The sequence below is a fragment of the Haloarcula salina genome (genome assembly GCF_010119195.1).
Lineage (GTDB): Archaea > Halobacteriota > Halobacteria > Halobacteriales > Haloarculaceae > Haloarcula > Haloarcula salina.
This window is the reverse complement of the sequence record NZ_WRXL01000002.1, coordinates 1-55,938: the sequence shown is the minus strand read 5'-3', so window position 1 is coordinate 55,938 and position 55,938 is coordinate 1. Positions and strand designations below refer to the sequence as shown.

Annotated in this window: 57 protein-coding genes and 1 pseudogene (1 of these 58 only partly in view); 27 read left to right on the top strand and 31 right to left on the bottom strand. The window is 64.1% G+C overall.

What is annotated here, in order from left to right:
- Both GM656_RS05220 and GM656_RS05215 read right to left on the bottom strand, forming a co-directional pair.
- Positions 1-989: the 5' portion of a restriction endonuclease subunit S gene (locus tag GM656_RS05220; protein WP_162412616.1), read on the bottom strand. The gene continues 376 nt to the left of window position 1, outside the view; only the first 989 of its 1,365 coding nucleotides appear in the window; its start codon is at positions 987-989; its stop codon lies beyond the left edge, outside the window.
- Positions 986-2,785 carry a restriction endonuclease subunit M gene (locus GM656_RS05215; RefSeq protein ID WP_162412615.1) on the bottom strand — a complete coding sequence of 600 codons (1,800 nt, stop codon included), beginning with the start codon at positions 2,783-2,785 and terminating at the stop codon, positions 986-988. Before GM656_RS05215 ends, GM656_RS05220 begins: the two co-directional genes overlap by 4 nt.
- A gap of 330 nt (positions 2,786-3,115) precedes the next feature.
- Here GM656_RS05215 and GM656_RS05210 point away from each other — a divergent pair, with 330 nt between their 5' ends.
- The 3 genes from GM656_RS05210 to GM656_RS05200 are packed head-to-tail and all read left to right on the top strand — an operon-like array spanning position 3,116 to position 4,962.
- The gene (locus tag GM656_RS05210) at positions 3,116-3,772 is read left to right on the top strand and encodes a DsbA family protein (protein ID WP_162412614.1); all 657 of its coding nucleotides are present in this window, start codon (positions 3,116-3,118) and stop codon (positions 3,770-3,772) included.
- A gap of 58 nt (positions 3,773-3,830) precedes the next feature.
- The gene (locus GM656_RS05205; protein ID WP_162413208.1) at positions 3,831-4,379 is read left to right on the top strand and encodes a hypothetical protein; all 549 of its coding nucleotides are present in this window, start codon (positions 3,831-3,833) and stop codon (positions 4,377-4,379) included.
- Positions 4,380-4,425: 46 nt separating this feature from the next.
- The gene (locus tag GM656_RS05200; RefSeq protein WP_162412613.1) at positions 4,426-4,962 is read left to right on the top strand and encodes a hypothetical protein; all 537 of its coding nucleotides are present in this window, start codon (positions 4,426-4,428) and stop codon (positions 4,960-4,962) included.
- A gap of 27 nt (positions 4,963-4,989) precedes the next feature.
- Here the strand turns inward: GM656_RS05200 and GM656_RS05195 are convergent, their stop codons facing one another.
- From GM656_RS05195 to GM656_RS05175, 5 genes are all read right to left on the bottom strand, one after another.
- Positions 4,990-6,177, bottom strand: a complete 1,188-nt coding sequence (locus GM656_RS05195; RefSeq protein WP_162412612.1) for a redox-regulated ATPase YchF — start codon at positions 6,175-6,177, stop codon at positions 4,990-4,992.
- Positions 6,178-6,268: 91 nt separating this feature from the next.
- Positions 6,269-6,766: a GNAT family N-acetyltransferase gene (locus GM656_RS05190; protein WP_162412611.1), complete on the bottom strand. Its 498-nt coding sequence runs from the start codon at positions 6,764-6,766 to the stop codon at positions 6,269-6,271.
- Positions 6,767-6,822: 56 nt separating this feature from the next.
- The gene (locus GM656_RS05185) at positions 6,823-7,845 is read right to left on the bottom strand and encodes a glycerophosphodiester phosphodiesterase (RefSeq protein WP_162412610.1); all 1,023 of its coding nucleotides are present in this window, start codon (positions 7,843-7,845) and stop codon (positions 6,823-6,825) included.
- A 128-nt stretch (positions 7,846-7,973) separates the two neighbouring features.
- On the bottom strand, positions 7,974-8,981 hold the full coding sequence (locus GM656_RS05180; RefSeq protein ID WP_162412609.1) for a deoxyhypusine synthase: 1,008 nt from the start codon (positions 8,979-8,981) through the stop codon (positions 7,974-7,976).
- A 224-nt stretch (positions 8,982-9,205) separates the two neighbouring features.
- Positions 9,206-9,610: a hypothetical protein gene (locus tag GM656_RS05175; RefSeq protein WP_162412608.1), complete on the bottom strand. Its 405-nt coding sequence runs from the start codon at positions 9,608-9,610 to the stop codon at positions 9,206-9,208.
- A gap of 186 nt (positions 9,611-9,796) precedes the next feature.
- Here GM656_RS05175 and GM656_RS05170 point away from each other — a divergent pair, with 186 nt between their 5' ends.
- Both GM656_RS05170 and GM656_RS05165 read left to right on the top strand, forming a co-directional pair.
- On the top strand, positions 9,797-10,489 hold the full coding sequence (locus GM656_RS05170) for an AzlC family ABC transporter permease (protein ID WP_162412607.1): 693 nt from the start codon (positions 9,797-9,799) through the stop codon (positions 10,487-10,489).
- A complete protein-coding gene (locus GM656_RS05165; protein WP_162412606.1) occupies positions 10,479-10,808 on the top strand; it encodes an AzlD domain-containing protein in 330 nt (109 codons plus the stop codon). Before GM656_RS05170 ends, GM656_RS05165 begins: the two co-directional genes overlap by 11 nt.
- 11 nt (positions 10,809-10,819) lie before the next feature.
- Here the strand turns inward: GM656_RS05165 and GM656_RS05160 are convergent, their stop codons facing one another.
- The 6 genes from GM656_RS05160 to GM656_RS05135 form a co-directional block, all read right to left on the bottom strand.
- Complete coding sequence (locus tag GM656_RS05160) at positions 10,820-11,377, bottom strand: SprT-like domain-containing protein (RefSeq protein ID WP_162412605.1); 558 nt, start codon at positions 11,375-11,377, stop codon at positions 10,820-10,822.
- A gap of 9 nt (positions 11,378-11,386) precedes the next feature.
- Positions 11,387-12,154: a Nif3-like dinuclear metal center hexameric protein gene (locus GM656_RS05155; RefSeq protein ID WP_162412604.1), complete on the bottom strand. Its 768-nt coding sequence runs from the start codon at positions 12,152-12,154 to the stop codon at positions 11,387-11,389.
- Positions 12,155-12,208: 54 nt separating this feature from the next.
- Positions 12,209-12,934 carry a hypothetical protein gene (locus tag GM656_RS05150; RefSeq protein WP_162412603.1) on the bottom strand — a complete coding sequence of 242 codons (726 nt, stop codon included), beginning with the start codon at positions 12,932-12,934 and terminating at the stop codon, positions 12,209-12,211.
- Positions 12,935-13,019: 85 nt separating this feature from the next.
- The gene (locus tag GM656_RS05145) at positions 13,020-13,988 is read right to left on the bottom strand and encodes an alpha/beta fold hydrolase (protein ID WP_162412602.1); all 969 of its coding nucleotides are present in this window, start codon (positions 13,986-13,988) and stop codon (positions 13,020-13,022) included.
- A 130-nt stretch (positions 13,989-14,118) separates the two neighbouring features.
- Positions 14,119-14,922, bottom strand: coding sequence for an agmatinase (gene speB / locus GM656_RS05140; protein WP_162412601.1), 804 nt, complete (start codon positions 14,920-14,922; stop codon positions 14,119-14,121).
- Between the two features lie 2 nt (positions 14,923-14,924).
- Positions 14,925-15,305 (bottom strand): translation initiation factor IF-5A, encoded by a 381-nt coding sequence (locus GM656_RS05135; RefSeq protein WP_162412600.1) that lies wholly within the window; start codon positions 15,303-15,305, stop codon positions 14,925-14,927.
- 123 nt (positions 15,306-15,428) lie between these two features.
- On the opposite strand from GM656_RS05135, the gene GM656_RS05130 reads away from it, so the two are divergent.
- Genes GM656_RS05130 through GM656_RS05095 form a run of 8 tightly spaced genes read left to right on the top strand, consistent with a single transcriptional unit; the run spans position 15,429 to position 23,814 of the window.
- Positions 15,429-16,067: an HAD family hydrolase gene (locus GM656_RS05130; RefSeq protein WP_162412599.1), complete on the top strand. Its 639-nt coding sequence runs from the start codon at positions 15,429-15,431 to the stop codon at positions 16,065-16,067.
- Positions 16,064-17,029, top strand: a complete 966-nt coding sequence (locus GM656_RS05125) for a CobD/CbiB family cobalamin biosynthesis protein (RefSeq protein ID WP_241692727.1) — start codon at positions 16,064-16,066, stop codon at positions 17,027-17,029. Before GM656_RS05130 ends, GM656_RS05125 begins: the two co-directional genes overlap by 4 nt.
- Positions 17,020-17,823: an adenosylcobinamide-GDP ribazoletransferase gene (gene cobS / locus GM656_RS05120; RefSeq protein WP_162412598.1), complete on the top strand. Its 804-nt coding sequence runs from the start codon at positions 17,020-17,022 to the stop codon at positions 17,821-17,823. Before GM656_RS05125 ends, cobS begins: the two co-directional genes overlap by 10 nt.
- Positions 17,823-18,362 (top strand): NTP transferase domain-containing protein, encoded by a 540-nt coding sequence (locus GM656_RS05115; RefSeq protein ID WP_162413206.1) that lies wholly within the window; start codon positions 17,823-17,825, stop codon positions 18,360-18,362. The genes cobS and GM656_RS05115 overlap by 1 nt, the downstream gene beginning before the upstream one ends.
- 57 nt (positions 18,363-18,419) lie before the next feature.
- A complete protein-coding gene (locus tag GM656_RS05110; RefSeq protein WP_162412597.1) occupies positions 18,420-21,347 on the top strand; it encodes a PAS domain-containing protein in 2,928 nt (975 codons plus the stop codon).
- A gap of 50 nt (positions 21,348-21,397) precedes the next feature.
- Entirely contained in the window at positions 21,398-22,456 is a 1,059-nt protein-coding gene (gene cobD, locus GM656_RS05105; RefSeq protein WP_162412596.1) for a threonine-phosphate decarboxylase CobD, read from the top strand.
- Positions 22,449-23,153: an adenosylcobinamide amidohydrolase gene (locus GM656_RS05100; protein ID WP_162412595.1), complete on the top strand. Its 705-nt coding sequence runs from the start codon at positions 22,449-22,451 to the stop codon at positions 23,151-23,153. The genes cobD and GM656_RS05100 overlap by 8 nt, the downstream gene beginning before the upstream one ends.
- 10 nt (positions 23,154-23,163) lie before the next feature.
- Positions 23,164-23,814, top strand: a complete 651-nt coding sequence (locus tag GM656_RS05095) for a cob(I)yrinic acid a,c-diamide adenosyltransferase (protein ID WP_162412594.1) — start codon at positions 23,164-23,166, stop codon at positions 23,812-23,814.
- 21 nt (positions 23,815-23,835) lie between these two features.
- On the opposite strand, the gene GM656_RS05090 is transcribed toward GM656_RS05095, so the two are convergent.
- The 5 genes from GM656_RS05090 to GM656_RS05070 form a co-directional block, all read right to left on the bottom strand.
- Positions 23,836-24,495, bottom strand: coding sequence for a cytochrome c biogenesis CcdA family protein (locus GM656_RS05090; RefSeq protein ID WP_162412593.1), 660 nt, complete (start codon positions 24,493-24,495; stop codon positions 23,836-23,838).
- Positions 24,492-25,022 (bottom strand): TlpA family protein disulfide reductase, encoded by a 531-nt coding sequence (locus GM656_RS05085; protein WP_162412592.1) that lies wholly within the window; start codon positions 25,020-25,022, stop codon positions 24,492-24,494. Before GM656_RS05085 ends, GM656_RS05090 begins: the two co-directional genes overlap by 4 nt.
- 4 nt (positions 25,023-25,026) lie before the next feature.
- Positions 25,027-25,713, bottom strand: a complete 687-nt coding sequence (locus tag GM656_RS05080) for an SCO family protein (protein WP_162412591.1) — start codon at positions 25,711-25,713, stop codon at positions 25,027-25,029.
- Positions 25,710-26,279, bottom strand: coding sequence for a cupredoxin domain-containing protein (locus GM656_RS05075; protein WP_162412590.1), 570 nt, complete (start codon positions 26,277-26,279; stop codon positions 25,710-25,712). The genes GM656_RS05080 and GM656_RS05075 overlap by 4 nt, the downstream gene beginning before the upstream one ends.
- Positions 26,280-26,615: 336 nt before the next feature.
- Positions 26,616-29,141: a heavy metal translocating P-type ATPase gene (locus GM656_RS05070; protein WP_162412589.1), complete on the bottom strand. Its 2,526-nt coding sequence runs from the start codon at positions 29,139-29,141 to the stop codon at positions 26,616-26,618.
- Positions 29,142-29,427: 286 nt separating this feature from the next.
- On the opposite strand from GM656_RS05070, the gene GM656_RS05065 reads away from it, so the two are divergent.
- The 3 genes from GM656_RS05065 to GM656_RS05055 all read left to right on the top strand — a co-directional run bounded on the left by GM656_RS05065 (position 29,428) and on the right by GM656_RS05055 (position 32,288).
- The gene (locus GM656_RS05065; RefSeq protein ID WP_162412588.1) at positions 29,428-30,906 is read left to right on the top strand and encodes a cobyric acid synthase; all 1,479 of its coding nucleotides are present in this window, start codon (positions 29,428-29,430) and stop codon (positions 30,904-30,906) included.
- A gap of 66 nt (positions 30,907-30,972) precedes the next feature.
- The gene (locus GM656_RS05060; protein WP_162412587.1) at positions 30,973-31,740 is read left to right on the top strand and encodes a nucleotide-binding protein; all 768 of its coding nucleotides are present in this window, start codon (positions 30,973-30,975) and stop codon (positions 31,738-31,740) included.
- The gene (locus GM656_RS05055; protein ID WP_162412586.1) at positions 31,737-32,288 is read left to right on the top strand and encodes a hypothetical protein; all 552 of its coding nucleotides are present in this window, start codon (positions 31,737-31,739) and stop codon (positions 32,286-32,288) included. Before GM656_RS05060 ends, GM656_RS05055 begins: the two co-directional genes overlap by 4 nt.
- 30 nt (positions 32,289-32,318) lie before the next feature.
- On the opposite strand, the gene GM656_RS05050 is transcribed toward GM656_RS05055, so the two are convergent.
- Together GM656_RS05050 and GM656_RS05045 are read right to left on the bottom strand one after the other, a co-directional pair.
- Complete coding sequence (locus GM656_RS05050; protein ID WP_162412585.1) at positions 32,319-32,552, bottom strand: HTH domain-containing protein; 234 nt, start codon at positions 32,550-32,552, stop codon at positions 32,319-32,321.
- A gap of 339 nt (positions 32,553-32,891) precedes the next feature.
- The gene (locus GM656_RS05045) at positions 32,892-33,689 is read right to left on the bottom strand and encodes a helix-turn-helix transcriptional regulator (protein ID WP_162412584.1); all 798 of its coding nucleotides are present in this window, start codon (positions 33,687-33,689) and stop codon (positions 32,892-32,894) included.
- Between the two features lie 449 nt (positions 33,690-34,138).
- On the opposite strand from GM656_RS05045, the gene GM656_RS05040 reads away from it, so the two are divergent.
- A complete protein-coding gene (locus GM656_RS05040; RefSeq protein WP_162412583.1) occupies positions 34,139-34,960 on the top strand; it encodes a hypothetical protein in 822 nt (273 codons plus the stop codon).
- Between the two features lie 322 nt (positions 34,961-35,282).
- Here GM656_RS05040 and GM656_RS05035 read toward each other — a convergent pair whose 3' ends face one another.
- The 3 genes from GM656_RS05035 to GM656_RS05025 are packed head-to-tail and all read right to left on the bottom strand — an operon-like array spanning position 35,283 to position 36,902.
- On the bottom strand, positions 35,283-35,813 hold the full coding sequence (locus GM656_RS05035) for a DUF7261 family protein (protein ID WP_162413205.1): 531 nt from the start codon (positions 35,811-35,813) through the stop codon (positions 35,283-35,285).
- Entirely contained in the window at positions 35,810-36,214 is a 405-nt protein-coding gene (locus GM656_RS05030; RefSeq protein WP_162412582.1) for a DUF7262 family protein, read from the bottom strand. Before GM656_RS05030 ends, GM656_RS05035 begins: the two co-directional genes overlap by 4 nt.
- Positions 36,207-36,902: a DUF7263 family protein gene (locus GM656_RS05025; RefSeq protein WP_162412581.1), complete on the bottom strand. Its 696-nt coding sequence runs from the start codon at positions 36,900-36,902 to the stop codon at positions 36,207-36,209. The genes GM656_RS05030 and GM656_RS05025 overlap by 8 nt, the downstream gene beginning before the upstream one ends.
- Positions 36,903-36,918: 16 nt before the next feature.
- On the opposite strand from GM656_RS05025, the gene GM656_RS05020 reads away from it, so the two are divergent.
- Positions 36,919-37,128 (top strand): hypothetical protein, encoded by a 210-nt coding sequence (locus GM656_RS05020; RefSeq protein WP_162412580.1) that lies wholly within the window; start codon positions 36,919-36,921, stop codon positions 37,126-37,128.
- A gap of 103 nt (positions 37,129-37,231) precedes the next feature.
- Here GM656_RS05020 and GM656_RS05015 read toward each other — a convergent pair whose 3' ends face one another.
- The 6 genes from GM656_RS05015 to xseA all read right to left on the bottom strand — a co-directional run bounded on the left by GM656_RS05015 (position 37,232) and on the right by xseA (position 47,025).
- Positions 37,232-38,461 carry an LAGLIDADG family homing endonuclease gene (locus GM656_RS05015; RefSeq protein WP_162412579.1) on the bottom strand — a complete coding sequence of 410 codons (1,230 nt, stop codon included), beginning with the start codon at positions 38,459-38,461 and terminating at the stop codon, positions 37,232-37,234.
- Between the two features lie 938 nt (positions 38,462-39,399).
- Entirely contained in the window at positions 39,400-42,954 is a 3,555-nt protein-coding gene (locus GM656_RS05010; RefSeq protein WP_162412578.1) for a type IV secretory system conjugative DNA transfer family protein, read from the bottom strand.
- A 317-nt stretch (positions 42,955-43,271) separates the two neighbouring features.
- Entirely contained in the window at positions 43,272-43,712 is a 441-nt protein-coding gene (locus GM656_RS05005) for a hypothetical protein (protein WP_162412577.1), read from the bottom strand.
- 156 nt (positions 43,713-43,868) lie between these two features.
- Positions 43,869-45,437 (bottom strand): lamin tail domain-containing protein, encoded by a 1,569-nt coding sequence (locus GM656_RS05000; RefSeq protein WP_162412576.1) that lies wholly within the window; start codon positions 45,435-45,437, stop codon positions 43,869-43,871.
- 206 nt (positions 45,438-45,643) lie between these two features.
- A complete protein-coding gene (gene xseB / locus GM656_RS04995; protein ID WP_162412575.1) occupies positions 45,644-45,820 on the bottom strand; it encodes an exodeoxyribonuclease VII small subunit in 177 nt (58 codons plus the stop codon).
- Positions 45,817-47,025, bottom strand: coding sequence for an exodeoxyribonuclease VII large subunit (gene xseA / locus GM656_RS04990; RefSeq protein WP_162412574.1), 1,209 nt, complete (start codon positions 47,023-47,025; stop codon positions 45,817-45,819). Before xseA ends, xseB begins: the two co-directional genes overlap by 4 nt.
- 286 nt (positions 47,026-47,311) lie before the next feature.
- On the opposite strand from xseA, the gene GM656_RS04985 reads away from it, so the two are divergent.
- Together GM656_RS04985 and GM656_RS04980 are read left to right on the top strand one after the other, a co-directional pair.
- Positions 47,312-48,049, top strand: a complete 738-nt coding sequence (locus tag GM656_RS04985) for a hypothetical protein (protein ID WP_162412573.1) — start codon at positions 47,312-47,314, stop codon at positions 48,047-48,049.
- Positions 48,050-48,720: 671 nt separating this feature from the next.
- A complete protein-coding gene (locus GM656_RS04980; protein WP_162412572.1) occupies positions 48,721-49,569 on the top strand; it encodes a hypothetical protein in 849 nt (282 codons plus the stop codon).
- Positions 49,570-49,579: 10 nt separating this feature from the next.
- On the opposite strand, the gene GM656_RS04975 is transcribed toward GM656_RS04980, so the two are convergent.
- Positions 49,580-49,999: a DUF6884 domain-containing protein gene (locus tag GM656_RS04975; protein WP_162413204.1), complete on the bottom strand. Its 420-nt coding sequence runs from the start codon at positions 49,997-49,999 to the stop codon at positions 49,580-49,582.
- A gap of 223 nt (positions 50,000-50,222) precedes the next feature.
- On the opposite strand from GM656_RS04975, the pseudogene GM656_RS19655 reads away from it, so the two are divergent.
- The 4 genes and pseudogenes from GM656_RS19655 to GM656_RS04960 form a co-directional block, all read left to right on the top strand.
- A pseudogene (locus tag GM656_RS19655) lies at positions 50,223-50,351 on the top strand (DUF7558 family protein); the annotation flags it as partial.
- Positions 50,352-50,422: 71 nt separating this feature from the next.
- Positions 50,423-50,725 (top strand): hypothetical protein, encoded by a 303-nt coding sequence (locus GM656_RS04970; RefSeq protein WP_162412571.1) that lies wholly within the window; start codon positions 50,423-50,425, stop codon positions 50,723-50,725.
- Positions 50,726-51,238: a PIN domain-containing protein gene (locus GM656_RS04965; RefSeq protein WP_162412570.1), complete on the top strand. Its 513-nt coding sequence runs from the start codon at positions 50,726-50,728 to the stop codon at positions 51,236-51,238.
- A gap of 28 nt (positions 51,239-51,266) precedes the next feature.
- Entirely contained in the window at positions 51,267-51,551 is a 285-nt protein-coding gene (locus GM656_RS04960) for a hypothetical protein (RefSeq protein ID WP_162412569.1), read from the top strand.
- 53 nt (positions 51,552-51,604) lie between these two features.
- On the opposite strand, the gene GM656_RS04955 is transcribed toward GM656_RS04960, so the two are convergent.
- On the bottom strand, positions 51,605-52,417 hold the full coding sequence (locus GM656_RS04955) for an aldo/keto reductase (protein WP_162412568.1): 813 nt from the start codon (positions 52,415-52,417) through the stop codon (positions 51,605-51,607).
- A gap of 108 nt (positions 52,418-52,525) precedes the next feature.
- Between GM656_RS04955 and GM656_RS04950 the strand changes: the two genes are divergently transcribed.
- The 3 genes from GM656_RS04950 to GM656_RS04940 all read left to right on the top strand — a co-directional run bounded on the left by GM656_RS04950 (position 52,526) and on the right by GM656_RS04940 (position 55,713).
- A complete protein-coding gene (locus GM656_RS04950; protein WP_162412567.1) occupies positions 52,526-52,918 on the top strand; it encodes a DoxX family protein in 393 nt (130 codons plus the stop codon).
- A 176-nt stretch (positions 52,919-53,094) separates the two neighbouring features.
- On the top strand, positions 53,095-54,219 hold the full coding sequence (locus tag GM656_RS04945) for a right-handed parallel beta-helix repeat-containing protein (protein ID WP_162412566.1): 1,125 nt from the start codon (positions 53,095-53,097) through the stop codon (positions 54,217-54,219).
- Positions 54,220-54,864: 645 nt separating this feature from the next.
- The gene (locus GM656_RS04940) at positions 54,865-55,713 is read left to right on the top strand and encodes a DNA-binding protein (protein WP_162412565.1); all 849 of its coding nucleotides are present in this window, start codon (positions 54,865-54,867) and stop codon (positions 55,711-55,713) included.
- The last annotated feature ends 225 nt before the right edge of the window (positions 55,714-55,938 follow it).

Below are 55,938 nucleotides of genomic sequence, written 5' to 3'. Positions count from 1 at the left end.
ATAGAATAGAGAATATCATTTTCTTGAACTTCTTGGTCAAATTTTTCATAAGTGTCTAAGGTAGCATAATGGTCAGGATAAGGGTCAATCTCCCAATTTACTAGGTCAGAAGGTCGTACAAATGGGATTCCCTCGGTCGAGTATTCGTCTACTGTGGTTCCCTGTCCTCGGTTGATTTTAGCGATATCACCCAACTGCTTCGTCTTGTAATTCGCCCTTATCTCTCTGACTACATCTCTATACTCTGGCCTATAGTGTTCCGGGATGAAGCTGAAATACTTCTCGTCCTGGATATCATTCGTTCGGACAGAAAATGACGCAGAACCTAATTCCTTGGAGATGCCAATTTGTATTCCCTCTCGAAACAGGTCTAACGCCTTCTCGAGTTTCCCATTCGCCTTGTGTTCCGCTTCCATTGCCTCTCTTACTGACTGAGCAATATCCTCGATGCCGTCTTCGACGATAGGAATCTCAATCCTCTTTAGAGATTTGTGGGTGAGTTCCTTTCTAGTCGAACCGTGGCCGCTGTGTAACATCTGTTCTTTCCCGAACTCGGTGTTTAGAAAGGCCACTGCGTAATATGGGTCAACACCGTCAAAAGATATCCGAGTAACGTGTTGACTCATGACTGCTCCAACTGTCTGATGAGTTGCAATAGATGCGTTTCCTAACGTCCCCGTTCGTGGAATAACTACATCTCCTTCCTCGACAAACACTCTATCAGTTAGGTCCGGATGGTCTGGGTCAACGAACTCGGTGTCTTCGTCGTTCAAATTAAATTGGAATTCTCCAATATTACCGACTCTAAGATATGGGGTTCCGTCAGAAACGTATTCAGGAATATAACTTCCACTTGCCACCTTAGCACAGTCGCCGATGGATACAGTCTCGAATTCCCGGCTAAGGTTGTTAAGAATATTGCGCACTTCATAGTGCGGAACTGCGAGTTTGTTATCTAACTCCGATTGAGGGAAATCAAACGAAATCATTGGTTCTGAAACTCCTTGTACTCCTCAATAATCTGGGGGAAGTCATCTTCTGGAATCGGGTTACCTCGACGGTCATGGCCACATTCTTCAGCGATTGCCATGAAGACGTTTTCCGGCGGTTCAACTCCCTCTCCTTTCTTTTGAAGAACAACCACGGACGTTTTGGTACTAGTGCTTGGCAAGAATGTCTCAATTGGAGTATCAATTACTGCAACGATATGAGCATTCTCCATCATGTACTGGCGAATGTGCCCGTTAGTCTGATTTCCAAGAATTCCATCCGGCAGCACGATTCCCATTCTACCGCCTGGCCGGAGCATATCTAAACATCGCTCAATGAACAGAACTTGTGGGGCCTGTCCATCGAGTACCTGCTTCGTCTTTTCCCATTGACTTCGCTTTTTTATGTAATTCCATTTATATCCAAGGTCATATTCCTCAAGGACCTCTTTACTTTTAACAGGAATATTGGAGCCGAATGGAGGGTTCGTGAGAATAATATCAAATTTTCGCAAATCTCCCTTCTGTGTCAGAATATCTTTAGCTTGTTGACTCCATGATTTTGGGAGGTCTAGGCTGCTTTCACAGACGATATGGCTGCTCCCATTCCCTGCAATGGCCATATACGCCTTGCTAATTTTAGCCATGTCAAAATCCTTATCTATACCGTAGATATTTGAACTTGGACCAGATTCGTCAGAATAATCAATAGTCTGGGTGAACGTAGGCTCTTCAATTGTCTCCTTCTCTGTTTCATCTTCGGCTGCAGAAAAAGTAGATAGGTCCTGCTGGAACTCACCACCGTCTGTCTGGACTTTTTGCCGCATCTTTTCCAAGGAGGAAATAAGGAATCGACCTGAACCACAAGCGGGGTCTAGAACCTCATCAGTCGGGTCTGGGTCAATAATTTCTACAGTCATATCTACTAAGTTCTGAGGAGTGAAGAATTGCCCCTTATCGCCTCGGAGAGATGGGCCAATGAACACCTCAAACGCATCTCCAACTGCGTCTCGGTCAGTCTTTGTCAGACCAATTCGTTGGAGCTCCCCAACGACATACTCGATGGAATCGGAGTCCAGAACTAAACGCTCATCTGAATTAAACGCATCCGGATATGATTCTTTTACTTCCTCGAATAATTTCTTAATCCGTTCAGCAACGTCGTCCGAGTTTTCATCAACTCGAGCTACAAATTGGCAAACCTCATTCGTTTTCTCGTCATGGAGTTTACAAAATAATAGCCGTATCATTTCCGGACCAAGCCGTTCAGCTCTTGAGATATCGCTATTCGAGTAGAGATGGTAGTAAATTACATCAAATATGTTCTGTAAATCCGGCGCAGGAACCAAGTCCTCGTATTTGTATACTCCAATTTCATCGAGTGTTTCCCCCGATTTTGGGATGTCCGGAATCTGCTCAACTATACCGGCATCTGATTGATGAAGACAGATTCTATCTTCTCCGTTAAACCAAACACCGAGATTAGCAGGCGTGTTCTCTAAAGCGGATTTTATTCTCTCCTCGCCGTCTTTTCTATCGCCAACCGAGGTGACAATAACTATTTGAGGGGTGCGATTCCCTTCATCTTCATAAAGGACTATATCAATTTCCTCGTCTAACCCTGAAACCGTGACGTCAATTCCCGCTGATTGGTTGTCGTATCGATACTCCTCGGCCAATCTCTTTCCTAATACTTGTCTTGCCTCTTCTGTTTCGGAATCTTCAACTACTTTTCCCGTAAGATAATCGCGTACGTAACCATCTGGAACTTCAGAGCCCGACATGATTGTTTCCACTGGATGGCAGACTGTGTCCTTATATAATTTTTGTTGTTTGGGCTGAGCGTCAGGCCGAGTTTATCGTTTTCTCGGTGAGAGGTCGGTTTCAACACTCACGTTGCCCGCTGCTGCATCCTATTGTTCTGCAATGAACGAGCGAAACGAAGGGTCGGTAATAGTTCGGCCTCGGCACTCATAGGGCTCGTCACCACCGGGGAGTCACCCCGGTTCGGCCCGCTGGCGTCGTCATCGGCCGCCCGGGGATAGCGCGGCCGGCGACAAGACGGTTTCTCCTCGCGAGCGAACACTGGAACAAACGCTATACCACAGCGGGCCGTCGGGTCGATCATGAACAGACGACGCTTTCTGTCGCTCACGGGGGCCGGGGTCGTCGGCGGGCTCGCTGGCTGTTCGGACAGCGAGACCACCGGCGAGTCCATCTCGGACCACCCCGCGGCGGCCGATCTCGACGCCCAGCCGCGTCGGGGCGAACTCGGCGGGCACGTCGTCCTGGCGTTCGAGGACCCCTCCTGTCCGACGTGCCGGCGCTTTCACGAGGACACCGTGCCGGACATCGAGTCGAACATCGTCGAGACGGGCAAGGGGGCCTACGTCGTGCGGACCTACCCGGTCATCTACCCCTGGGGCGAGCCGGCGACGCAGGCCCTCGAATCGACGTTCGCCCGCGACGGCGAGGCGTTCTGGTCGCTGTTCGGCCATTACTTCGCCGAGCAGTCGTCGTTCACCACGGAGAACGTCCTTGAGCGGACGGCAACGTTCCTCGATAGCGAGACGGCGGTCGACGGCGATGCCGTCAGGACCGACGCGGCGAACGAGGCCCACGCCGACGCCGTCCAGGCGGACGTCCGGGCGGCCGAGAACGCCGGCCTGGGCGAGACGACGCCGATCATCCTGCTGTTCGAGGACGGCGAGTTCGTGACGAAGGTCAACGGCTCCGTCAGCTACGAGCTCATCGCGGAGGCGCTGGGAGAGAGCGAGGGATGACGCCGTGAGCCGCGTGTGGCGAGTCAGGCTGCCGACGCGCGGTCGCGACTGGCGGCTGATGGGGCGCACGGTTCGGCTCGTGCTCACGCTGCCGGCCTACGCAGTCGTGGCCGCCGTCGCGGCCGTCGTCGCGCTGTCGGTGTTCGTCCTCTCGCTCCAGGTCACGCTGGTGTCGGACCTCGTCGTCGGCGGGTCGCTCCCGCTCGACAGTCGGCTCCGGGTGCTGGTCGAACTGTACCCCTTCGTCGGCACGTCGTTCACGGCCGCGCAGGGCGTCCTGCTCGTCGCCGTCGCCCTGCTGACCGGCGTCGACATCGCGCTCGCGGCGTACCACTTCCGGGAGCACGGCCTCGACCTGCAACAGGGCGGAGCGGGCGCGGCCGGGCTCTTGCTGGGCACGCTGGGCGCGGGCTGTGCGGCCTGTGGCTCGGCGGTCCTGCTGGCCCTGCTCTCGCTGCTCGGGGTGTCGACCTCGCTGCTCTTCCTGCCGCTCGACGGCCTGGAGTTCGCGGTGGGGGCACTGGTCGTGCTGACGCTGTCGATCTACTGGCTCGCCGAGGGGATGCGCGGCGGCGAGATCAACGGCTGTCCGGTCGACCCGCCGTAGCGGGAGAAAACGTATAGCGTCGAGAGCCAAACACGGGAGGGAAGACATGTCCGAGACGGAGTCCCAGCTGACGACTGCGGCGGACCCCTCCGAGTACGAGCACCTGAAGCGCAAGCGAAAGGAGACGGCGGGCACGGTCGAACTCGCCGAGGTGGACGACGTGTGGGTCGGCGACGACCAGATCGTCTGTCGGTTCCGGTTCGACTGGGCGACCGATCCGATCCGGCGGACCTACGACCTCGACAGCGACCGCGACGTGGCCCGCCTCGAACGGCTCTGTGAGGCCAGCGGCTTCTCGTTCGAGCAGGTCGCCCACCTGGAGGGCGCGCTCGTCGAACTCGAATACACCGGCGCGGAGTGGCTCCCCGCACCGGAAGCCGCCTACACGGAGGGACAGGGGTCGGCCCTGGAGACGTTCCGAGCGGAGTGGCGACTGCTGGTGCGCGAGGTCGCCCACTCGCCCGCCTTCCTCCGGCGGGGTGTCCAGCGCCTGCGCGGCCTCTCGACGACGCAGTGGATCATCGTCGTCATCCTCGTCAAGAAGATCGCCATCGTCGCCCTGCTGGCTCACCTGCTGTTGTGACGGCGGCTAGCGACGGTCCCGGGCGGCTCAGTTCGTCGTCGTGATCTCGACCACGTCGCGGTGGTCGAGTTCGGTGTCGGCCCCGACCTGGCGGCCGGAGCGAACGTCGTGGGCGTGGAGGAAGCCGTCGCCGATGTCCGTGTGAAGGAAGTACGCGAAGTCCTCGGCGGTCGAGCCGTCGGGGAGGACGAAGCAGTCCTGCAGGAAGGTGCCGTCCTCCTGGGGCTTGCGCGCGCCGGGAAACACCGCGATGGCCTCCAGTTCCTCGAACAGCGCCGTCTCGAGGGCCTGCTGGACGCCGGTCCCGCCGAACGCGGCGACGAACTCGCGGATCTGTTCGAGGCCGGCGGCCTTCTCCTCGGGGAGGTCGGCGGTCACGGTGAAGTCGTCGTCGCCGGGGCGGTAGTCGAGCACGTCCTGCTCGTCGCCGTTCTTCAGGGCCTTCTCCGCGTGAGCCGAGACGGGGACGAACGTCAGGTGCTCGTACTCGGGGTCGTTCGTGACGGCCTCCCAGTTGTCCTGGGCCGCCTCGGTGTCCATCTTGTTCGCGGCGACGACCATCGGCTTGGTCCGGATGCGGATCTCGCGGGCCAGCGCCTCCCTGTCGGCCTCGTCCCACTCGTCCGGGTCGAGTTCGAGGTCCTGGGTCAGGATGACCTGCTTCACTTCCTCCTCGCTGATCTTGAACGCGGACAGCTGCTCGGCGAGGTCGGCCTCGATGTCGGCGTCCTCGCCGTGGTAGCCAGAGCGGTACCGCTCGATGCCCTTCTCCAGCACGTCGAGGTACCACATGTCCAGTTCGTCTTCGAGGAAGTCGATGTCCTCGCGGGGGTCGTGGCCCTCGGTCGGCTCGCCTTCGAGGTCGGTCTCGCCGGTGAAGTCGACGACGTGGATGAGCACGTCGGCCTCGTTGAGGTCCGAGAGGAACTGGTTCCCCAGTCCCTTCCCCTCGTGTGCGCCGGGGACCAGGCCGGCCACGTCGACCAGTTTCGTCGGGACGAACCGGACGCCGTCCGCGCAGTAGCCGTGGTTCGGGGTACAGGAGTGGTCGAACTCCGGGGCGGCGCAGTCGACCCGGACGTAGGCCTCGCCCATCGACGGGTCGATCGTCGTGAACGGGTACGCCCCCTCCGGGACGTCGTTCATCGTCGCTGCGTTGAAGAACGTGGACTTGCCGACGGAGGGCTTGCCGACGAGTCCGATCTTGTAGCTCATTGCACCGGGGAAGGACGTTCGGCGGCTTAAGCGCTGTTACACGGACTGAGAGCGAGTGTGCGTCACATACGCATTCGAAATCAAGCCGTACTCACACCGTCCGCTCGTAGACGTTCACCGGGTACTCGCGACCGGCGACCTCGGTCGTCCGCTCGCCGATCTTCTCGAAGTGCGTCCGGTAGAAGCCGTTACCGACCTCGTTGTCCGCGAGCACCTCGTCGCGGATCTTCCGGACCGAGAGGTCGCGCAGGTGACTCTCGCCCCGGTTGAGCAGGTCCGTGCCGATGCCCTCGCCCCAGTAGTCCGGGTGGACGTACAGGTCGAGGTCGCCGAAACCCGCGGCGTCGGTCATCCCGCAGCTCGCGTACCCGACCACGTCCCCGTCCGCGGTCGAGACGAACAGCCCGATGTCGTCGAGTTCGATCATCCGCTCCAGCACCTCGGTGGCGTAGCCCTCGTCGAGGAGGTCGTCGACGGTCTCCGCGCCGAGGATGTCGTCGTACACGGTATGCCACGCGGCGCTGGCGACCCGCCGGATGTCCGCGACGTCCACCGGTTCGGCCGGCCGGACAGTCGTCTGAAATGACATGTGCGAACGTTTAGCTCGGATCACAATAGAACTGTGGGCTCCGCGCGACGACCTCCTCAGAGAATCGTCGGGTAGTCCGCGATGAGACCGTCGACGCCGGCCCGCCCGAGTTCCTGGGCCTGGTACCACGTCTCGACCGTCCAGACGTTCACCTCGCGATCCTCGCCGTGGGCGATCTCGACCAGGTCCACGTCGCTGAACCCGCCCTCGACGTAGTACTCGTCGTTGAACAGGGGCGTCCCCTGCACCATGTTTCGGGGGACGTTCAGCGCCTCGCAGTCGTACCGGCGGGTGATTTCCAGGCCGGTCTCGATGCTGTCCCAGAAGAGGAACGCGACGGGAATCGAGTCGTCGGTCTCGCGCACCGTCGCCAGCGCGGCCTCGTAGAACGACGAGACGAGGACCTCGTTGTCGTACTCGCTCGCGAGGGAGAGGGCGCGCTCGGTGTAGGGCCGCCAGAGTTCTTTCTGGGTCGCGAGCGCGTCCTCGGACAGCGACTCGGCGAAGCGGAGGTCCTCGCTCCCGGGGTTCTTGAACTCCAGATTGACGCCCACGCTCGGCGGAATCGAGTCGAGCACCGTTTCGAGAGTCGGGACGGTCTCCTCGGTCCCGAGGACGGCCGCGCTCGTGACGGTGTCCGTATCAGTCTCGAAGACCAGGCCCTCCGCGTCCGTCAGACCGCGCTCGCCGCCGTCGCGCCCGGCGAGGCCGTCGTCGTGGAACGTCACGAGCGTCCCGTCGGCGGTCGGGACCACGTCGACTTCGATCACGTCCGCCCGGCGGTGGGCGGTGTCCGTGCCCGGGCCGCCGAACGAGGCGGCCTCGACCGCCAGTTCCGTGTTCTCGGGGTAAACGCCGGCGAACCCGCGATGCGCGACGAGCGTCGGGTCGTCGGTCATCGCGTCCTCCGCGCCGTCGTCGTGTTCGCCCTGTCCGCGCTCTCCGCGCTCGCCCTGTTCGCCGTCCCCGTCGTCCGCGTCCTCGGACTGCTGTGCGCTGACCGTCCCTGCGAGGCCCGCGCCAGCGAGCGTCGCCGCCGTTCCCTCGACGAACGTCCGCCGACCGATGTAGCGTGACATGACAGTCGAGGGTCCCGGTGGCCCGCGAAAGACGTTTTATATGAGTGGTACGTATCGGTACGGCCTCTCGGGAGCGGTCCCCGCCAGCGGTCAGGTGTATAGCCGTACATACCGGACGAGTCAGGGGATCACTCGCCGGCGCGTTCGCGGGCCGCGGCGACGACCAGCGGGAGCGTGATGGTGGCGTCGGCGTACACCGAGACGTTGCGCGCGTCCTTCTCCAGTTTGCCCCACGAGCGGGCCTCGTCCAGGGTCGCCCCGGAGAGGCCGCCGGTGTTCGAGGGGTCCATCGTCAGCTGGACGGCGTAGTCGTAGGCGTCCGGCGAGACGAGCATCGTCTGGAGGACGTAGTTCTTCGGGACGCCGCCGCCGACGACCATCGCGCCGGCGCTGTCGGCCTCGTAGGCGATGTCGGTGATCCCCGTCATGTCCGCGAGCGCGTCCACGGTGAACTCGCTCGTCTGGGAGTACATCCACGCCTGCAGACCGAGCACCGAGTCCTGGAACGCCGGGCAGTACACCGGTACGTCGTTCTCGTAGGCCGCCGCCAGCACGCCGGCGTCCTCGGCCACGTCCTCGCGCTCGTTGACTTCGCTGTTAGCTCGGCCGAGTTCCTCGGTCAGGCGCTGGATGGAGACGGCTCCCTCGTCTTCCAGCGTCGAGAACACCTCGCTCCGGAGGTGGTTCTCGAACAGCGCGAAGTGCTCCTGGGGGAGGTAGACGTTGTAGATGCGGTCGACGCCCTCGTCGCGCAGCGTCTCGTCGTGCTCGCGCTCGGTCCGGTCTTCGGGGGTGACCTCGCCGTGGTGGTGCTTGCCGCCGATGGCCTCGATGCTGTCGTGCGTGCAGTTCGCGCCGGTCGTCACCAGCACGTCGATGTGCCCGTCGCGGATGAGTTCGCTGACGATGGCCCGCATCCCCGTCGGAACCATCGCGCCGGCCAGCCCGAAGAACGTCGTCACGTCGTCGTCGAGCATCTCGCTGTAGACGTCGACGGCCTCGTGGAGGTCGCTCGCGCCGATGCCCGCCTGCCCGTAGCTGTCGGCCAGCTCGCCGACCGTCATCCCGGCCCGCGCCTCCGCGTGCCCGATGGGGTCGTGACGGAACGTCTCTCGCTCGTCGGTGTGGTCGCTCATTGGACGCCAGTCGGGCGCGCCGCGGTTTCAACGTCGCGGTTCGCCGCGTCCGCCGAGCGGCCTGTCGACCGATAGTGGCCATCGAAAATCACGGCACACTCGATCGCACTGCCGTCGTGGGATCGGTGTGTGAATCGTTTCAATCGGTCCGATAACAGTTGTTGTTAAGACAGCGAATCGATTCACAGCCGTAGCGGTCAGTTCATCGGACGAGTCTTATTAGCTCACTCTAACTCAACTATTTCTATCTTTTCGTCTCGGACCTCGATAATGACATTTGGGTCATGTTCTAAGTCATAGTCTCCGATTACCAACGTTTGCGAAACTTCGTTGCCGCCTAAGCGAGAAACTGTTAACTCGTATTTGCCCTCTTCAGCGATTTGAAGTGGGATTTTTTCGGTTTGGCCAGCTTTCACCTCAGAGTCTTCCTGCAATATAACTGAATCTGAACCTTCTACTTTGAGGGATAAGCTCACTTCATCTTCGGTTCGGTTACGGATTTCAAGATACTGATCTTGGGATTCATCAGTCGTTTCTGACTGTGTGTTTGTATTGTCTGATGTGGAAGAACAGCCTGCCAAATAAACACAGGTGGAGGACGAGAGTATGAGGAAATTCCTTCGGAGCATCACCCTATATATACAATTCCTGTCATAAGTGCATTCTCAAACATATTCCCCGGAGTGGATGATCACTTCGCAGGCGTCCCGAGTCGCCATGCCACTCCATCTGGGGAATACTTTCGTGCCCCGTCTCGACGTATCACACGCCAGTCGAAACGGTGGTCTTAGCGTCACCGACGCTGACCCACAGCTATGGACACTTCCGCGTTCCGCCGCGGCGCCCGCGACGCGGTTCCGCTGCTGCTCGGCATCGTCCCCTTCGGGCTCGTCGCCGGCATCGCCGCCGTCAACGCCGGGTTCGGACTCACGACGGCGGTCGGACTCTCCGTCGTCGTCTTCGCCGGCGCGTCGCAGATCGCCGCCCTGGAACTGCTCGGACAGGACGCCCCGCTCACCGTGGTCGTGGCGACCGCGGTCGTCATCAACCTCCGCTACCTGATGTACTCGGCCTCCATCGCGCCGTACTTCCGCGAGTTCACCGCCCGGTGGAAGGCCGTCCTCGCGTACGTCCTGACCGACCAGGCGTACGCCATCTCCGTCGCCAGCTACCGGTCAGACCGCCCCGTCGACCGCAAGTGGTACTACCTCGGCGCGGCGGTCACGCTCTGGGCGGTGTGGCAGGTCACCACCGTCGCCGGCGCGCTGCTCGGGACCGGCGTCCCCGACGCCTGGGGGCTAGAGTTCGCCATCCCGCTGGTCTTCCTGGCCATCCTCGTCCCGGCCATCGAGGACCGGGCGTCCGCGGTCGCGGCCGTCGTCGGGGGCGCGCTGGCGGTCCTCGGCGCGGGCCTCCCGCTCAACCTCGGCCTGCTCGTCGGGTCGGCGGTCGGTATCACCGCCGGCGTCGTCACCGAGTCCGTCTGGGGGGCGAGCGATGGCGACTAGCTACGACCCGGTCGCGGTCGCCGCCGCCGTCGCGGCCATCGGCGTCCTGACGTACGCCTGCCGGCTCTCCTTTATCGCGCTGTTCGGCCGCCTCGACGAGATTCCGTCCGGCGTCGAGCGACTCCTGCGATTCGTCCCCGCCGCAGTTCTCGCCGCGCTCGTGCTACCCTCGTTCGTGACGCTCGACGCCGCGACCTTCGCCGCCGACAAGTTCGTCGCGGGGGCGCTCGCGGCGGGCGTGGCCTGGAAGACCGAGGACGTGTTCGCGACGATGGCGACGGGAATGGGCGTCCTCTGGGCCGTCCGGTTCCTGTTCTGAGTCGCGCCGTTTCAGGTCAGTTCGAGCGACGCGCCACAGCAGTTCGACCGATAGCTCTCGCGCTCGTCGACCAGTTTGCAGTCGCGGTATCTGCGCGCCACGAGGTCGCCGCAGTCGCCGCAGGTGAGGACGTACTTCGGGTCGCTGAACGCGGGGCAGTGGACGTCGGTGTCGAGATGCGCGGCCCGCTCGCGGAAGGCGGGGCCGTGGTCGGTCGTCCCGTCGCGCTGGTACTGCTCGACGTGGACGAGCTCGTGGCGCAGCGTCGACTCCCACTCGTCGCGGTCGAAGGTCTCGAAGGCCTCACGCGTGAGCGAGACGGTGCACCGGAGCGGCCGACCGTCGCTCCCGTCGAGGGACTCCCAGTCGAACGGCTCCCCGACTATTGCGCCGTCGAGCTTCGGCCGCTTGACAGCGGCGGCGCGGCGCTTGGCGCGGTGGGACACCTCCCAGTCGACGAGGTCGAACCGGACCGACACGCCGCGCTCCCTGCGGACCGTCCGGCAGTACGCGCGTGACCACTCGATCAGGTCGGCGTCGGACTCGATACTGTCGTAGGAAAGATCCATCTCCGGGGTTCAGAGCCCGGTCGGGCAGTCGATGTACGTCGTCTCCGGCCCCCAGTCCGCGACGGTCTCCTGAAGGGACCGGACGCCGAACGTCTCGGTCGCGTAGTGCCCGGCGAGGACGACGTGGACGCCGGCCTCGCGGGCCTCGTGGTAGGCCTGCTGTTTCCCCTCGCCGGTGACGAGCACGTCCGCGCCCGTCTCGGCGGCCGCCTCCAGCCAGTCGACGCCGCTGCCCGTGACGATCGCCACGTCCTCGACCGTCGACGGGCCGAAGTCGAGGACCTGGACGTGCTCGCCGCCGGTGTCTAAATTGCCTTCGAGGGAAGAAGCGAGGTCGGAGACGGTCGTCGGCTCCGCGAGAGTCCCCCGCTGGCCGATGTGCCCGCCGCTCATCGACCCGAACGGCGCGCGGTTGTCCAGGTCGAGGAGGTCCGCCACGCCGGCCGCGTTGCCGAGCGTCTGGTGGCCGTCGAGCGGGAGGTGCGCGACGTACAGCGCCAGGTCGTCGTCGATGAGCGGCGCGATACGGCGGTAGTGAGTCCCGGTCACGCGCTCCATCCCACCCCACACGACGCCGTGGTGGGTCACGAGGAGGTCCGCGCCGGCCTCGGCGGCCCGGTCGATGGTCTCGACCGCGGCGTCGACCGCGAAGGCCGCGTGGTCGACCGGCTGGCTCGCCGGGCCGACCTGGAGGCCGTTCGGGCTGGCGTCGATGTCGGCGTACGCGTCGATGTCGAGGCGGTCGTCGAGACGGCTCGCGATGTCGCCTGCGTTCATGGCCCGTGCTTTGCGAGGGGCGGTGGTATGTCTTTCTCTACCGCTGGCCCGACCTCATTCGGCCTCGACCAGGCGGCCGTTCGACTGGCCGAGGAGGTCGCGCTCCACGGCGGCGTCGATGACGGCGTCGAACTGCTCGGGCTCGATGTCGTATGCGTTGACGGCTACCTCGCGGATCTCGGCCCGGTCGACCGGCAGCTCCCGGTTCTGGAGCAGGCGCATCACCTTGTTGTACTCCAGCTTCGTGAGCGACGGCTCCCGATCGGCCGTCGACTGGGCTTCCGAGTCCGCGTCCGTCTCGCCGGAGACCGTCGCGTCACCCGTCTCCGACTCCGTCGCGGTCTCGGCCGTCGACTCAGTGTCGTTCTCGGCGGCGTCCGACGCCGTCGCGTCTGTCGCGGTCCCGGTTCCCGCATCCGGGTCGGCCGCGGTCGCGTCGGCGTCCGTCCCAGGCGAGCCCCCGTTCGCGCCGCCGAGGAGCGTCCCGTCGGAGGCCGGATCGACGATGCCGTCGTCAGGCGGCGACTCGGACTCGGGTTCGTCCGCGAGCCCGCGCTCCGAATCGTCGAGAGCGGCGCTCTCGCGTTCACCGTCGCTCGCCTTGGCCGCCTCGACCACCGGCTCGACGATGGCCGCGAGCTTCTGGCGACAGGTCGAACACAGGACGACGGTGCCCTGCGTCTCGGCGTCGGGCCGGAGGGACTTCGGGACGATCGGATACTCGGCCAGCGAGGCGTCGAGTGCCCCGCCACAGAAGTAACACGAGGATAGCTGCTCCATGCGCAGGAGGTACACATCCGCGTCGTAATAGGCCTCCCGCTCGCCGAACGGTGGTCGTATGCGCTGTATTCGTTTGAATACGCACTCACTCGTCGAGGAACAGTCGGACGAGCGCCGCGGCCTCGTCGCCCGGTTCCAGCCACGGGGTGTGGCCGTGGCCAGGTAGCTCGTGGAAGCCGGCGTCAGGCATCCGCTCGGCGACCTGACGGCCCACGGCCGGCGGCCAGAACGAGTCCTCGGTCCCCCAGACGAATCGCGTCGGACGGTCGAGACCGTACAGTTCGTCGCGGAGGTCGAACAGCGGGTGCGCGCGGCCGAACGAGCCCTGCGCGGTCGCCAGCGAGCGCTGGCTCGCCTCGCGGCCCGGGAGCCGTGCGCCCGCGGCCAGCAGTTCGTAGAACGCCTCGGGGAGCGCCCCGTCGTCGACGACGTTCACCCGCGCCATCGACTGGCGCGCGTTCTCGACCGGGTCGCCGCGGCTCAGCAGCCAGAACAGGGCGCGGTTGACGCCGCGCACCGTCAGCAGGCGAAAGAGCAGCGGGAGGTCCCGCGAGACGCCGCCCGGCGCGCCGACCAGCGCCAGCCTGTCCACGCGGTCGTGGTCGAGTGCGAGCAGGAACGCCTGGAGGCCGCCGTGGGAGTTGCCGACCACGTGCGGGCTATCGACGCCGCGGTCGTCGAGCAGGTCCAGCAGGTACGTCACCAGGAACGACCGGAGATCGCGGTCCCGGTAGCTCGGTGCGGCCGAGAGCCCGAGCCCCGGCCTGTCGGGGGCGTACACGCGGTATTCGTCGGTGAGATGCGGGAGCAAGGGGAGCCACGTCGCCGCCGGCAGGCTGACGCCGTGGAGCAACAGGACCGGTTCGCCGTCGGGCTCGCCAGCGGCGAGGTAGTGAATCCGGCCCGCCGCGTCGGTGTGGAGGACGCGCGACTCCGCGTCCACGTCGTACCGGTCGGCGAGGCGGGCCTGTCGCTCCGCGTAGCGCTGCTCGGCCGGATCGGGCCAGTCGTCGGGCGACAGCGGGCGGTCGTCCGGGAGGACATCCGTTCGCATAGGCGGACCGTCTGCCCGGAGCCTCATCAGTACACCGCGGCCCGCGGTTCGGACGGCCGGCGTCCGAGCGGGTCGGCCGTCGCCCGGCCGGACGGGTCGCCGCCGTCGGCTCTCGCCCTCTTGCCCCCCGTCACTCGGCGGCCGCGTGGGCGAACACGAACGCCCGCAGGAGTTTCGCGGCCAGCGTCCCGGCCTGGCCGTCGTCGCGGTCGTTGACCTCGACCACGTCGAAGCCGACGCACTGGGGGGCGACCGCCCGGACGGCCTCGTGCATCTCTCGGGGAGCGAGGCCGAACGGCTCCGGCGTCCCGGTGCCGGGCGCGAAGCCCGGGTCGGCGGCGTCGATGTCGACCGAGAGGTACACGTCCTCGCCGTCGAAGTCTGGCGTCCAGTCGGCCGCGTCTTCGGGCGGGACGACGGTCACGTCGTCGTCGCTCGCCCGGTCCCACTCGGCCTCGGAACCGGTGCGCGCGCCGACGACGACGGCCTCGTCGGCAACCGCGAGCGCGTGACGCGTCACCGTCGCGTGGGAGTACTCGTCGCCGGCGTAGGACTCCCGCAGGTCGAGGTGGGCGTCGAGACAGACGAACACGTCCGGGTCGAGCGCGCGGACGCCGGCGACGGAGACGGTGTGCTCGCCGCCGACGAGGAGCGGGACGGTCCCCTCGGCGTCGTAGTCTGAGAGGGTCCCCTCGAGGTAGGTGAGGTACTCGGCGGTGTCGGCCGTGGGGCCGATGTCGCCGTGGTCGTGGACGGAACAGGCGGTGAAGTGGCGGTCGGTGCGGCGGTCGTAGTCGTCGAACCCCTGGGCGAACTGGCGCACGCGGCGCGGACCGAAGCGCGCGCCGGGGCGAAACGAGGTCGAGGCGTCGAGAGGCGCGCCGACGACGGCGTAGTCGGCCGCCTCGCGCTCGGCCCCCGCACCGGGAAACATCGTTACGAGCGCGTGATCTTGCGCTGCTCTTCGTACTGGAGGTACTCGATCTCGTCGTCGGGCTGGAGGTCGATGTCCTCGGGGACGCGCATCGTGAACGTGTCGTAGGTGTCGAGGTCCATGACCTGGGCGTCGTTGCCGTCGGTCGAGACGACCTGGCCCTGCTTCCGGTTGATGATCGGGACCCAGACCTTCGCGTCGACCGGCTGGGACAGCGAGCGCTTCTTCTCGTCGAAGACGCCCTTGGCGTCGATTCGGGCCTTGGCGCTGCCGTGCTTGCCCGGCTTGGCCGTGCTGTAGGAGTTGATCTTACACGGCGTGTCGTCGATCATGACGTAGCTGCCCTCGTCGAGCTCTCGAACTTCGGTCTGCTCTCTTGCCATACCGCCGGATTACCCCTGTTTCGGTATAAACGGTTTGGAATGGCGCAAGCCCGGTTCGGCGGCCGCGTCGGCGAGCGGCCGACCACCGCACAGTTCAAGTGCGCTTGCAGTAACCACGGGAGTGTGGCACTCTCGTTCGACCTGTTCGGGACGCTCGTCACGGCCGACCGGCCGGCCGCCCCGTGGGACGCCGTCGCGGACGCGCTCGCCGACCGATCGATCCGCGTCCCCGACGACTGGGAGACCGCCTACCGCTCGTCGCACCGCGACTACGAGCGCGGCCGCGAGGCCCCGCTCGACGAGCACGTCCGCCTGGCGCTCGCGAATCGCGGCGTCGACGTGTCCGAGGCGACCGCACGCGAGGCCGTCCTCGCGGCCTTCGACAGCCCGGTGACGGTGCGCGACGGGGCCGTCGACGCGCTCAGCGCCGCGGCGGACCGCGGCCCGATCGGCGTCTGCTCGAACTGCTCCGTGCCGGGACTGGTCGAACGCACGCTCTCCCGCGCCGGCCTCGAAGGAGCCGCCGGCCGGGACTTCGACGCCGTCGTCACGAGCGTCGACTGCGGCTGGCGAAAGCCCCACGCCGAAATCTTCGAGGCGACCGCCGACGCGCTCGGCGTCCCGCTCGCGGCCCTCGTCCACGTCGGCGACGACGCCCGGACCGACGGCGGGGCCGGGCGGGCCGGCGCGCGGTCGGTCCTCCTCGACGACCGGCCGCTCCCCGACCTCGCCGCCGCCATCCGGGAGGGACGGCTGTGCTGACCGCGCTACGCGCCATCGACGGTCTGGCCGGCAACGGGCTCGCGGCGCTCGCGGCCGTCGCCGTCGCCGCCGCGCTCGAACTGGCGGTCGGCGAGCCCTCGAACCGGTTCCATCCCGTCGCGTGGCTCGGCCGGGTCGTCGCGCCGCTCGACCGGCAGTGGGACCGGCCGCTCCTCGTCGGCGCGGTCGCGGCCGTTTCGCTCCCGCTCGCGTTTGGTTCGTTCGTAGGTATTTTGGTCGCAACCGCGTCCTCGGTGTCGACTATCGCCGGTGTCTCCACGGCCGGTCTCGCGCTGTTCCTGACGACCAGCCTCCGGGAACTCCTCGCCGCGGCCGGCCGCGTCGTCGACGCTTCCGACGCCGACCTCCCCGCGGCGCGAGACGGCCTGCTCGCCCTCGCCGGCCGGGACGCCAGCGCCCTCTCGGCGGGGCAGGTCCGGAGCGCCGCCGTCGAGAGCGCCGCCGAGAACCTCGCCGACGGGCTGGTCGCGTCGCTTGGGGCGTTCGTCCTCGGCGGCCTGCTCGCGGGCGGCGTCGGCCTGCCGGCGCTCCCCGTCGCCGCTGGCGCGGCGGCGTGGGTCAAGACCGTCAACACGATGGACTCGATGCTCGGCTACCGCTCGAAGCGCGTCGGGACGCCGGCCGCGCGGCTCGACGACGCGGCGATGTGGCTGCCGGCACGGGCGAGCGCGCTCTTGCTGGCCGTCGCGTTCGCCTCGCCGTCGTCGCTGGCGCGCGCCCGCGAGTGGCTGGACGCCGTCCCCTCGCCGAACTCCGGCTGGCCGATGGGGACGACCGCCGCGGCGCTCGGGGTCCGCCTCGAAAAGCCCGGTACGTACGTCCTGAATCCCGCTTCCGACCTCCCGAGCGGGGCGGCGGCCCGTCGAGGGATCACGCGCGTCGGCGTCGCCGGCCTGCTCGCGTATCTGCTCGCTGGCGCGGGGGTGCTCGCGTGGTCCTGACCGCCGTCCGCGGCGCGCTCGGCTTCCTCTCGCGGCTCCCGGTCGGGCACACCGAGGCCGCCTGGGAGGCCTTCGTCGCGACCCCCGCGGCGTTCCCGCTGGCCGGCTACGTCGTCGGCGTCCTCGTCGCCGTCCCCGTTCTCGCGGCGGACGCGCTCCCCGCCCCGGTCGTCGCCGCGGCGTACCTGACAGCGGTCGTCCTGATCGCCGGCGTCAACCACGCCGACGGCCTCGCCGACCTCGGCGACGCCGCCGTCGTCCACGGCGACCCCGACGAGCGGCGGGCCGTGATGCGGGACACCACCGTCGGCGTCGGGGCCGTCCTCGCGCTCGGAACCGTCCTCCTGGCGCTCGCCCTCGGCGCACTCGCCGTCGCCGGGCTCCCGCCGCTCGTCGCCGTCGCGCTCGTCGTCGCCGCCGAAGTCGGCGCGAAACTGTCGATGGCCACGCTCGCCTGCGTCGGGCGGCCGAGCCACGAGGGGTTCGGGTCGACGGTCCTCGACGGGAAGCGACCGCGACACCTCCTCGCGCCGCTGGTCGCCGCGCTCCCGGCCGCCGCGCTCGCCGTCCCCGCGACCGCGCTCGCGGTCCTCTCGGGACCGGCGCTGGCGCTGCTCGTCTCGCGGTGGGCGAACCGGCGGCTCGACGGCGTGGGCGGCGACGCCTTCGGCGCGGCGAACGAACTCGCGCGCGCCGCGGCGCTCCACGTCGGCGTCGCCGCGTGGTCGGTCCTCGGTGGCTGGGGACCCCTCTCGACCGGGTTCCGGGAGGTGCTCGCGTGGACGCTCTCGTGATGTGCGGCGGTCGGGGGACGCGACTCGACAGCGACGCCGAGAAGCCCCTGTTCCGCGTCGGCGGCGTCCCGATGGTCGACCGCGTCGTCAGGGCACTTCGCCGTAGTTCCCTCGAGGGAATCTACGCTGTCGTCTCGCCGAACGCCCCCGAGACGGCGGCGCACCTCGACCTGCCCTGCATCGAGACGCCGGGCGAGGGCTACGTCGCAGACCTCGGCGCGGCGCTGGACGACGACCGCGTCTCGACGCCGGTGCTGACCGTCGCCGCCGATCTCCCGCTGCTCGACGGCGAGGTACTCGACCGCGTGCTGGACGTCCACGAGAACGGGTCGCTGACGGTGCTCGTACCGGCGGCGCTGAAGCGCGATCTCGGCGTGAGCGACGACGCGACCTTCGTCGACGACGGCCGTGAAGTCGCGCCGACCGGCGTCAACGTCGTCGGCGACGGCCCGGACGACGCAGCGGTCGTTCCCGACCGACGGCTGGCGGTCAACGTCAACACGCTCGCCGACGGTCGAGTGGCCGAACAGTGGCTGTGAGGGGAGTCACCGAGCGCGCGCCGAACAATTATGTCAGACGAGTAACTACGTCTCCCAATGGCCGATCCGATACGCGTCCTCCACGTCGACGACGCACCGGATTTCGCGGACACAGCGGCCGCGTTTCTGGAGTCGGCCGGTGAGTTCTCGGTCGTGACGGCGACGACTCCCGGAGACGGGCTGCGGATACTGGAGCAGTCACCCGTCGACTGCGTCATCAGCGACTACGACATGCCCGACCGGGACGGACTCGAGTTCTTCCGCTCGGTCCGCGAGGACCACCCGGACCTCCCCTTCATCCTCTTTACCGGAAAGGGGAGCGAGGAGGTGGCGAGCGAGGCCATCACGGTGGGGGTCACCGAGTACCTGCAGAAGGACGGCGGCACCGATCAGTACACCATCCTGGCGAACCGGGTTCGGAACGCCGTCGAGCGACGCCGCGCCCGACGCGAGCGCGAGCGGAGCGAGCGGCGGTTCGAAGCCGTCTTCGAGGACCCGCAGACGCTCGTCGCCGTCCTCGATCCCGACGGGACGGTCCGGCAGGTCAATCAGACCGCCCTCGACATGGCCGGCGTGTCGAGCGACGAGGTGACCGGCACCCCGCTCTGGAACACGCCGTGCTGGCCGACCGGCAGCGAGGCCGACGTTCGGGAGTGGGTCGCGCGCGCCGCCGACGGGGAGTACGTGGAGTTCGATGTCGACCACACCGAGTCGGACGCCGACTACAGCCTGCACGGGTTCGTCCGCCCCGTCAGAGACGACAACGACGAGATCGTCTCGCTCGTCGTGTCCGGCCGCAACGTGACGGAGCGCGTCGAGCGCGAGCAGGAACTGGAGCGGACCCGCAATCTGCTGGCACAGACGGAGGAACTGGCGTCCGTGGGCGGGTGGGAGATCGATCCCAGCGACGGGGGCGGCAGCGTCGGCAGACCGACGGACGGCTTCTACCGATTGCACGGTCTCGAACCCGGCGGACAGCTGCCCGTCGACCGAGCGATGGAGATCGTCCACCCGGCGGACCGCGACCGCGTCGAGTCGTCGCTCACCCGCCTGCTGGAACGCGGTGAGCCGTTCGACATCGAGGTCAGAATCGCACCGGCTGCAGACGAGACGCGGTGGCTGCGCTCCATCGGCGTCCCCGTCGAATCGGTTGGCGATCGCTACAAGTGCCGTGGCGCGATGGTCGACATCACCGACCAGAAGGCCCAGAAGGCGGAGCTTCAGCGCAAGACGGACCTCCTCAGACACACCCAGGAAATCGCGGACGTGGGCGGGTGGGAACTCGACATCGCCGAAGCGCCGTACGAGGCGACGTGGACGGACCAGCTCTTCGAGATATTCGAGATCCCGCCCCAAGACGCCATGACGCCGGACGAAGTGCTCGGCTTCGTCCACCCGGACGACTACGAGCGGGTCGTCGCCGAGACCGACCGGCTCATCGACGAGGGCGAGGGGCTCACCCAGGAGTATCGGATCGAGACCGGCGAGGGCAACGAGCGCTGGCTCCGCGTCATCTCGGAACGGCCCGACGACCGAGACGACATCGTCCGCGGGGCGACGCTCGATATCACCGAACAGAAGCGGACGACGCAGGCGCTCAGGGAGCGAGAACGGACGCTCAGCCAGTACAAGGAGTTCACCGACGACATCCTCGACGCCGTCGACGACGTGTTCTTCCTGCTCGACGAGAACGGCCGGGTCAGGCGCTGGAACGAGTCGCTGGAGCGCGTGACCGACCGTGACCCCGCCGACCTCTCCTCGATAGACGGCGTCGCGTTCTTCCGGCCGGAGGACCGCGAGACCGTCGCGGACGCGTTCCGGACCGGCGACGCCAGGATGGAACTGCCGCTGGCGACCGGCGACGGCGAGACCGCCCCCTACGAGTTCGTCGTCGACCGGGTCGAGCACCCGGAGGTCGGCGAGTGGGTCGCCGCCATCGGACGGGACATCTCCGCGCGCCGCGAGCGCGAGGCGGAACTCGCCCGGACGAACAGACAGCTCCAGAGCGTTCTCGAGACGACGCCCGCGCTCGTGTTCGTCAAGGACCTCGACGGGCGCTATCAGGTCATCAGCGAGCAGTTCCGCGAGGTCATCGCGGGCGGGATGGACGACGTGATCGGGAAGACCGACGAGGACCTGTTCCCCGAATCGGTCGCGCAGCGAATCCGGGCGGACGACCGGGCGGTGATCGAGACCGGCGACCCGATCGAGCGCGAGGAGGAAGCGCCGACCGCGGACGGCTCCCGGATGTTCCTCACACTCAAGAGCCCCATCTACGACGAGGACGGGACCGTGACCGGCATCTGTGGCGTCGCGACCGACATCACGGAACGCGTCGAGTACAAGCAGCACGTCGAACGACAGCGCGAACGCCTCGAGGAGTTCGCCAGCATCGTGAGCCACGATCTCAGGAACCCGCTCGACGTGGCGCAGGCCCGCCTGAAGCTCGCGCAGGACGACGCCCCGAACGGGCATCACGAGACGATCGAGCGCTCGCTACGCCGGATGCAGGAGCTGATCGACGACCTCCTGACGCTGGCTCGGCAGGGAGAGGGCGTCACGGACGTCACGTCCGTCGCGCTGGCCGACGCGGTCGAGCAGGGGTGGCGAAACGTCAAGACGGACGACGCGCACCTCGAAGTCGCCGTCGACGGTTCCATCACGGCCGACCCGACCCGGCTCCAGCAGCTGTTCGAGAACCTCTTTCGCAACAGCGTGGTTCACGGCGGCGACGACGTGACGGTGGCCGTCGGCGAACTGGACGGCGAATCCGGGTTCTACGTCGAAGACGACGGCCCGGGAATCCCCGAGTCGAAACGGGAGGCGGTGTTCGAAAGCGGCTACTCGACCTCGGAGTCGGGCACGGGCTTCGGCCTCGCCATCGTCCGTGAGATCGCCGAGGCCCACGACTGGGACGTGGCGGTGACCGAGAGCGCCGAGGGCGGTGCGTGCTTCGAGGTCCGCGGCGTCGACGCCGACGACTGACCGAACCGGGCGCGAAAGCTTCTCCACACCGCCCGCCGTAGGCCCGTCGCATGGACCCGGACACGGTGGATCGGTTGCGGGCGAGTGGCGGCGACGCCGCGGGTGACGCCATCGGTCCCGACGGCCGCGTCCCGCACGGCAGCAGCGACGACCCGGACCTCCTCGACTTCAGCGCGAACACGAACCCGAGGGTCCCGCCCGGCGCGGGTCGGGTGTTCGAAGACGCCTTCGCGGCCGCGCGGTCGTACCCGGCCGACGACTACCCCGCGTTCCGCGAGGCCGCGGCGGCGTTCGTCGACTGCGCGCCCGAGCAGGTGATCCCCACCGCGGGCGGCCTGGAGGCCATCCGCCTCGCCGTCCAGACGACGGTCCGTGCGGGCGAGCGCGTCCTGCTCCCGTACCCCAGCTTCGGCGAGTACGTCCGTGAGATACGCCTGCAGGGCGCGACTCCCGAGTTCGTCCCCCACGACGAACTGCTCGACGCCGACCCGGCGGGCCACGCGCTCGCCGTCGTCTGCAATCCGAACAATCCGACCGGCGAGGTCGCCGAGCGCGGGGCGCTCCGGGCCTTCGCCGACCGCTGTCGCGCGGCCGGCACGACGCTGCTGGTCGACGAGGCCTTCCTCGGGTTCACCGACGAGCCGTCGCTGGCCGGCACCGAGGGCATGATCGTCGCCCGGTCGCTGACGAAGCTGTTCGGCCTGCCCGGGATTCGGATGGGCTACGCCGTCGGGACCGGACGGGAGCGAGACCGCCTCGCGACGGCCCGGCGCGCCTGGTCGATGAGCGCCCCCGCGGCCGCCGTCGGCGCGCACTGCTACCGGCAAGCGGAGTTCGTCGCGGAGACGAGAGCGCGCGTCGACCGCGAGCGCGAGCGCCTTCGCGATCGACTCGACGACCGCTTCGACGTGGTCCCTTCGGACGCGCCGTTCCTGCTGTTCTCCGTCGAGGAGAGCGCGGCCACCGTCGACGAGGTGCTGTCGTCGGCCCGCGAGGCCGGCATCGCGCTCCGGGACGCCCGCACCTTCCGCGGGCTGGACTCGCATATCCGCGTCGCCGTCAGGTCGCCGGCGGAGAACGACCAACTGCTGGAGGCGCTGGATGTTTGAGACGACGGTCCGAGAGCGGATCTGTCAGGTCCGCCGAGAGGGGGCGCGCTGGCTCTCGACGGCGTGGGACGGCGGCTACCGGGAGAGCGACGCCGTCTACAACGTCACGGTCCCGACGGGGTTCGATCGGACCGACCTCGACGCCTACCGCGAGGAACGGCTCGTCGACGCCGGCTTCCCGGTCGGCCCGACGCTCCTGACCGGCGTGGACATGGCCCACGCGCGGTGCGCCCGGAGCGGCCCCGTGACGGCGCTGGCGACGGCCGGGCTCTCGAACCCCGCGGCGCTGCCGATGGACGAGCGAACGGGCGACAGGGAGCCGGCGACCGCGAACGACGCCCCGGACTGGCGACCCGGCACGGTCAACGTCCTCGTCGGCGTCGACCGAGCGGTCGACGACGGCGCGCTGGCGACGCTGCTCGCGACCGCGGTCGAGGCGAAGGCCGCGACGCTGCTCGACGCGGCGGGCGTCCCCGGGACCACCTCGGACGCGGCCATCGTCGGCGGCGTCCCGAGCGCCGAGCGCGCGCCGTTCGCCGGGAGCGCGACCGAGGTCGGCGCGGCGGCCCGCGCGTGCGTCCGGGACGCCGTCCGGGCGAGCCTGGACGCGCGGTACGACGAAGCGGACGTGCCGACCGTCGAGGAGGCCGCCCACGGCGTGGTCACCGACCGGCAGACCGATGTGGTCCAGCCGTGAACGAGCGGGTATGACCGACAACACTGCCGGCCCGACCGCCGAGCCCATCGAGCCGAGCGCGCCAGAGGAGTTCGGCCTGGTCCAGGTCTGGTGGGGCGACGGCAAGGGCAAGACGACGGCGGCGCTGGGGATGGCGACCCGCGCCGTCGGCCACGGCTACCGCGTCCACCTGCTGCAGTTCATGAAGGGCGGGACCGGCACCGTCGAGGACGTGCGCGGCGAGTACAACGCCATCGCGGCGCTGCCCGGCTTCTCCTACGAGAACGCCGGCCACTACGGCTGGCACGGCTTCATGGACGGGAGTTTGGACGACGAGCACGAGGCCCGCGCGAGGGGCGCGCTCGACCGCGCCCGGGAGCTGATCGACGCCAGCGCCGACGCCGCCCTCGACGCGCCGCTCGACCCCGACGGCCCGCCCGAGGACGGCCTGCACATGCTCGTTCTGGACGAGATCCTGTACGCCGCCAACCGGGGGCTCGTCGACCCCGCGGACGTGGTCGACCTCGTCGAGTCGACGCCCGACGGCCTCGAACTGATCCTCACCGGCGGCCACGAGCGCCCCGAGTATCTGCTCGATCACGCCGACCTCGTGACGCAGGTGAAAAAGGAGAAACACCCCATCGACGCCGGGCAGGGCGCGCGCAAGGGGACGGAGTTCTAGACGGGTCGACGGACGGCCCCGTCAGAGCGTGGTGAGCAACTGCCAGACGCCGGCCAGGACGAGCGCGACACCCGCCACGGTGTTGAGGAGGCGCTGGTGCCGGCCGAGCAGGTCGAACAGTTCCCGCCGTCCGACGGCGATGGCCACCGTCGCACCCAGCAGGAGCGTGCCGAATCCGAGCGTGTACGCGCCCATGACGAGGAGCGCGTCTCCCGGCGAGAACGTCACGGCCTTGACGACGATAGCCAGGAACAGCGGGGCGACACAGCCGGCCGCCGCGACCGCGTAGCCGGCGCCGAAGAGGACGAACCCCGCGACGGACAGCCGCCGTTCCGGGAGGGCGACGTGCCAGCCCGCACCCTTGCCGAGCACCACGGCGACGCCGAACGCGACGAGCGCGACGCCGACGACAGGTTCGAGAAGCGTCAGGATCGGTCGGATCGAACGCCCGACGGCGACGACGAGTAGCGAGAGCGCCCCGAACACCAGCGCGACGCCGAGGAACGCGGCGAACCCGCGGATCGCGGCCCCGCGGATCGGGGCGTCGTCGCTGTCGTCGGTCCCGCTGAGATAGTAGCCGACGTAGCCCGGGAGCAAGGCGTACGCGCACGGAGAGAAGAACGTGGCGACGCCCGTCCCCAGGGCGAGGCTGGCCGCACCGTACACCTGCGGCGAGGTCACGGTTGTCCCTCGTCGCGGGCGGCGTCGATGCGCTCGACGAGCGTCGCCGCCGAGTGCTTCCCCGTCGCGTCCCACCGGACGACGTTGTCGGCGTCGAGGACCAGCACGGTCGGTAGCGCGCGAACGTCCAGTCGCTCGGTCAGTTGGAGATCCGAGTCCGTCGCGACCGGCCAGCGACCGTCGTGGTCGACCCACCAGTCTCGGATCTCCGCGCGAGTCACGGCGTGGCCGAGCGGTTCGTTCGTCACCGAGACGAACTGGACGTCGTCGCCGACGCGGTCGTACGCCTCGCCGACGGCCGGCATGGACGCCGCACACACGTGACACCACGTCGCGAAGAACTCGACGAACGTGACGCGACCGCGCTCCGGAATGGCCACGTCCTCCCCGGAGCTTCCGGGTGCCTCGATGGTCTCCAGGCGAACGGGTTCGACGCCGTCCGAGGACCGCCTGGCGCGAAAGACGGCGACGCCGCCGCCCACGGTTCCGAGGCCCGCCAGGCCGGCCAGATAGGTCCGTCGACGCATCGAATCACCCGTCCACCAGCGTTTCGACGTCGTCGACGATGGTCGCCGGCTGTGGCTGTGACCCGGCGTAGGCCCGCTCGACGACGCCCTCGTCGTTTACCAGCAGTGTCAGGCCCATGTGGAGAAACGGCATCCCCTCGTCGGGGTTCTTCTCGTAGGCCTCCCCGTAGGTGTCCTCGACGACGGTCCGGGCGCGTTCCGGCGAGGTCGGCCGGAGCAGATAGCAGTTGCCCAGGTCGAAATCGAACCCCTGGTCAGCCGCCCAGTCGGTGAACGTCTCGGGCGTGTCCGTGGCCGGGTCGAACGTGATGACGGCGAGGGAGAGGTCGTCGGTGTATCCGCCCTCGGCGGCCCGCGCCTGGGCGTGGACCAGCCCCGACGCGAGGGTGAGACAGATGCCGTTACACCGGGTGTAGACGAACGTCAGCAGGAGGTGGCTGTCGCCGACGAGTGACGACGACGAGACCGGCTGGTCGCTGAGGACGTCGGGGACGGTCGCCTCGGGGAGGTCCTCGCCGTAGATGGGGTACGGGAGGTCCGCCTCCTGGAGGGCCTCGTAGTTGTCCGGAGGCGGTAGTTCGACGTTCGCGGGCGTACTGGGTCCCAGGCAACCGGCGAGGCCGATGGCCGCGGCCGAACCGGTCGCTCGGAGTACCGTTCGTCTGGTGGGCTGGCTGGGTCTGTGAGTCATTCGTTCGACGGTGTCCGTCCGCGGCTTTCGAGCAGCGAGTAGGTCTGCTCGTTCAGTTCGTCGATGCGGTCACGGGCGATCGAGGGGAGGTTCGACTGCGGCGGGGCCAGTCCGGGCTGGGACGACGGGTCGGCCTCGGGCCAGCCGACGACGACGCGCCCGACGTTTCCGATCTGTTCGTGCGCGACGCAGACCGCCTGCGTGTCGACGTAGTCGTAGACGCCCGGTTCGGTGAACGTGTGGGCGAACGTCTCACCGACGTGGGTGAGCGTCGGACTGTCCCAGGGGGCGGCCGACTCCGGGATGCGGAGCGGCCCGTACGTGTCGGGGTGGTAGGCGGCCGTGTCGTGATCGCCGGACTCGTGGGTCCAGACGACCCGACCGCCGACGCCCACGTGGACGAGCCCTGGTTCGAACGCCGGCGTGGGCATGGACGTCATCGTCACGTCCGCGGTGTCCGGAAGGCCGTCCGAACCGGACGAACCAAGACGGGACTGACAGCCGGCGACAGCGCCGATTGTCAGGCCGAGTCCCCGGAGTACGGTCCGTCGATCTGGTGTCGTCATCGTGTAGCCTCGCCTACGTTGACTATCGTTGACACCGCCTATTCAATCGGGTTTAGAATTCTCGAACGCTGGGAAACCCCGGGCGGGGCGGACGTCGGCCGAGTCGACCGCCGCGAATCGACAGTCCGACCGCCCGACTTACGGGACCACGAGCGGCTGATAAATCTGCGGTTCGACGTGCGGCACCGGGATACCGAGGAGCGAGAGGCCGTGAGCGAGGGGCATCTTCTGGTACGCCTCTCGAAGTCCGTCCTCGCGTCATTCGCGCGATACCCCGTACGGTCGGCGGGTCCGGTGGCGGTTCTTTCGCTGGCGGCGACGCTGCGAGCGGAACGGTCACTCGAGCAGCGCTCGCCCGGAGTTGAACACCACCAGCAGGCTGCTGCTCGCCATCGCCGCGGCGGCGACCAGCGGATTGAGGAGGCCGAGGATCGCCACCGGGATGGCGACCGCGTTGTAGCAGAACGCCCAGCCGACGTTTTGTTTGACTCGGGCTCCGGCGGCAGTCGACAGGTCGAAGACCGTCTCGATCGCCGAGAGGTCGTCGTCGACGATGGCGATGTCCGCGGCGTCGACCGCCAGCGCGGTCCCGCCGCCGAGCGCGATACCGAGGTCGGCGCTGGCGAGCGCCGGGCCGTCGTTCGTCCCGTCACCGACCATCGCGACGCACCGGTCGCGGCCGAACCGGCGGACCGTCTCGGCCTTTCCCTCCGGCGGTACTCCCGCGAAGACGTGTTCGACGGCGGGGTGGTCGGCGAACCCGACGGCCGCCCGTTCGTCGTCGCCGGTCAGCACCACGACCTCGACGTCGCGGTCGGCCAGCGCTGCGAGGGTCTCCGACCACGCCTCGCGGGGTTCGTCCCGCAGAACGAGGAGCCCCGAAGCGTCGCCGTCGCGGCCGACGACGACCGGAAGCGAGCCGTCCTCTCGAGCCGTTTCGGCGCGCGACGCGATGGCTTCCGGAACGGCCCAGCCGCGGTCGGCAAAGAGGTCGGGATGGCCGACGAGGACGCGGTGCCCGTCCACGCGGCCCGAGACGCCCGTCCCGTGTCGCTGGAACTCCTCGATGGGGAGCGCGTCGGCACCCCCTTCGGAGGAGGGCGCTGCCCCCTGGGAGTCGTTCGAATCGGCCGGGCGGCCACGCTCGGCCGGCGAGCGGCCGTCGTCAGAACGCGTCCCGCCGTCGGCGGCGGTCGGCGGCCCGTCCCGGTCGGAGAAGTGCCCGCCGAACGCGTCGACGATGGCACCGGCGACGGGGTGGGAGGCCCGCTGTTCCAGCGCGGCGGCGGCGGCGAGCACGTCGTCGGGCGCGTCCGTCTCGACCACCCGGAGGTCGCCCGTCGTGAGCGTCCCGGTCTTGTCGAACACCACCACGTCCACGTCGCGCACCCGCTCGAAAATCGTCTCGTCGAAGACGACGATGCCATGCTCGATTGCCTCCCTGATGGCCGACGCGACGGCCAGCGGCGTCGCCAGGCCGAGCGAGCACGGACAGGAGACCAGCAAGACGGTCAGGGCGACGAGCAGCGCGCGGGTGACGCCGGCACCGACGGCGAGATACCCCAGGCCGGCGAGCAGCGCGAGCGTGAGCACGCCGGGGACGAAAACCACGGCGAGCCGGTCGGCGAGCTGTTGAATGCCGCGGTTCGTACTCTGGAGGTCCCACATGAGATCCGAGATGCGATCGACGCTGCTGGTCGCGCCCTCGCCGACTTCGACGACGATCGCCCCGTCAGTCAGGACCGAGCCGCCCACGACGGTGTCGCTCGGCCGTTTCGAGACCGGTAGCGATTCCCCCGTGACGACCGCCTCGTCGACCGTCCCGTCGCCCTCGGAGACCGTTCCGTCCACCGGGATGCGGTCGCCGGCGCGAACGAGGACCTCGTCGCCGGCGGAGAGGTCCCCGGTCGGGACCGTTCGCGTGGTGCCATCGTCGGCCTGCACCGTCGCTTCGGCCGCCCGTGCGGTGTGCAGGTCGGCGAGGCGCTCGGTCGCCGACCGTTTGATCTTCGACTCGTAGTAGGTTCCCGCCGTGACCACCACGACGATGGCGATCGTCACGTCGAAGTAGAGGTCGATTCGCCCGAGAATAGCGGCGAGTGTGCTGTAGAGGTAGGCACTCACGGCCGCCAGTGAGACGAGCAGGTCCATGTTCGGACTGCGGGTCCGGAGGCTGACGTACGCCCCCCGGAGCAGCGGCCCGCCGGTGTAGCCGAGAACGAGCGTCGTGAACAGGAACAGCACGCCGTAGAGGTGGTAGTGACCCGTCACCTGCTCGCGCGTGAACGCCATCAGGTCGGGGCCGTAGAGGCCGAAGTGCAGCGGATAGACGAAGATGACGTAGGGCATCATCACCCACATGCCGAGCATGGCACCGGCCGCGACGCGCCACATGAGGTCCTCCTCGGCCGCGTGCTCGGCCACGGTGTCTTCGCGGTCAGTGGCGGTGTATCCGGCCGCCGAGAGCGCGTCGCGAACCTCGGCCGGCGTGAGTCGGTCGGGGTCGTAGTCCACCCGAGCCGTCTCGGTGACGTAGCTGACCGCCACCGCGGTGATGCCGTCGGTGTCGGCCGCCAGCGATTCGATGAACGCCTCGCAGGTCGCACAGTGCATGCCGTTGACCCGCAGAAAGAGGCGCTCGTGGCCCTCGGGCGGCGAGTCGTCGACGGACTCGGGCTCGTCGGCCGCGACCGCGTCCCTGATGTCGGCCGGCTCCACGGCTGGCATCGAATCCAGCGTCTGGTGGACGTCCCGACAGCCCACACAGCAGTAGCGGTCGCCCGAGTCACCCTCGACGGCCGTCCCGGTGACTGCCAGTCCACACAGCGCACACTGCTCGTCGGTATCGGTTCTGGAAGTCATTCGCGTCCTGGGGTGAGGGGAGTCGACTGCGGGTCGGCAGGAGTCGCAACGGCGTCACTGACGCGCCGGGACGACACCGAGCGACAGCCGTCGAACCGAGGCGCATCGCTCGCTACCGGCGGGCGGGACAGTCGGTCCCTGGTCCGGTCAAACATACCATGACAGAAACACACAGACCACATCAAAGCGACGGTGGACTCGCCACCGCCTGGACGGCGGCCCGGCTTCGACGGGACGGTCCGCAGAGCCGAAACACACGTATCGGTTGCCCCCGACGGGAGACGTGATGGCCGAAACCCTGCTCGTCGCGGGCACCGCGAGCCACGTCGGCAAGTCGACCGTCGCGGCCGGACTCTGCCGGTGTCTGGCCGACCGGGGCGTCTCCGTCGCCCCGTTCAAGGCCCAGAACATGAGCAACAACGCCCGGGCGACGCCCGGGGGCGAGATCGGCGTCTCGCAGTACGTCCAGGCCCGCGCGGCCGGCGTCCCGCCGAGGACCGACCACAACCCGGTCCTCCTGAAGCCCCGGGGCGACGGCGAGTCGCAACTGGTCGTCGACGGCGAGGCCGTCGGGCACTTCGCGGCGCGGTCGTACTACGACGACCACTGGGCGGACGCGCTCGACGCCGCCCGCACGGCCCACGACCGCCTCGCCGCGGCACACGACGTGATCGTGGCCGAGGGGGCCGGCTCCATCGCCGAGATAAACCTCCACGACCGGGACCTGGCGAACGTCGAGACCGCCCGCTTCGCCGACGCCGATGTACTGCTGGTCGCCGACATCGAGCGCGGCGGCGTCTTCGCCTCGCTCGTGGGGACGCTCGAACTCCTGCCCGACGACGTGCGCGAGCGAGTCGCCGGCGCCGTGATCACGAAGTTCCGCGGCGACCGTTCGCTGCTCGACCCGGGCGTCGAGGAGTTCGAGGAGCGGACCGGCGTGCCCGTCCTCGGCGTGCTCCCCTACGACGACCCCGGGCTCCCGGAGGAGGACAGCGTGGCGCTCCCGCCGATGGGCGAACGCGCCGTTGTCGGGGCCGACGACGGCGTGCCCGACGGCGAGAGCGTGACGGTCGCGGTCCCGCGGCTCCCTCGCATCTCGAACTTCACGGACCTCGAACCGCTCGCCCGCGAACCCGGCGTCAGGGTCGCCTACGTCCCGCCCGTGGCGACGCTCGACGACGCCGACGCGGTGGTCCTGCCGGGGAGCAAGAACACCGTCGACGACCTGCTGGCGCTCGCCGACGCGGGCTTCGGGGACCGTCTCCGAGCGTTCGACGGGCCGGTCGTCGGCCTCTGTGGCGGCTACCAGATGCTCGGCGAGGAACTCACCAACGCCGCCGTCGAGGGGACGGGCGAACGAGACCGCGTCGACGGGCTCGGCCTCCTGCCCGTGACGACCGCGTTCTCCGAGTCCAAGACCGTCGAGCGCGTCGAGCAGGACCTCCGCGGCGTCGGGCCGCTCTCCGGCGCGAGCGGGACGGTCGAGGGCTACGAGATCCACATGGGCGACTCGACGCTTATCGGCGACGCGGCCCGCCCGTTCGAGGGCGACGGGGCCGCGACCGACGCCGTCCTCGGAACATACCTGCACGACCTCTTCGTCAACGACGCGGCACGGAATGCCTTCGTGCGAAATGCGTTCGAGTCGGCGGGTATCGACCTGCCGGCGAGCCTCGGCGAGTCGCGGCCGGACCCGTACGACCGCGCCGCCGCGCTCGTCGCGGACCACGTCGACCTCGCGCCCCTCGGGCTGCCCGAACGGTGATGTGTCCGTTTATTCCCTCTTCAATTTCCAGAAGTTTATATACGATCGGCTCGCAATATTCTCGAAATGGTCGAAGTGTTCGCGGTCGCCAGTGGGAAGGGCGGCACTGGTAAGACGACGAGCACCGTCGCGCTCGGGATGGCGCTCTCCGAGCGGTACGACGTGACGGTGGTCGACGCCGACACGGGGATGGCGAACCTGCTCTTTCACGCCGGCCTCTCGGATGCCGAGACGACGCTGCACGACGTGCTGGCCGACGACGCGCCCGTGGAAGCGGCCACGTACGACCGCTTCGGGATGACGGTCGTCCCCTGCGGGACGAGCCTCGACGGCTTCAGGGACGCCGATCCCGACCGACTGCGCGAGGTGGTCGCGACGCTCGCGGCGGGCACGGACGTAATCTTGCTCGACTCGCCGCCGGCGCTCGACAGCCGAACCGCCGTCCTCCCCGTGGTGCTCGCCGACCGCATCGTGGTCGTCCTCCAGCCGACGATTCCGGCGATCTCCGACGGCCTGAAGGTCCAGGAGTACGCCACGACCTACGACACGGGCGTGGCCGGCCTGCTGTTCAACAAGGTCCGGGAGTCTGAGTCCATCGACCGCGTGGCCGAGAAGACCGAGCGCTACTTCGACGGGCCGACGCTCGCGGCGGTCCCCGAGAGCGAGCGAGCGCGGGAGGCGCGCCGCGCGGGCCGACCGCTGCTCGCCCACGCGCCGGACTGTGCGGCCGCGGCGGCCTATCGCCGGGCCGCCGACGCGCTCACCGTCCGCGAGGGCTCCCCCGGCGACGCCGCCGACCGGTTCCGCAGCGCCGTCGTCCCGGAGCAGCTATGAAGCTTCCACGCGGCCGCCTCCGCAGGTCCCGCGTCGTCACCGAGCCGCGAGACGTGCTGGCCGACGTGCTCGACCGCGGACTGACCGGCTACGCCGTCTTCGAGTCCCAGGAGACGCTCCTGCTCGACGCCGAGGGCCGCGGCGTCGTCACCTTCGCCGACGGCGTGCCGGTGCTCGCGTACCACACGGGCACGGACCGCGGCGGGCCGCCGGCGCTCGCCGACCTCGCCGTTCCCGGCCCGTACCACGTCTCGCTGTACGCGCTCGACGCCGCCGACCTCGAACCGGCCCACCGTGCCGACGACCTCCGAGTGCCGCCCGGGATGCCCGCCGAACGGCTGGCCGGCGATCCGGCGCTCGCCGACAGCACGCGGCGTGCGGCTCCGGCCGACCGCCGAGACGCGGTGGAGCGCGGCGGCTCGACGGACGACGCCGGCGACGCACAGAGCGCCGTCGAGGCGTTCCTCGACGACACCGAGAAGATCGAAGCGATCAAGGACCAGGCGCGGGCCGAAGCCCGCGAGCGGGCCGCGGAGTGGGAGTTCTGAGTCTGTGCTGCTGTCGGCTGCGTCCGCCGGTCACCCCGTCCGCACGGGGATCCACCACACGCGCGAGCGCCCGCCGACCTTCTTGCTCGTGATGTCGGTCTCCGATTCGAGGTCGTGGAGCTTGTTCAGCGCGGTCCGCCGCGAACAGCCGAGTCGCTCGGCGACCTCCGACGCTGTCAGCGGCTCCGCGTAATCGTTCCTGTCTTTGAACACCTCGATCACGTCCGATTCAGTGTACTGAATCTCCCGTCCGGGCGGAGACATACTTCTGTTAACGTTTGCCACACACTTATAGTGTCGGTCATTCTTTCAGTTCCCCTCGGAGCGGGATCTAGGTGACACGGGAGCGAATCAGCCACCCGCCACGCCGTTGCCGAACGAACTCGCTGGTGTTACAGCCCCTGTAACACGTATCTGGGTCGGAGACAGTTAACAGCGGATAAGTATACCTGCCTCACTGAACTATACTGGTCCGGGGATACGCCATCCCGCCCTCCAGAGAGTGCTTGGCCGTCGACGCCGCGACCGGCACTCGCTTCGGCCCTTCCACGAGACACTGTCAGACAGCGACTGCGGCGGACCGTCGTCGGCGGTGACGACCGCTCACGACGTCGAGACCGCCGCTTCGAGCGGGTCCGAGCGCTCCAGATAGTGATCGAACACCGACTCCGCCCACTCGTAGACGGCGGGTTCGTCGGACTCCGCGATCGCGCGGACGTTGTTCCGATCGTCGTACGCCGCCAGACAGACCCGCGACGCGTCGAGCGCGAGGCCGATATCGAGCGGCGCCTCGTGGACGTAGGTGGTGATGTACTCGTGTTCGAGACTGCGTTCCAGCGCGGTCGGAAAGTCGGTCGCCGACCGTTCGAGCACGCCGTGGTCGATGATGAATTCGATCCGAATCTCGGATTCGAGGAGGTCCGCCGCCACCTCGTTGAACACCGACGTGACGATGGGTGAGATCGCCTGAACGTCGCCGTCGACGTCGCGCAGCCACTCGGTGAACCGCCGAACGCTCGCGAGCGGGCTCTGCTCGGAACTCACCGTCAGCGAGTCCGGGTCCAGCAGCGCCGCCGGGACGTCCTCCTCGATCGGACCGAGATGCGCCGCCAGCGGACCGACCGCACGGGCGCGTTCGAGTTCCGTCAGCAGGTCCCGGTAGCGGTCGTGGACCCGCCGGCCGGTCACCGTGAGGCAGTACTCCCCGTCTCGCTTGACCACCCACCGTCGCTCGGAGAACCCCGCGAGGATCCGCTGGACCGTCGTCCGCGTCGCGTCCACCGAGTCGCATACGTCGGTCGGTCTGGCCGGACTGTCGTAGAGTCGCGCCAGCACGGCGAAGCGCTGTGGCGACCCCGTCAGGAACTGACAGTCCTCGTGTACGCTGTCGTCCGGAACCATCGTCGTTACCCACGTGATGGGGGGCGAGCGTCTTAGCGTCTTTGCTACGTGTCAACATCGTACGTCTGGGTCTGAGAGGCCGACCGGATGACTCAGTTCAGTTGAGCGGGGCGCGCTCGGGTTGCTGACAGGCGGGCTGACGGTCCGAGAACCGACGGACGATACAACAAACTCCTCCAGGTTCTGTAATATGTCTCTTTACGACCCATAAATATCGACATTAGATCCACTTCTGGTTCTATAGTCTCACATACGAGATTAGTATTCAAACTCCGACATCTTACTTGAAGAGTATGTAGATAATCACGGACTAAAGAGAGTTGAAAGACAGTCCTATCGCTGTCGACTGTTCGATTTCGGACTCCGCACGCTCGGTGGCTGGCGGTACGGTGTCCGTCGCGGCCGCCTCCGAGGATTAATATTGATACGGCGGTTTCCCACCGATACCCATGACCGACCGCGTCCGCACGGCACTGTCGAGCGCGACGGACTCCCTCGTCAGGCCGGAGTACACCGGCGAGAACCGCTGTTGGCCGTGTACGGTCCTCAACGTCGCGATCCTCGTGCTGGCGGTCGCAGCGGTCGCCTGGCTGTCGCCGCCTGCGGGCGCGGCACTCGCGCTCGTCGGGCTCGCACTGATCACGAGTCGCGGCTACGTCGTGCCGTACACGCCGCGGATCGGACCCGCCGTAGTCGCACGGCTTCCGATCGACGCGGGGCACGCCGGACCGGAGACGCCGCCGACCGAGGGAGGCGACGACGTGAGCGCCGTGGCGTCCGGCGCCGACGGCGAGGCCGTCCTCGGCGCGCTGATCGACGCCGGCATCGTCCATGGCGAGGCGGAAATCCGACTCGACGACGACTTCCGCGCCGCGTGGCGCGACCGCATGACCGAACTCCGGGACGCCGACCTCGAAGCCGCGCTCGAAGCCGCAGTGCCGAACGTCAGCGCCGAGCGCTACACCTGGCAGGGCGACCCGTGGTACTCGCTCGACCGCGCCGACCTGGACCGACCGTCATCGACCCTGTCGCGGCCGGTGGCTCTCGCCGACGTCGCCGCCATCGAGACGCTCACCGGCTACGGCCTCTCGCGGCCCGTCGCGTGTCAGGCGGCGCGCCCGCTCCGGCAGTTCCTCTCGGCCTGTCCGGCGTGCGATTCGGCGCTCACCGTCGGCAACGACTCCTGCTGTGGCGGCTTCGGGCCGGACGGACCGACGGAGGTCCTGGCCTGCGAGTCGTGTGACACGCACGTCTTCGTGTTCGCCGAATGAGCGAGCGCTCAGGTCGGTACTCGTCTCCGGCGGTACGCCCTGCTTGGCCAACCACGACGGACTCGAGTTCGCTCTGTGAAACATCCGGCCAATATCCGGGTCGTCGGACACCTGCTCGAGGATGACTGCACTGTAGATCGCCGTCGAAACAGCAACTGAAAGCTGGGAGGATTGCCGTCCGTTCCGTCTCCGCAAATTCGCTGACCGAACCCAGAGACAGCGAGTTCGAGACTTCGATGCGATGAGATACAGGGTCGCGATGGTCCGGCCTCGCCGCTCCAGTCAGGAGCAGTTCTAAAGCCACCGACACGAACTGAATCGCTCACCACTTCGATCGACCCGTCGCTTCCAGCACCACCGTCACCGACGTTTCGCCGCGGTCGGTCGTGGTGGTCACGTCGAACCCGACTGCGAGGACGTGCGTGCGGTTGACCCGGTTCTGGACGGCGACGCCGCGGTCGGCGTGACACGACCCGAACTGTCGTCCGGGGCCTGTGGGACAGTTGGCGGCGGCCCACTCACCGGCCGCGGTGTCGTTGTAGGAGACGTCGTAGTACACGCCGCCCTCGACCCGCGACGTTCGAAGCCGGTCGACGCGCGGCCGGAGCGCCCTTCGGAGGTGTGTCACCGCCGACTCGTTGGCGGCCCAGGCGAACTGTCTCGGAATCGGCGCGCTCTCCGTCGCGACCGCGCGGTCGAGGACCCGGAGCGCGTCGGCGGTCGGGTCGTCGTAGTCCGCGGTCGCGCGCACGTCGTCGTGATACCCCAGTTGCATCGACGCGAACAGGATCGGGACCAGCGCGACTGCGACGAGCACGGCCGCGACCAGGACCAACTGCCCGCGCCGGGTCACGCGTACCACACCGTGATCCGGACGCGTCCGTAGCCGGTCGGGACCGTCGCGACGCCGGTAGTGACCCGCCGCGGCGTCGGCGTCCCGACGGTTCCGTGGGGCGTCTCGACCCGAAAGAGGACGTTCGCCGGGAGGATCCGCGCGACGCGGCGCTCCAGCGCGTCTCGCTCGCGGTCGAACGCCCCCTGACTCGAAACGACCTCCTGCAACCGCGTCGCGCCGTCGTGTCGCGGCGCGTCGTTCGCGAGGACGGCTGCCGTGTCGGCGGCGTAGGCGTCGAGTTGCGGTTCCTGTCGATCCGGCGCTGGCGTGCCCAGCGCGAACCCCAGAGCCACACCGAGTATCAGCGTCGTCCCGACGGCGACCTCCACGAGCGAGAGCGGGAGTTGGGCCCTACGCATCGACGGTCACCACCAGCGTCGCCTTGGTCGCTCGCGTCGCGTCGTAGCCGACTGTCGCGTTTCCGGGCGACAACGGGCCGGCGTGCTGGAAGCGGAGCCGCGTCGTCTCGTAGGGGTTCAGCGAGACATCGAACGTCCCGTTCAGACCGCTCCGGTTGTAGAGGACGGTCCGGTCGTTGGCGCGGACCGCCCAGACGGTCGTTCCGGGCGGCGGGTCGACGGTCACCGTCGCGTTCGCGCTTCGTCGGGGGAGCGTCACCGCTCCGCCGCTCGAACGGTCCGGCGCGAGCGTCCGTCGCTCACTCGACTCGACCAAGACGACGCGACTGATCCGGGTTCCGCCCCGCGGCGTGCCGCTCCTCGCGAGTTCGGTCCCGCCCAGAGAAACGGTGACTGCGTACTCGCTGGCCGCAGGCGCGGTGCGTTCGAGCGCCGCCCGATCGAATGCGTCGACACGCGAGCGATTGAGGACGTTCTCGCGAACCGTGAGGGGCCCGTCGGCCGCGACGAGGCGGTCTGCGACGGCGGCCGCGACTCGCCGCTCGTTCGGCGTCCGGTCCGCCCCGGCGATGGCGGTGTCGGCCATCGCGACGCCCAGGCCGGTGACGATAGTCAACAGGACGAGCGCGACACCGAGCGCGGGAAGTGAGGTCTGGCCACGGCGGTCCGCGGGCTTTTTCGCCGTCACACTCGGAGGCGCGAGCGTGCAGTCACTCGACCCCGGCGACCTGCTGTTCGTCGGCGGCTTCGTCGCCGTACTGTGTTTCGCCGTCGCGGGCTTCGTCAGCGTCGCCGCACCGTCCGGCGTCCCCGGATTCACCGGCGCACTGGTGTGGGTCTTCGTGGGGTTCGGCGTCGCCTTCGGCGCGCTCGGCGTCCTCGGCGCGGCGCTCGTCGTTGTCCTGTCCGAGTGAGTCATCGACGCTCCTCCAGCGTCACGGTCACGTTCTCGCTCGTCCCCGAGACGGTGACGACTGAGCGGTTCAGATGGACATCAATACGAGGCAAGCCAGACCGCTAATTCACATTACTAACACCGATCCACTGGAATTTCCCGTTTCTCCCAGCCATGATCAGACAGAAGTCTTCGATGGTCAATCGATACACCGGATTGTCAGTCTGAACGGTCGAGACATTCTGAGAAGATCTGAATCCATCTTCCATTCGTGACAGAGACACTCGCCAGCTATCACGACACCAGTGGTACTGTGGTTTAATTCCGAGTTCCACGAGCAGTCGTACTATGTCGTTGACCAGTCGCTTGCTGACTGTGGAATAAGCACCACGTTCGTGTCCATCACCGGCGACCAGCGTTCGAAGCATGAGTCGCTTTTGCTCAGCACTACAGTCCCAGAGAAACTCAGGCAAGTGCATGTTCTCCGACCCGATGCCACAGAGTTGATCCAACAACTCAGCATAGATCGTCGAACTGAAACTGAAAGATCGGTCATCACTGTACTCCGACAACCCCATCCGCTCGAGGAGATTTTCAATTTGTTCACGATGCTCCGGTGTCTTTTGAGCGATTTGGATCGTCGCTGAGTTTGTTCGCCTCCATGTGACGGACCCCTCGGTGATGTACCATCCAAGAAATTCGATAAAGTCGTCACCATCAAAGCGATACGGACGTCTCCAGTGGTTTCGTCCCGCATGGATTTCTACGGATTCACCGAGGGCCTCTAGTTCGTTCTGGTACGTTTGGAACGTCTCCTTATCGAAGAAGTAGCCATAGTGGCTATTTCGACGGCAGGGCTCACATCCGTCCGGGAGTATCCGCCGCACGGTGTGGCCGTGACAGTCGAAGGCGACACAGGCCTCAAACTCCGAAACGATATCTGTGATATCGACCTGTGGCAGTCTGGTGCCATCCAGATCCCGCCAACTATTGATGAATCGATAGTACTCTCGGTCGAGCAGCTCCGCCGCACGAGTGAACCGTGGATACGAAATTCCTTTTGTCGTGTATGGTATCTGATGATCTGGAAGTACTCGAATATCAGACCGTCTTATCTTGATACTGATTATTTCTTCTGGTGGGTTGAGTACCATCACATCGACGACCGACTTTGGCTTCACCACTTTCGTCGTCGGATTGAGTGCGAGGACACGGTCGGTTGTTCCGAGTTCCGCCACCTGGATCGGACCGTCCGCCGTCAGTACCTCAGTGTCGGCCGTGAATCCGCCATCTGAAATCTTAGTTTGGTTACTATTGCTAACTCTGGTACCAATATCTCCCCTACCAATCATCGGGATACATTCCTCTCGTCTTCCGGGATAAACAGTCTCTTTCCCATCCTTCGTTTCATATCGAGAATTTGCCAGTATATATGCGAACGGAGTTTGGGTCCGCTACAGATGACCTTCCTACTCAACCGCTCTTTGCTCACTGCTAGTCGATTCAATCTTCGCTCACAGGTTGTGTTGGACATACGGGGCACCCCTGGGTGCCCATGATAAACTCACCAGTTGCATCTGTGTGATACCTGGTTCAATGGAGTTGTAGCCCACCGAATTTCTGACAGCCGCTATCAGATATGATTCATTATACCGGGTCACCACCTCGCAACGGACGCCGAGGAAAATGCTCTGAAAACCTCATAATTGGCTTCAGCGGCCGCAAGAAACATTCTACCGTCGGTTCCACTCAGAACTAGGACGGGCCGGCCGAATCACGATATCGCCCCAGAATCAACGAGAAACGGGCTGAAAGAGCTGAATCAACTCCGGCGGGGGACTATCGACCACGCCGACTCAGCCGTGAAACACCCCCGTTGAGCGAGTCATAATCGGGTTCAGTCTTGCGATTAGCAGGTGTGAAAGCGACGACGACGAACGACACGCCTCGAACGTCACACCCTGCCGGGAGCGGGTCGCTCTGTAACGATTGCTGTTCCACCGGGCACTAGCAAACTACCCGTTCCACGCTGACTGCGTCCTAGTTCACCCTCTCGCTCGTAGCTGGGAGTCTTCTTGCGGCCGTCAGCGCCGACTATGAAAACCACCCGCTCGAGCAGCATTCAGAATGGAGTCACAGAATGGCCACGAGAGCGTCCAGAGTAGCAGTTCGGGAGCGTTGCGGCGAATCGATGAGCACCGATTCTGAGCGGAACTCCAGCGGGCGGACCTAGCTGCGAGAGAGAGCGCCGAAGAAGACCGAATCCGCGAACAGTGGCTTCGAAGCAGTACTATTCAGGCAACTGTCCCTGGAGCCAGGAGACCGGATAGATCGCCGTACACCCGGGGGTATCGAGCCGGAACTGCTGGGGTGGAGTCGTCTCGGCATACGACTTCTCGATGCGGGGCTCGCCGTCGGCGGGAGCGCGAAGAACGTTGAGGAGGTCGTGGCCGTCGGACTGGGACATGACGATCCAAATCGCCTCCTCGACGCCGCAGGCGGCCATCTTATCGAAATCGGCGGGGGCAGCGCGATGCACGTCGTTGTTGATTCGCTCGGCTTCGACGGCGACGACGATCGAACCGTCGGCGTCGAGGCCGGCGACGTCCAGACGGCGCTGTTCGGACTCGGTGACAGCGTCGGCGATATCGTCGGGATCGCTCCCCATCGCGGCGGCTGCGGGGACAGTCGTGGTATCGTTGGCAGACGGTTCGTAGTACGGGACCACGTCGACGACTGGCGACTCCTCGTCGTCGAGGTACTCGGCCTCGAGATAGCGGCGGCCGACTTCGACGGCCAGGACGTGTTCGCTGGACTCTTCGAGATCACCCTTCCCGTGGCCGTACTCCACGCCGCGGCGGTAGTGTTCACCGATCTCGGACCGGCCGGCTGGTGTCACGGTGTACAGCCGGTGGGGATGGTCCGTATCGTGGGATAGCACGCCGGCGTCGAGGAGGTCCTGGATGGCCTCACTGTCGATATCGACGTACTCCTGCAGACGGAGCATCGAATCGGACAGCAAATCGTATTCGAGGGGATCGAATCGGAGCTGCTGGGCGTTGTACACCGCCTGCAGGAACAGGAGCTGGGTGTCAGACCACTCGGAAGCCTCGCGCTCGTCGGGCGTGAGCTTGAGCTGGATCGAGCAGATCGGAACATCGTCGCGATCGACGGCGTCAATCGACGAACAACAGGAAATCGCGCGCTTCATCCCCTCGATACCCGTATCGTATCGGTTGTCACAGCCCGTACAGCACAGCGCGTGGACCTCTCCGACGTACCGAACCGTCGGCGGGAGCCGGTTGGTCATCGGCAAGACGCTGTCGAGTCGGTCCAGCGTCGGCGTCGACGCCTCAGCATCCTCCTCGTCGGGGGTACTCGGCGTCCCGAGCGTCAGTCCAGAGTGCTCGCGTGTTCGTTCGGCGACCGAGCGTTCCAACTCGTCGACAGTCTCGTTCGTCACCGTCTCGCCAGAGCCCTCTGGATGGCCCGGTGGGAGGGGGAGAGATTCCACCCGAAACGGACGTGGTTCGGGCTCACCGAAGGCGGCCGGGAGCCGAGCGAGCCACTCACCGCGACGGATGGCACGGAGGACAGCACCAATCTCGTCAGCTGACAGGTCCGCGGTTGCAAGACGTTCGGCCAACCGGCGGTCGATGGGGACGTTCCCGATCACGTACGTCGAGACGTTGTTCAGCAGTTCCCGGTAGGCGTTCTCGTCAGCGGCCCGAAGTTGCTCGGGAAACTGCATCGCCAGCGTGATCGAACACCCGAAGCTTCGGGACTGGGCAAGCAGTTCCTGTAGGATATCTGAAGTAGCGACGGTCGCCGCTTCTTCGAGGTACACATTAACTAAGTTATATGAATCTGCGTCGGGAGATCGTTTCGCGCGTCGCCGAAGCGCGGTCCAGAGGTTCGAGAGAATGACGCGAGTCATCGCCTCGCGAGCCTCGCGTCGCAACCCACTCGTATCGAAGATGATGACGACGTCCTCGTCGAGATAGTCATCGAGGTCGAAGTGGGGGTCACCCTCCTCGGGAACGTGATTGAACACACGAGCGAGGCGGCGGTCCATCGGGATCTTTTCGATCCGATTCGCGACGCCCTGCATGATCTCGTCGAAGGAGCGGGCGCTGTTTGCGACGACGCCGGCGAGCATCCGTTCGAGGTCGTCATCGGAAACGGCGGGGGCAGACTGCCGTTCGTGCATCTGTCGGACTGCCGTATGGAGGTCTCGATGAGAGAACGCGTCGTCACCATTGACCGAGTCGAACAGCGCCTTGACCAGATAGCGGATGATATCGGGCGAGCGGACGGCCTGTTCGAAGCGGTCGGGACCCATGATTCCGGCGAGGATTTCGAGGTAGTGGTCGGCCGTCTCCTCGACGGCCGTGGTGCGGGCAACGCCCGCATCGAGGTCGTCGCGGATGTCGAAAAACGAGAACGCTGGCACGACCTTCGAACAGTCGAAATACAGGACGTTCTCGAGGGTTCCGTACATCGCGTAATGAGCGCGTAGATACGCTCTGACCATCCCGTCACCCTTTGGCTCGTTGATGATGGTCGCGCCCTCGGTGGCCGCATGGTTCCGACAGATGGCGTTCGTGGCACTCGTCGTCTTTCCGGAGCCGGTTTTACCGATCAAACCGATGTGGAGTGGCTGCAGTGACGGCGGAAGCGATATCGGGTCGTGATCGACCGTCCCATCCTGTGAGATTGGGTTACCGATCGGGAATCCTGGTCCTCGATACGTCTGAAGTTGTTCTGGCGGCGGCAGCGGGAGCGCCTTCCGCTCGCCCGGCGTCGTCGCGAGTCGTCGACGAGCTTCGGCCGGGAGTGCGCTCCCGTCGAGCAGACAGAAGCTTCCGAGTTCGCTCGCGTCGACAACGATACCCGGACTGGTGGGGGAGGTGAGTGGAAGGTAGCTGTCGAGGGATTCGTAGTCCGCGGGGTCGAAGTCCCGGTTAACTATTTTGTTCCTGAGTCTCTGTGCGTCTGTGTTTCTGCAGACCGTGCCACTAAGTTCGTAACAGGAGTGACTGACCTCCGTAAAGGCCGTTGCGAGGTCGTCGGCGACGTGTCTGTCTCGCTCGTCACACAGGACCGCCCGGATGTTGACCTCGAAGGAGCGTCTGGGGTTTCGCTCGTCGAGTTCGTCGAGGCGAGCGCGGTCTGCGACCGGAATCCGTACGTCGGAGTGGTCCAGCTCGGAGGGGCCGAGGAGTGCGCCGATGACCTGGCCGACCCAGGTTTCCTTTCCCTCTTCGAGAGCCTGTTTGTGCATATCCCGCTCGACCGTCCAGTCGGACTTGGGACGGACGAGGATCTGGAAGAGGGCTGGACCGTCTGTGGCTGCGAACGCCTCGACGACGCTCGCGAGCGGCGTTCGGACGTGGTCGCTCTCTTGGTGGAACGTTTCGAGTGGCGTGAGTCGCGTCTGCCAGTCTTTGCGGGTGTCTGGCTGGCCGTCGAAGCGAACGGCAGTCGGTGGCTGATCTGGGACGAGCGTCGGCGACCACTGCACCGTGCGGAACTCGTAGGTGTCGGGGAATATCGTTCGGAGGATGCGTTCCAGTGGCTCGTGTAGATCAGGAGTGTCGATCCCGAAATAATACTGGATGGTCTGAGTGTCCTCTTTGGGGGCGACGAGGTATATCTCGAGTGCTGGTGGTGGTTCCTGAAGGAGGGTCCAGCGTCTCGTTTCGATCTCCTGAGATTCGAGTTGGTGGAGGCGTTCGAACTGCGCCTCGACCGTTTGTGGATCGAGTGGTTCGTCGGTCGGTGTGACGCGGATGTATTTTCGGGTTTCGTCTACAGGGACTGGTAAATTATCTTGTGTTGTCATTGAAAATTACGTAGATGTAATCTCGTATAAATCTATGGAAAGAACGCGGAACTGCGGACGGAGTGGTGGTTTGTGTGTGAGATTCATTACGGGATCCAGGGTAGACAGACAGAAAGCCCCGGCTGGCTGCGCTCGGGGGACTCGCTGCGGTCCTCACTGCGTTGCGGTCCTTATGTCGTCCGCCGTCGCGCAGTCAGCCGCCCCTTTCAGTCCCGCCAATGTGGAATATGACAGTCATTCTGACACGTAGTTGATTCACTGCCACAAATCGACCGCGGAGATACACAGACCACTTATTGAAATGTCCTTCTAACCGGTTATTCGCTCTGTGATCGCGATAGACGTGCAATCTGTTCAAGAGACTCGCCTCGAGAGATGAACTCATGAACTTCTGTCCGGGTGTGAATTGACAGCTGACTCTTCCGAAGCCAGTATCCAGTCAACAGTAAAACACTACCAATGAGAAGAGTCAATATCGCAATTCCAGAGGCGGAGTTCCAATTAAATAGACTATACGCCAACGATGCAAGACCAGAGTAGAGATATGCTCTTGACCAAGTCGGTTCTTGATACTGAACAGTTGATATATCAGCCAGATTGATGGCAGTCATTGTTCGTTTTCCAGAAAACAAGATCCGTGTATCAGTGCAACCTATCTTTCCCGATTTACCGGAAAAGAATAGTGCGTGTGGATCCCCGTAAACAGGTGCTTCAGCACGTATCTCTTCGTCGGCATTGAGATATTCAGCTAACTCCATATCAAATAATTCCTCAGTGGAGGATAAAAACCGGTTTGTCAGCTTAGAGTCATCTCTACAGTACAAAATCACTCCTAAAACCAACACTAAAATAGGGAGCTGTGCCTGTGGTTGGGATGATTGTTACGCAACATGAGATTACAAGAAATCAGACACTCAGTACGGCTCCTTGACCACGGTCTTTCCATTTTCGTCAATCACGTATATCGTGTCCCCATTGTTATTCCAAATGGCCGCATCTGATCCCCAGTACAGTTCCGAGTCGGTTTCCGTGCCGCTCCCAGTGTACAGCGTCACTTTCGAACCTGGATCAAGTTCGAAGCCATCCGGGAACCGATAGGTGTGCTCGGCTTCGTCTTCAACGGTCCACCCGGACAGATCCAATGTCGATTCTCCCGTATTCTCGAAGACAACGTATTCGTCATTCTCGTTTTCGTGATCATTTCCAGACGCATCTTCGTGGATGTTCGCAACGATCAGCCCATCCCCGATCTGCTCGGGCGTCGGAGTCGGCTCTGGTGTCGGTTCAGGTGTCTGAGGTTCGAAATTCCAGACGCCGATCTCCTGAGCCCGTGCATTCGCTTCAGTCGAGGCAAATTGCGAGCGCTTACTGAACGCGGTGTCGTACAACCGCGCATAGCCTTGCTCAATCAGTGCGTGATTGAATAGGGTGCCGTCATCGTAGATATACACCAGTAATCGTCCGTAGCTTCCCCGTCTGTCTGCTTCCTCGTCAACGACGATCCGTATCTCTTCTCCTCGTTCGAGTTCTGTTCTGGCGAATTCACTCGCCTTGTGGCCCCAATCTCGAAGGTGATCACTCCCACGATCCGTGTCCGGAATCCCTTCCCACTCATCGGGGTCCGTCGTCGTGTGTACCTCTGGCGTATCGACGCCCAAGAGCCGTACTCTTTCCTCGTCTCCATCCTCATATCTTACATCGATGGTGTCACCATCGACGATCTCAACCACAGTGACTCGGAACTCAGTGCGCTCTTCTCGGTCCGGCGTTGGGGTTGGCTCCGGAGTCGGCGTCGGTGTCGGCTGTACCTCGGGGGTGGGGGTTGTCGTTGAGGTGAATGTACCAGTGACGACTGGAGTTTGGATTGGCTCTGGTGTCGGGCTCGCAGTCGGCGATCGTGATGCCGACTGTGTCACGACCGTTCGAGTCGGACTGTCTGGTGTTGGTGTCATCGTGTACCCTGGTGTAGCGGTCTCCAGAGTAGATTGACTGAAATTTGCAATAGTACCATTCCAGCTCGCGATGTCGTCGTGAAATACGATATCGAGATCGACGAGTTCGATACCCAGATACAGTTGGCCAGAATCAAATTGTGAAAGGGTTGTAGTGTCGAGATGGATTGTTTTTCTGTAATTCGGAGACCTACTAACATTCTCGCTTCTGGATACTTCGATATCGTTGATCCTGACAGTGAGAGTCGGTTCACCTGGATTGCCTTCTCCGTCGGCATTGGGAAGGCGCGTATCTGCACACACCCGAAGTGAGAATGAGACTACGTCACCACTGTCGTTTTCAGAGATATTGACTATCCGGGCATTGAGTTCTGAATCTGGATCAGCACTCACAGTTGACTCAACTGTCGCTGTTTCAGTTTCGGAGAGTGTCTCTGTCTCTGTAATCGGTGTATCCGAAGTCCCTGCACAGCCAGCGAGGATCGACAAGAGAACGATCCACACCACCACGATGATGCGCCCCGTTGCCATGCCGAACCAAGCAGTCCCAGCACAGAAAGTATAGCAGACCGTTTTCTATGGAAGGAGAGCGCTACCGTTCGAGTAACTGTGGCTTTTTCAGGGTAGAGGAGGATGTCGTCGCTGCCCGCCACATGTTCATGACTGGTATCGCTGGAAACTGTGGTCTGTCCGAAGTGCAGGTGGATTAGCAATTACTGGCAATTAGGCTCTCCTTCTCATCGATCAACAATCTCACCGTCGCCAACTGCCAGTTCGGACTCCAGTTCTGCCAGCAGCTCCGTCCCCTCGTCGTGGAGTTCGTTCGCGCGTTCGAGCGAGACGTCTCCCGCTTCGAGTTGGTCGATGATCATTTCGAGTCGGTCCGTCTTCTCGGAGATGGTGTCGTCCTTCATAAGTTGATCAGGATGAACAGCCCCAACGCAACGACGAACAACGCCAGAACGAGCAGCACCACGATGAAATGGCGTCGTTGTTGGCGATACCGTTCGGCGTCCTGTTCACGCTTTCGTTGCTGTGCGTACTGTGTTCGGGCGCGGTCCAGTCGATTCTCTAGAGAGGTCAGTTCGTCGCGAACGTGCGTTTCGTACGATCGGTTCAGATCTGTTTCGAACGCCCTCAATGTCGAGTCGAATGTTTGCGCGTACCTTCGGGTCAGTCGGTCATGTGTTTCCTCGAGCATCTCTTGGACGGTATCGGTGTACGTACGGTCCAGTCTGTCGCTGAGCGCGTCTAGTTCGTCTTCCAGGGCCGCTTTCTCCGTGACGATTAATCCGACCTCTGTCGGCGTCATCACTCGCCGATCAGCTACCTCTCCAGCCAGTGTCTGGTCGTTATCGTGGCCGACGCCGACCACGATCGGTGTCTCTGTCCTGTGGATGACGCGACAGAGTGGCGTCTCGTTGAATACGCGGAGATGTTTGTCTGCCCCACCGCCGCGAGTAAGGACGATGACGTCGATCAGCGGGTCGTCATCTAATTCGCTTATCGCACCCATGATCGAGAGCATCGCATCGTCACCCTGAACGGTGGCGTTCTGGACGACGATGTCCACGTCGGGATAGCGGTCGTGGATGCTGGTGATCGCATCGGTTCTGGCGTCGCTCGTTGCACTCGTGACGATGCCAATTCGTTCGGGCAGCTCCGGAAGCGATTTCTTGGCCGCAGGATCGAGCAGGCCGTCGGTTTCGAGCAGATGGCGGTTCTGTTCGTAGATTCGCTGGTACGTTCCTTCACCGACTTCCACCACGTCATCAACGATGATCGAGACGTTGCCTCCGTCTTCGTAGTACGAAAGCGAACCTTTCACAGCGACTTGCGTTCCGTCCTCGATAGCGAGACCCAGTTGCTTGCGACGGTAGCTGAAGATCACGCAGTGGATGGTCGAGTCTTCGTGAACCAGATCGAAGTGGACGTGGTCGTTCGATGAGACACCGGCATCAGAAACGTCACCGACGACGTAGTCGAATCTGAGCTGTTCTGCGTCCTCAAGCAGGGAACCGATATCGGCGTTCAGCGTGTCGACGTACGTGACCCGCTCTGCTTCGAGCGCCTCCTGTAATGTCTCGATCGGCACAGCTTCGCTCGGCTCCGACTCCATTCGACCATCTGTTGCGTGGACGCGTACTTAATCAGTGGTGGTCTTGAGTAGTTCGATTCACCAATCCGATTATCGAACCCGACATCATTCTTTCCGAGATTTCTCTCTAGATATCGAGACGAAGGCACCAATTGTACAGATATCGCCGTTATAGCAATCGAAACTGAGCTATACAGACAATTTGAGCGGAGGAAGAAATATATTTCAGCAGATGGTTATTTTTTGGAGGGTTAAAATGAGCACACTTCCCAAAATTTGAAATCACTTCTAACTAAATAATGGTAAGATGACTAAAGAATCAGGAAAGGATGATAATGAAAATGATATTTCCAAATCGGAGGCTCTCATCGAGATCTATGAAGAGTACCAGCAGATATCGAAAGGTAAGGAGTTCACCGGTGACGGAACATGGACGGAAGACAAAGTCATCTGTGCCATCGTTACCGCGACATCAGAAATAGTTGCTTTGAGCAAAGCCGCTGCTGCATTCGGTTGCCGGGATGACCGACCAGAAACACTCTGGGATTACGAACGGACCGAAAGCTTCGAAATAATCAGCGAGTTCAAAACACCGCCGAGAGTGGTCGCAAATTCCGCATGGGAGGATCTTCCGCCAGTCGCGAAGGCTGGCGATGACGGCTACGATGACGTTGTTGTTCAGATGCGCTCAGTCTGTTCTTTCGAGGACAACAAGTCGATAGTATACGATGAATGGGGAACGCAAATCACCTCGGCAGATGCGTTAGAAGAGGCGACGACGGTAGGCACTGACCCAGTGTGGATCGTCATCGGAGTGTCGCTTGAACCAACAGCTGTTGGGAAGGGATTCGACGAGTACATCGGCTCGACTGCAAGAATTCACTGTCACACCTGTCGACTGGAATCCGCTGAATGTGTCAATATTATTCTCCCTGAGGAGATGGACGACCACGTGGGAATATGGATCTGCGAGGAGTGTGGCGGTCGAATATCTGGACCGACTCCACAGAAAGCGCTCCGACAAGATGCATTGAGTTTTGATTGAGTGAACATAGGCCGATTTGACCGCATCCCCTCTCCCCACTCCGATCCCCGCTATACGCGTGTGCAATGTCCGAGATCCATGAATATGCGGTTGTCAGGTGGGTAGCAAGCGCAGTCACAGCACTGCAAAACGTGGTGACTGCCGCTGCCTGTGGCGGAAGACAACCGAACAAATTCAGGAGTGTGAGACATTGGAGAAAGGTGGCGGTTGCTGATCGGCCAAGTTGCAGTTTTTTAGGCACACTGTGCGAGCCTTCTGAATATCGTTCTCGTAGCGATTGGCTTGGAGAACGGTTGAGTGAAGCCGGCTGGTCCCTGCGACCAGAGAAAAGTATTCAAGTGAATGTAACTGGGGTACAATAGGTAGTACCCGTATCTGCAATGAGTGAATCGCCAGGACAGTGGCCGGAAGACGTCGCGATCCGATTCTATGCCGAGAGCTCTGTCTCGCTTCCCGGGATGGGTGACCAGCCTGAATCGTGTGGCGCGTACTATCCGTCGAAATTTTGCACCGATTGTGGCAATCCACACTTCGAGCAGTCAACCTGTGAGACGCGGACCTGTCCGTTCTGCTGGAGTGCGTGGCGACGCCGACGTGCTGAGCAGATCACCGTCCGACTTGGCGCAGCACGAGCGACTGCAGACCCGGGATTGGATAAACGAGCGGTTCACGTGGTCGTCTCACCACCCACTGGATCGATCAAATCTCTGGTCGATATCCAGCGTGGATATCGTGAGACCTACGAATTGGCACGGGCGAAAGGCATCCGTGGCGGTGTTGCCATCTTCCATGGCTTCCGTGTGGCTGACGCCGCAAAGGATGCATACGACGCAGCGGTCAAATCGGGAGAGTGGCTGCCCGAACGGGACGGAAAACTCTGGCGATGGGTTCGCCAACAGGACGCATCCTGGCGCGACTTAACCTACTGGAGCCCGCACTATCACCTCATCGGCCTCGCTCGTGACGTTGGCTGGAGCGACGCCGACGAACAAGAGGGATGGATTCTCCGACGAATACGCAGTCTCGACCGGTTCTCGCCGAATATCGATTCGGGCTACGAGGACATGATCGGGCTGTCGATGTACTTGCTCTCGCACTCGACTTTCGAGACCACAGCAAGCAAACACAGCATCAGATGGTTCGGAGAGCTGTCGACAAATCAGTTCTCACCCGAAAGCGAACTTGACGCAGGCCTGTACGACCTCATCGCCACTCGGGCACGAGAGCTCGCTGGCACAGCCCAAGGCACCGAGAGTGATACTGGTGGTAGTGGGCCAAACGAGGAACAGTCGGAATGCTGTACAGAGGGCTGTTCAGGCGACTTTGCACCGATCTGGGAAGCAGGTGCTGCCCTCTCGGACCCGCGGTTCTGTGACAGTATTGCGTCGGAGACGGAATCGCTTCTCAACGCCGCCTTTCAGTGGGCCATCGGAGATAGACCACCACCAGATGACCAATTATTTCCGAAGACCCGGACGGAAGCCCGCGAAATCCTACGGGAGTTAGCCGCTGGAACGTGAGTAGTTCGAGTCAGAGTCGATCACTGTACCATGCCACTCGTTCACCGATAGCGAGGCCCTCAGTCGGAATCGCAACATCGGCATCTGGAAAATCTTCAAGCAATAGAAGCAATTCCTCGTAGTATGCTTTCCCAGCATGGAAAACGAGCGTTTCGTCTCCACGCAGAACACCCATCTCTTGCATCTGGTCGACCGCTTCAGAAGCCCACTCACGTCGTTTGGCCACACTGGCGGAGGTCAGCGTCTTCTCGTACGGTTCGATCAGGTCGCCGTCTGGATCGAGAAGGCCGTGTTTCGCCGAGAGAATCCACCACTCGTCGTGTTCGCGCTCTGCATACGCTCGCATCTTCTCGAAATACGTCGACGTGTAGAGGTCTCTCGGCCGAGCGGGTTGATCACGCTTGGTTTTCACACAACTGACGAGACCGATTTCGCGTCTATGGCTGGTTGTCCTGTGCTAGCGTAGTCACATCTCAACAGTAAATTGTTCGGCCAGCTCAGCGGCAGGATCAGGGTCAATTCCGACGGATGTGACGTGCTCGACGAGCGCGGTTCGGGCAGCCCCGCTATCCGGTTCGTGGATCCCGATAATCTGGCCAGCTTGCCAGACGACCGAGTCGATACGGAGGAGCGAGACAGGCCGATTCAGCTGGTCGCTCACGGGATTCAGAGTCGAACTCGGCCGTCTCGAAGGCCCCTTGCAGCTGTGCGAGCAGTGTAGCCTTGGTGAGTCCGCTACGTACTGGACAAACGGTCTCAAGAAGCATCCCGTGGACAAGTGACGCGTGGCCGAGTGTGGCTCACATCGTACACACGAAAACGGCTAAGTGCGCTGGCTCACAATGTACACATCATGAGCACCGATAAGAAGCGCGTGCAGTTTCGGGCCCCCGATCGACTCATCGACCGGGCCGACGCACTGGCCGCAGTCCTCGGGGAAGACCGAACAGACGTCCTCGTGACCGCGCTTCGGGAGTACCTCCAAGACGCCGCTCACGACGACGCACTCGTCCAGGAGATCGCCGCCGCCTATTACGACGACGAGATCACCTTCGATCAACTCAAAGCACTCGTCGGCGCCGAGGAGGCGGCAAACCTCCGAGTGTTGAAACAGCAGTTGGACGAGGACTTCATCGACGAGGTAGCCGACGCATAGATGTCGCGGTGTATCGCAGACGCCTCAGCCCTCGTGAGTCTCGGGATCGTTACTGACGACGACCCCGATCCACTCGCACTCTGTCTCTCCCGATACGAGGTCGTCGTCCCAACTGCGGTCATCGATGAACTCCAAGAGATCGCCTCCTACGATGACGTCCATGGCCACGCCGCGTCCGCCGTCCTCGACCGGGTGGATGCATTCACGACACAGTCGGTGGACCTCGATGCCGAGTTTCCGCTCGATGACGGTGAAAACGCGGCGGTCACGCTCGCGAACGATCTCGATGCTGCGCTCTTCCTCTGTGACGAGTTCAACCAACTTGGCTTGATCCACGCCTCACTCGCGGATACCCGACTCGTCACGACACCGACACTGCTCTCGGTTCTCGTTCGAACCGAACACCTATCGGCTGCCGATGCGCGGCTGCTCCTCGATGAGATTAGTGACGCCCGTAGCTGGGGAGCAAACAGCTATGTGCAACGAGCTCGCTCGTTGCTCGAGGAGCCCTGACACCGATATAGATACCTCCGACGAAGGGATGAACAAGACCATTCGAGATGCAGGGTACCATCCCGATCAGATTGTAGTGACGCCCTCGGACTCTGTGACTCCAGATGTGGAAAGCCCGAGCAAAGATATCTTCATTACCCCGGATGGCACGGAACTCAGTGCTGAAGAAGCAGAGCGGAGTAATTTCGATCCCATCACCGGCGCGGATTTGAGTGGTGTGGAACTCCAGTCGCAGTTTGCTCTTGCCGAGATGTCAAGGGCCGATCGGGATGCATACTTCAATGAAGATGCGGAGTACAAAATCGGCGAATAGCGGAGTAACGCTACGGAATTTTCGATCTGCTACTCATATAGAAATCTGAAACGCTACAGTCCCAACATCGACCGAACCCGTTCTAGCAGTCCACCCTGCAGGTCGAAGATCTGTGCCATTTCCTCGTCAGTCAACTCGAAGTCGAAGATCGAGAGGTTTGATTCCAGATGGGCATGGCTGGCTGCCTTCGGTATCGCAGCGACCTGTTGTTGCTGAACGAGCCAGCGAAGCGCCACCTGTGCTGGTGACTTCTCGTATCGGTCTCCAATCGTCGCTAATGTGGTGTCGTCGTTGACGCGACCTTTGGCCAGCGGACTGTACGCCGTGAGCATGATGTCGTGGTCGATGCAGTATTCGAGCACGTCAGACTGGTCTGTATATGGATTGTACTCGACCTGGTTCGTACAGATCGGTGTCTCAGAGGCTTCGCGTGCGTTTGCAAGCTGCTCCACCGAAAAGTTGCTCACGCCGATGTGTCGAACCACTCCATCGCTCTGGAGTTCGTTCATTGCTCTTATCGTCTCCTCGATGGGGACAGATCGACTCGGCCAGTGGATCAGGAGGAGATCAATCGTCTCAATGCCGAGTTTCTCGCGGCACGCTCTGACGGACTGTTTGGTCTCCTCGTAGCCGAGGTTCGTTCGCCAGACCTTGGTCGTGATGAACAGGTCGTCGCTACTGACAGCCGTGTTTGCGAGCGCCTGGCCGATCGCAGCCTGATTCTCGTAGTACTCGGCCGTATCGATGTGGCGATAGCCCATTTCCAGTGCCTGAGCCACCGTCTCGGTGCAGGTCTGGCCGCGCAGACGATAGGTCCCTAATCCGAGTGCCGGAACTTGCGTCTGACCCGTGCTGACGTATTCCATGATTGGGTTTGGATCGATTCGAAGAAAGCTCCTGTGCCGACGAGCGTGTCAGCTCCACTGGGATCGTATCCCAACTGGTTTTCCGCTGGTCGCCATAGATTGTGAGAGATGCGTGTTGGCTTGGCGCAGTTGAAACGGCCATTACTCTATCTGATGGCGATCTTGTACGTCGTCGCGGGGACCTTGCATTTCGTCGTGCCGGAGCTGTACGTCCAGATCATGCCGCCGATTTTACCAGCGCCGCTTGCGCTGGTGTATCTCTCGGGCATCGCCGAGGTCGTCGTGGGACTCGGCCTGTTGGTACCACGGACGCGTTCGTACGCCGCATGGGCGACAATCGCGTTGCTCATCGCGATCTTTCCTGCAAACGTCTATATGGCCGTTTCCATGGTCACCATCGAAGGAGCACCCGGTAGCGGTGATCCCTCTGTGCTGGCCCGCTGGGCTCGGTTGCCGCTTCAGGGCGTGTTGATTCTCTGGGCGTACTGGTACACCGACTGAGCGTGCAACCGGTTCCGAATGACGGACTGGACTCGGCTTCGGTGGTCGATGACTCCGCTGATCAGTGTTCATTGCTCGCCCTCGATATAATAGTTGATAACCTTATAACTATATTACAATAGATTGTGTCACTATGTGACACACCCTGGCTCGAGGGCGGCCAAGGGTGTAAGACTATGACACGCGAAAAACGACTATTCCGACGACGAGCGGTTCTGCAAACAATTAGTGGTGCCGTCGTGGCGGGTGCTGCATACACGGGTGTCGCAGGGGCGAGCAATCACTGTGATTGGACTGTAAGTAGCGGGGATTCAATCCAGTCTGTGATAGCTGGTGCGAGCAGTGGCGAAACGATCTGTGTCGAGCCAGGTACGTACGCCGAGGATGTCACGGTCAATAACGAGCTCACTCTTGAGGGGCCCAATAGTGGGATCCCTGGTGATGGGAGTCGTGGCGACGAGGCAACTATCGAAGGCCGAGTGATTCTCACGGCTGATGGGGCCGAGCTAGACGGGTTCGATGTTTCACCACCAGCAACTGAGAGTAATCAGACATCCGAGGCCGTCAGGGCCAGCAATACACCGAACGACATTGTCATTGCGAACAACGTTGTTCGGGATTTCGAGCGAGATGATCCTGACGGCGGGTTTTACGGTGTAGATGGGATCAATATTTTCGGCGGTGATGCGAACGAAGCCATCGAGAATGCCACTGTCCGTCAGAACAAAGTCCAGAACGTGCGGAACGAAGATCTGGCTGGAGCCGCCGGAATCAGTATCCAGGGCAACGTTAGCGATGCCGATATTGCGGACAACGTTGTGACAGACATCGCAGAAGAGGTGACAGCCTACGGCTTTGGTGTCGTGATTCGAGGGACCGGGAATCACAACGAAGTTCCAGAAGACGTTGCTGTGGTTGGCAACGAACTGACTGACGTCTTGTCGGATCCATCGTCACCGTACGATGGCGTCGGGTTCGAAGTGGAAGCCGACGGGAGCGGGTTCGAGGCCAGTGAGAACATAATCGAGAGCAATAATCTGGGTATCGAAGTCAAAGTGGCTGCCGATGAGACGGTCATCGATTTCAACGATATTGTCGACAACACACGTCGAGGTGCTCTCAATGTCGATAATACGACGGTAGATGCGACAGATAACTGGTGGGGCCATGCGAGCGGGCCTGGTGGCCCGGACGGGCGGCGCAACCCAGCCGGGAGAGAAGTCGGGAAGGGTGACGATATCGAGGGAGATTTCGACTTTCGACCGTGGCTCAGACGGTCGATCAATAGCCCATCACGCTGAGTCGGCCATCGGTTTGGGGTGGTTGATTGATGTCTCCGTGGTTTGTGACCGCTCTCTCTTTTCTGTGTGGCGGAGTCGTCTATGGCCCGCCGCGCGCGCCGCGTGCCGCCCTCCGCGTGCTCACGGTTCGCATCGCTCACCGTTCGCAGCGAGCCGTTCCCTGCTCGCGGGTCGTGCCTCCCCGCTCGCAGTCGGTCACGACTCTCGGCGCTCGCGACCGACCATTCCGGGCATGCGGCGAGCAAGCTCGCCGTTCCGGGCTGAAGTGAATCTGGTCTCGACGCCAGCGGGTTAGCCGGTCGGTTGCGCCCCTCGCGGGCTGTCGCGTTCCAGTGCTTGGTGCCGACTGTGCCGTCGCGCGCCACAGTGCGGCGCGCGTGCTCGTCGACAGTCGCACTGGACACGGTCCCGCAGTCCGGGCCGGACGCGAACAGGCTAACTCCGCTGGACGCTCGCTCCGGGCGGGTCCACGCGCGCGGCTGGCTGTGTGATCTCACTGTGGCGCTCTCGCTCGCGCCCACTGGGCGCTCGCGAAGGCGCGAGCGAGAGCGCAGGCGTGACTGGTCGGTCGGTGTCCGTGGAAAACCCCGTGCTGTAACACGGGGTGTCGGGCGCGTGAGCGCCTTCAGGATTCTGGTGAATCCAATGTCAGGTAAGAACGTAATTCGTAATAAGCGTACGGTAGAGCAGTGGCAAGAAGACAAACGGCGTGGCTGGGTGGTCGACGAGACGCCCGAGTTGCGGCGGTCGGTCGAACAGGAGATCCAGGGGAAGGTGGATACGAACCACCCGGATAGTTGCCGGGCGAGCATGACCCTGGAACAGGAAGAGAAGGCAATCGCACGGGATATCGAGATTGCACGAACCCGAGCGAGGGTCGGCGAGCAGATTCGAGAGCGGGAGCGACAGACGCGACTGACGGTGGAAGCATCGGGACGGCAAACCCGACGGCGGTTCGACAAGCGCGCAGCGAGCGTGGACGGCTGGAGGGATCCAGACCGGGCGGACCCTCGGACAATGCTGTCACAGGAGGATGTCGCGGCGGTCAACGAGCAGGCGGCGCGGTTGGCCCGGAAACACGACGGCTGGACGCGGGCGGCAGTGAGTCGGCGGCTGGCCGAGCGGCTAGTTGACGGCCGTACAATGACCGATGCGGTCGTCGACGTGTACGAGGAACTCGAAACGGCGGCTGGGACAGTGGTTCCAATCGCGAAGGTCGGCGAGGTCAATCGCAGCGAAGTGTGTATTTCCGGGCGTGTCGAGACGTGGTGGACTCCTTCTCATCCACGGATAGCTCAGGTAGGACTCATCGGCGACGAGAGCGGCCGGACGCGACTGACGATCTGGGAGGCGTCGAATGCACCCTGGATCGAGGAAGGCGAACAGGTGCATATCCACGGCGCGGCAGTGAGCTGGTACGAGGGCCGCGCCTCTCTGGCCGTCACTGGTTGGTCGACCATTCACTTCCCCGAGCGCGGTCGGTGGTGGGAGTAGCGGGCTGAGGCGGCCTTCTTTTTTTCTCTGCCAGACCGGCCCAGACCCCGCCTCCCCACCCACCGCTCCGTGCTCGCTACGCTGCGCGCGCAGCCACGACCTTGTTGACTCATTACGAGATTATGACTCCAAACCATCAGCCAACCATTTCAAATCCGGCAGGGCCCATCCCGCTTCTGCCCGTTTCATGACCGAAACAGTTCGGCAGCATCAGGTACACGAGCG

Bases quoted from the DNA above. Each gene is read 5' to 3' on its own strand.
- GM656_RS05210 (WP_162412614.1), top strand. From the start codon at position 3,116: ATGAACAGACGACGCTTTCTGTCGCTCACGGGGGCCGGGGTCGTCGGC.
- GM656_RS05205 (WP_162413208.1), top strand. From the start codon at position 3,831: ATGGGGCGCACGGTTCGGCTCGTGCTCACGCTGCCGGCCTACGCAGTC.
- GM656_RS05200 (WP_162412613.1), top strand. From the start codon at position 4,426: ATGTCCGAGACGGAGTCCCAGCTGACGACTGCGGCGGACCCCTCCGAG.
- GM656_RS05195 (WP_162412612.1), bottom strand. From the start codon at position 6,177: ATGAGCTACAAGATCGGACTCGTCGGCAAGCCCTCCGTCGGCAAGTCC.
- GM656_RS05190 (WP_162412611.1), bottom strand. From the start codon at position 6,766: ATGTCATTTCAGACGACTGTCCGGCCGGCCGAACCGGTGGACGTCGCG.
- GM656_RS05185 (WP_162412610.1), bottom strand. From the start codon at position 7,845: ATGTCACGCTACATCGGTCGGCGGACGTTCGTCGAGGGAACGGCGGCG.
- GM656_RS05180 (WP_162412609.1), bottom strand. From the start codon at position 8,981: ATGAGCGACCACACCGACGAGCGAGAGACGTTCCGTCACGACCCCATC.
- GM656_RS05175 (WP_162412608.1), bottom strand. From the start codon at position 9,610: ATGCTCCGAAGGAATTTCCTCATACTCTCGTCCTCCACCTGTGTTTAT.
- GM656_RS05170 (WP_162412607.1), top strand. From the start codon at position 9,797: ATGGACACTTCCGCGTTCCGCCGCGGCGCCCGCGACGCGGTTCCGCTG.
- GM656_RS05165 (WP_162412606.1), top strand. From the start codon at position 10,479: ATGGCGACTAGCTACGACCCGGTCGCGGTCGCCGCCGCCGTCGCGGCC.
- GM656_RS05160 (WP_162412605.1), bottom strand. From the start codon at position 11,377: ATGGATCTTTCCTACGACAGTATCGAGTCCGACGCCGACCTGATCGAG.
- GM656_RS05155 (WP_162412604.1), bottom strand. From the start codon at position 12,154: ATGAACGCAGGCGACATCGCGAGCCGTCTCGACGACCGCCTCGACATC.
- GM656_RS05150 (WP_162412603.1), bottom strand. From the start codon at position 12,934: ATGGAGCAGCTATCCTCGTGTTACTTCTGTGGCGGGGCACTCGACGCC.
- GM656_RS05145 (WP_162412602.1), bottom strand. From the start codon at position 13,988: ATGCGAACGGATGTCCTCCCGGACGACCGCCCGCTGTCGCCCGACGAC.
- speB (WP_162412601.1), bottom strand. From the start codon at position 14,922: ATGTTTCCCGGTGCGGGGGCCGAGCGCGAGGCGGCCGACTACGCCGTC.
- GM656_RS05135 (WP_162412600.1), bottom strand. From the start codon at position 15,305: ATGGCAAGAGAGCAGACCGAAGTTCGAGAGCTCGACGAGGGCAGCTAC.
- GM656_RS05115 (WP_162413206.1), top strand. From the start codon at position 17,823: ATGTGCGGCGGTCGGGGGACGCGACTCGACAGCGACGCCGAGAAGCCC.
- GM656_RS05110 (WP_162412597.1), top strand. From the start codon at position 18,420: ATGGCCGATCCGATACGCGTCCTCCACGTCGACGACGCACCGGATTTC.
- cobD (WP_162412596.1), top strand. From the start codon at position 21,398: ATGGACCCGGACACGGTGGATCGGTTGCGGGCGAGTGGCGGCGACGCC.
- GM656_RS05100 (WP_162412595.1), top strand. From the start codon at position 22,449: ATGTTTGAGACGACGGTCCGAGAGCGGATCTGTCAGGTCCGCCGAGAG.
- GM656_RS05095 (WP_162412594.1), top strand. From the start codon at position 23,164: ATGACCGACAACACTGCCGGCCCGACCGCCGAGCCCATCGAGCCGAGC.
- GM656_RS05085 (WP_162412592.1), bottom strand. From the start codon at position 25,022: ATGCGTCGACGGACCTATCTGGCCGGCCTGGCGGGCCTCGGAACCGTG.
- GM656_RS05080 (WP_162412591.1), bottom strand. From the start codon at position 25,713: ATGACTCACAGACCCAGCCAGCCCACCAGACGAACGGTACTCCGAGCG.
- GM656_RS05075 (WP_162412590.1), bottom strand. From the start codon at position 26,279: ATGACGACACCAGATCGACGGACCGTACTCCGGGGACTCGGCCTGACA.
- GM656_RS05070 (WP_162412589.1), bottom strand. From the start codon at position 29,141: ATGACTTCCAGAACCGATACCGACGAGCAGTGTGCGCTGTGTGGACTG.
- GM656_RS05065 (WP_162412588.1), top strand. From the start codon at position 29,428: ATGGCCGAAACCCTGCTCGTCGCGGGCACCGCGAGCCACGTCGGCAAG.
- GM656_RS05060 (WP_162412587.1), top strand. From the start codon at position 30,973: ATGGTCGAAGTGTTCGCGGTCGCCAGTGGGAAGGGCGGCACTGGTAAG.
- GM656_RS05055 (WP_162412586.1), top strand. From the start codon at position 31,737: ATGAAGCTTCCACGCGGCCGCCTCCGCAGGTCCCGCGTCGTCACCGAG.
- GM656_RS05050 (WP_162412585.1), bottom strand. From the start codon at position 32,552: ATGTCTCCGCCCGGACGGGAGATTCAGTACACTGAATCGGACGTGATC.
- GM656_RS05045 (WP_162412584.1), bottom strand. From the start codon at position 33,689: ATGGTTCCGGACGACAGCGTACACGAGGACTGTCAGTTCCTGACGGGG.
- GM656_RS05040 (WP_162412583.1), top strand. From the start codon at position 34,139: ATGACCGACCGCGTCCGCACGGCACTGTCGAGCGCGACGGACTCCCTC.
- GM656_RS05030 (WP_162412582.1), bottom strand. From the start codon at position 36,214: ATGCGTAGGGCCCAACTCCCGCTCTCGCTCGTGGAGGTCGCCGTCGGG.
- GM656_RS05015 (WP_162412579.1), bottom strand. From the start codon at position 38,461: ATGATTGGTAGGGGAGATATTGGTACCAGAGTTAGCAATAGTAACCAA.
- GM656_RS05010 (WP_162412578.1), bottom strand. From the start codon at position 42,954: ATGACAACACAAGATAATTTACCAGTCCCTGTAGACGAAACCCGAAAA.
- GM656_RS05005 (WP_162412577.1), bottom strand. From the start codon at position 43,712: ATGGAGTTAGCTGAATATCTCAATGCCGACGAAGAGATACGTGCTGAA.
- GM656_RS05000 (WP_162412576.1), bottom strand. From the start codon at position 45,437: ATGGCAACGGGGCGCATCATCGTGGTGGTGTGGATCGTTCTCTTGTCG.
- xseB (WP_162412575.1), bottom strand. From the start codon at position 45,820: ATGAAGGACGACACCATCTCCGAGAAGACGGACCGACTCGAAATGATC.
- xseA (WP_162412574.1), bottom strand. From the start codon at position 47,025: ATGGAGTCGGAGCCGAGCGAAGCTGTGCCGATCGAGACATTACAGGAG.
- GM656_RS04985 (WP_162412573.1), top strand. From the start codon at position 47,312: ATGACTAAAGAATCAGGAAAGGATGATAATGAAAATGATATTTCCAAA.
- GM656_RS04970 (WP_162412571.1), top strand. From the start codon at position 50,423: ATGAGCACCGATAAGAAGCGCGTGCAGTTTCGGGCCCCCGATCGACTC.
- GM656_RS04965 (WP_162412570.1), top strand. From the start codon at position 50,726: ATGTCGCGGTGTATCGCAGACGCCTCAGCCCTCGTGAGTCTCGGGATC.
- GM656_RS04960 (WP_162412569.1), top strand. From the start codon at position 51,267: ATGAACAAGACCATTCGAGATGCAGGGTACCATCCCGATCAGATTGTA.
- GM656_RS04955 (WP_162412568.1), bottom strand. From the start codon at position 52,417: ATGGAATACGTCAGCACGGGTCAGACGCAAGTTCCGGCACTCGGATTA.
- GM656_RS04950 (WP_162412567.1), top strand. From the start codon at position 52,526: ATGCGTGTTGGCTTGGCGCAGTTGAAACGGCCATTACTCTATCTGATG.
- GM656_RS04945 (WP_162412566.1), top strand. From the start codon at position 53,095: ATGACACGCGAAAAACGACTATTCCGACGACGAGCGGTTCTGCAAACA.
- GM656_RS04940 (WP_162412565.1), top strand. From the start codon at position 54,865: ATGTCAGGTAAGAACGTAATTCGTAATAAGCGTACGGTAGAGCAGTGG.